The 56147-nt window shown below is 61.3% G+C and carries 53 protein-coding genes (1 of these 53 running past the window's edge); 27 read left to right on the forward strand and 26 right to left on the reverse strand.

From position 1 onward, the window contains the following. Together HK28_RS08495 and HK28_RS08500 are read left to right on the forward strand one after the other, a co-directional pair. The coding region (locus HK28_RS08495) for a UDP-glucose/GDP-mannose dehydrogenase family protein (protein ID WP_143217369.1) at nucleotides 1–1141 on the forward strand (1141 nt) is incomplete at its 5' end. Nucleotides 1142–1584: 443 nt separating this feature from the next. After that, nucleotides 1585–1764, forward strand: a complete 180-nt coding sequence (locus HK28_RS08500) for a hypothetical protein (protein WP_143217370.1) — start codon at nucleotides 1585–1587, stop codon at nucleotides 1762–1764. Between the two features lie 232 nt (nucleotides 1765–1996). Here HK28_RS08500 and HK28_RS08505 read toward each other — a convergent pair whose 3' ends face one another. The 7 genes from HK28_RS08505 to nth form a co-directional block, all read right to left on the reverse strand. After that, nucleotides 1997–2542 carry a GNAT family N-acetyltransferase gene (locus tag HK28_RS08505; protein WP_086644166.1) on the reverse strand — a complete coding sequence of 182 codons (546 nt, stop codon included), beginning with the start codon at nucleotides 2540–2542 and terminating at the stop codon, nucleotides 1997–1999. Between the two features lie 163 nt (nucleotides 2543–2705). Further along, nucleotides 2706–4115, reverse strand: coding sequence for an exo-beta-N-acetylmuramidase NamZ domain-containing protein (locus tag HK28_RS08510; protein ID WP_086644167.1), 1410 nt, complete (start codon nucleotides 4113–4115; stop codon nucleotides 2706–2708). A gap of 91 nt (nucleotides 4116–4206) precedes the next feature. Then, a complete protein-coding gene (locus tag HK28_RS08515) occupies nucleotides 4207–4569 on the reverse strand; it encodes a hypothetical protein (protein WP_233140441.1) in 363 nt (120 codons plus the stop codon). Nucleotides 4570–4606: 37 nt separating this feature from the next. Beyond that, a complete protein-coding gene (locus HK28_RS08520) occupies nucleotides 4607–4828 on the reverse strand; it encodes a Trm112 family protein (RefSeq protein WP_086644168.1) in 222 nt (73 codons plus the stop codon). Nucleotides 4829–4877: 49 nt separating this feature from the next. Continuing rightward, nucleotides 4878–5537 carry an LON peptidase substrate-binding domain-containing protein gene (locus HK28_RS08525; protein ID WP_084440401.1) on the reverse strand — a complete coding sequence of 220 codons (660 nt, stop codon included), beginning with the start codon at nucleotides 5535–5537 and terminating at the stop codon, nucleotides 4878–4880. A 68-nt stretch (nucleotides 5538–5605) separates the two neighbouring features. Next, a complete protein-coding gene (locus tag HK28_RS08530; RefSeq protein ID WP_369823632.1) occupies nucleotides 5606–6538 on the reverse strand; it encodes a tetratricopeptide repeat protein in 933 nt (310 codons plus the stop codon). Nucleotides 6539–6823: 285 nt separating this feature from the next. Next, nucleotides 6824–7480, reverse strand: a complete 657-nt coding sequence (gene nth, locus HK28_RS08535) for an endonuclease III (protein WP_035376251.1) — start codon at nucleotides 7478–7480, stop codon at nucleotides 6824–6826. On the opposite strand from nth, the gene HK28_RS14300 reads away from it, so the two are divergent. Both HK28_RS14300 and HK28_RS08540 read left to right on the forward strand, forming a co-directional pair. Next, nucleotides 7461–7628, forward strand: a complete 168-nt coding sequence (locus HK28_RS14300; protein ID WP_233140442.1) for a hypothetical protein — start codon at nucleotides 7461–7463, stop codon at nucleotides 7626–7628. The two genes, nth and HK28_RS14300, sit on opposite strands and share 20 nt — an antisense overlap. 221 nt (nucleotides 7629–7849) lie before the next feature. Continuing rightward, nucleotides 7850–8524: a VC0807 family protein gene (locus HK28_RS08540; protein WP_143217371.1), complete on the forward strand. Its 675-nt coding sequence runs from the start codon at nucleotides 7850–7852 to the stop codon at nucleotides 8522–8524. 21 nt (nucleotides 8525–8545) lie between these two features. Here HK28_RS08540 and HK28_RS13785 read toward each other — a convergent pair whose 3' ends face one another. Next, entirely contained in the window at nucleotides 8546–9325 is a 780-nt protein-coding gene (locus tag HK28_RS13785; RefSeq protein ID WP_143217372.1) for a hypothetical protein, read from the reverse strand. On the opposite strand from HK28_RS13785, the gene HK28_RS08550 reads away from it, so the two are divergent. From HK28_RS08550 to HK28_RS08575, 6 genes are all read left to right on the forward strand, one after another. After that, entirely contained in the window at nucleotides 9324–10832 is a 1509-nt protein-coding gene (locus HK28_RS08550; RefSeq protein WP_086644172.1) for an exopolysaccharide biosynthesis polyprenyl glycosylphosphotransferase, read from the forward strand. The genes HK28_RS13785 and HK28_RS08550 overlap by 2 nt on opposite strands. Continuing rightward, nucleotides 10822–11658: a WecB/TagA/CpsF family glycosyltransferase gene (locus HK28_RS08555; RefSeq protein ID WP_233140443.1), complete on the forward strand. Its 837-nt coding sequence runs from the start codon at nucleotides 10822–10824 to the stop codon at nucleotides 11656–11658. Before HK28_RS08550 ends, HK28_RS08555 begins: the two co-directional genes overlap by 11 nt. 51 nt (nucleotides 11659–11709) lie before the next feature. Beyond that, nucleotides 11710–13875, forward strand: coding sequence for a polysaccharide biosynthesis tyrosine autokinase (locus HK28_RS08560; RefSeq protein ID WP_086644173.1), 2166 nt, complete (start codon nucleotides 11710–11712; stop codon nucleotides 13873–13875). Nucleotides 13876–13890: 15 nt separating this feature from the next. Continuing rightward, complete coding sequence (locus HK28_RS08565) at nucleotides 13891–15048, forward strand: glycosyltransferase family 4 protein (protein WP_086644174.1); 1158 nt, start codon at nucleotides 13891–13893, stop codon at nucleotides 15046–15048. 26 nt (nucleotides 15049–15074) lie between these two features. Next, nucleotides 15075–16385 (forward strand): outer membrane beta-barrel protein, encoded by a 1311-nt coding sequence (locus HK28_RS08570; protein WP_158093428.1) that lies wholly within the window; start codon nucleotides 15075–15077, stop codon nucleotides 16383–16385. A 71-nt stretch (nucleotides 16386–16456) separates the two neighbouring features. Next, the gene (locus HK28_RS08575) at nucleotides 16457–17095 is read left to right on the forward strand and encodes a polysaccharide biosynthesis/export family protein (protein WP_086644210.1); all 639 of its coding nucleotides are present in this window, start codon (nucleotides 16457–16459) and stop codon (nucleotides 17093–17095) included. An 18-nt stretch (nucleotides 17096–17113) separates the two neighbouring features. On the opposite strand, the gene HK28_RS08580 is transcribed toward HK28_RS08575, so the two are convergent. Continuing rightward, a complete protein-coding gene (locus HK28_RS08580) occupies nucleotides 17114–17308 on the reverse strand; it encodes a hypothetical protein (protein WP_086644176.1) in 195 nt (64 codons plus the stop codon). 211 nt (nucleotides 17309–17519) lie between these two features. On the opposite strand from HK28_RS08580, the gene purB reads away from it, so the two are divergent. From purB to HK28_RS08625, 9 genes are all read left to right on the forward strand, one after another. Then, the gene (gene purB, locus HK28_RS08585; protein WP_086644177.1) at nucleotides 17520–18869 is read left to right on the forward strand and encodes an adenylosuccinate lyase; all 1350 of its coding nucleotides are present in this window, start codon (nucleotides 17520–17522) and stop codon (nucleotides 18867–18869) included. Between the two features lie 178 nt (nucleotides 18870–19047). Continuing rightward, nucleotides 19048–19812 (forward strand): phosphoribosylaminoimidazolesuccinocarboxamide synthase, encoded by a 765-nt coding sequence (gene purC / locus HK28_RS08590; protein ID WP_086644211.1) that lies wholly within the window; start codon nucleotides 19048–19050, stop codon nucleotides 19810–19812. Nucleotides 19813–19873: 61 nt separating this feature from the next. After that, a complete protein-coding gene (gene purS / locus HK28_RS08595; protein ID WP_026397355.1) occupies nucleotides 19874–20116 on the forward strand; it encodes a phosphoribosylformylglycinamidine synthase subunit PurS in 243 nt (80 codons plus the stop codon). Next, nucleotides 20113–20499: a Rap1a/Tai family immunity protein gene (locus HK28_RS08600; RefSeq protein WP_086644178.1), complete on the forward strand. Its 387-nt coding sequence runs from the start codon at nucleotides 20113–20115 to the stop codon at nucleotides 20497–20499. The genes purS and HK28_RS08600 overlap by 4 nt, the downstream gene beginning before the upstream one ends. Further along, nucleotides 20496–21197: a phosphoribosylformylglycinamidine synthase subunit PurQ gene (gene purQ / locus HK28_RS08605; protein ID WP_086644179.1), complete on the forward strand. Its 702-nt coding sequence runs from the start codon at nucleotides 20496–20498 to the stop codon at nucleotides 21195–21197. The genes HK28_RS08600 and purQ overlap by 4 nt, the downstream gene beginning before the upstream one ends. Continuing rightward, the gene (gene purL / locus HK28_RS08610; RefSeq protein WP_086644180.1) at nucleotides 21194–23404 is read left to right on the forward strand and encodes a phosphoribosylformylglycinamidine synthase subunit PurL; all 2211 of its coding nucleotides are present in this window, start codon (nucleotides 21194–21196) and stop codon (nucleotides 23402–23404) included. Before purQ ends, purL begins: the two co-directional genes overlap by 4 nt. Before the next feature lie 59 nt (nucleotides 23405–23463). Then, nucleotides 23464–23694 carry a BolA/IbaG family iron-sulfur metabolism protein gene (locus HK28_RS08615; protein ID WP_026397359.1) on the forward strand — a complete coding sequence of 77 codons (231 nt, stop codon included), beginning with the start codon at nucleotides 23464–23466 and terminating at the stop codon, nucleotides 23692–23694. Nucleotides 23695–23805: 111 nt separating this feature from the next. Then, nucleotides 23806–24141 carry a Grx4 family monothiol glutaredoxin gene (gene grxD, locus HK28_RS08620; protein WP_026397360.1) on the forward strand — a complete coding sequence of 112 codons (336 nt, stop codon included), beginning with the start codon at nucleotides 23806–23808 and terminating at the stop codon, nucleotides 24139–24141. A 166-nt stretch (nucleotides 24142–24307) separates the two neighbouring features. After that, nucleotides 24308–24622: a hypothetical protein gene (locus HK28_RS08625; protein ID WP_233140444.1), complete on the forward strand. Its 315-nt coding sequence runs from the start codon at nucleotides 24308–24310 to the stop codon at nucleotides 24620–24622. A gap of 51 nt (nucleotides 24623–24673) precedes the next feature. Here HK28_RS08625 and HK28_RS08630 read toward each other — a convergent pair whose 3' ends face one another. After that, nucleotides 24674–25075, reverse strand: a complete 402-nt coding sequence (locus tag HK28_RS08630) for a YraN family protein (protein WP_233140445.1) — start codon at nucleotides 25073–25075, stop codon at nucleotides 24674–24676. Nucleotides 25076–25276: 201 nt separating this feature from the next. Between HK28_RS08630 and cls the strand changes: the two genes are divergently transcribed. Both cls and HK28_RS08640 read left to right on the forward strand, forming a co-directional pair. Further along, nucleotides 25277–26665, forward strand: coding sequence for a cardiolipin synthase (cls, locus tag HK28_RS08635; protein WP_086644183.1), 1389 nt, complete (start codon nucleotides 25277–25279; stop codon nucleotides 26663–26665). 456 nt (nucleotides 26666–27121) lie between these two features. Further along, nucleotides 27122–28129 (forward strand): alpha/beta fold hydrolase, encoded by a 1008-nt coding sequence (locus HK28_RS08640; RefSeq protein ID WP_198945846.1) that lies wholly within the window; start codon nucleotides 27122–27124, stop codon nucleotides 28127–28129. 97 nt (nucleotides 28130–28226) lie between these two features. On the opposite strand, the gene HK28_RS08645 is transcribed toward HK28_RS08640, so the two are convergent. Together HK28_RS08645 and HK28_RS08650 are read right to left on the reverse strand one after the other, a co-directional pair. Further along, complete coding sequence (locus HK28_RS08645) at nucleotides 28227–29249, reverse strand: DUF2336 domain-containing protein (protein WP_086644185.1); 1023 nt, start codon at nucleotides 29247–29249, stop codon at nucleotides 28227–28229. Further along, entirely contained in the window at nucleotides 29246–30688 is a 1443-nt protein-coding gene (locus tag HK28_RS08650) for a diguanylate cyclase domain-containing protein (RefSeq protein WP_086644186.1), read from the reverse strand. Before HK28_RS08650 ends, HK28_RS08645 begins: the two co-directional genes overlap by 4 nt. Before the next feature lie 160 nt (nucleotides 30689–30848). Here HK28_RS08650 and dapD point away from each other — a divergent pair, with 160 nt between their 5' ends. Genes dapD through HK28_RS08665 form a run of 3 tightly spaced genes read left to right on the forward strand, consistent with a single transcriptional unit; the run spans nucleotide 30849 to nucleotide 33472 of the window. Then, nucleotides 30849–31697: a 2,3,4,5-tetrahydropyridine-2,6-dicarboxylate N-succinyltransferase gene (dapD, locus tag HK28_RS08655; protein ID WP_086644187.1), complete on the forward strand. Its 849-nt coding sequence runs from the start codon at nucleotides 30849–30851 to the stop codon at nucleotides 31695–31697. Between the two features lie 9 nt (nucleotides 31698–31706). Beyond that, nucleotides 31707–32849: a succinyl-diaminopimelate desuccinylase gene (gene dapE, locus HK28_RS08660; protein ID WP_086644188.1), complete on the forward strand. Its 1143-nt coding sequence runs from the start codon at nucleotides 31707–31709 to the stop codon at nucleotides 32847–32849. Beyond that, entirely contained in the window at nucleotides 32846–33472 is a 627-nt protein-coding gene (locus tag HK28_RS08665) for a hypothetical protein (RefSeq protein ID WP_233140446.1), read from the forward strand. The genes dapE and HK28_RS08665 overlap by 4 nt, the downstream gene beginning before the upstream one ends. A gap of 255 nt (nucleotides 33473–33727) precedes the next feature. Here the strand turns inward: HK28_RS08665 and HK28_RS08670 are convergent, their stop codons facing one another. From HK28_RS08670 to HK28_RS08690, 5 genes are all read right to left on the reverse strand, one after another. Beyond that, nucleotides 33728–34852, reverse strand: a complete 1125-nt coding sequence (locus tag HK28_RS08670; RefSeq protein WP_086644189.1) for a glycosyltransferase family 4 protein — start codon at nucleotides 34850–34852, stop codon at nucleotides 33728–33730. A 69-nt stretch (nucleotides 34853–34921) separates the two neighbouring features. Then, the gene (locus tag HK28_RS08675; RefSeq protein WP_086644190.1) at nucleotides 34922–36835 is read right to left on the reverse strand and encodes a heparinase II/III family protein; all 1914 of its coding nucleotides are present in this window, start codon (nucleotides 36833–36835) and stop codon (nucleotides 34922–34924) included. A 172-nt stretch (nucleotides 36836–37007) separates the two neighbouring features. Next, nucleotides 37008–37673: a ribulose-phosphate 3-epimerase gene (gene rpe, locus HK28_RS08680; RefSeq protein WP_086644191.1), complete on the reverse strand. Its 666-nt coding sequence runs from the start codon at nucleotides 37671–37673 to the stop codon at nucleotides 37008–37010. A gap of 245 nt (nucleotides 37674–37918) precedes the next feature. Then, entirely contained in the window at nucleotides 37919–39466 is a 1548-nt protein-coding gene (locus tag HK28_RS08685) for a hypothetical protein (protein WP_086644192.1), read from the reverse strand. Between the two features lie 48 nt (nucleotides 39467–39514). Beyond that, complete coding sequence (locus HK28_RS08690; protein ID WP_086644213.1) at nucleotides 39515–40870, reverse strand: RsmB/NOP family class I SAM-dependent RNA methyltransferase; 1356 nt, start codon at nucleotides 40868–40870, stop codon at nucleotides 39515–39517. 116 nt (nucleotides 40871–40986) lie between these two features. On the opposite strand from HK28_RS08690, the gene HK28_RS08695 reads away from it, so the two are divergent. Both HK28_RS08695 and HK28_RS08700 read left to right on the forward strand, forming a co-directional pair. Then, entirely contained in the window at nucleotides 40987–42030 is a 1044-nt protein-coding gene (locus HK28_RS08695; protein ID WP_086644193.1) for a hypothetical protein, read from the forward strand. Nucleotide 42031: 1 nt separating this feature from the next. After that, nucleotides 42032–43264, forward strand: a complete 1233-nt coding sequence (locus HK28_RS08700; RefSeq protein WP_086644194.1) for a hypothetical protein — start codon at nucleotides 42032–42034, stop codon at nucleotides 43262–43264. Here HK28_RS08700 and HK28_RS08705 read toward each other — a convergent pair. From HK28_RS08705 to HK28_RS08720, 4 genes are all read right to left on the reverse strand, one after another. Then, on the reverse strand, nucleotides 43220–44695 hold the full coding sequence (locus tag HK28_RS08705) for a sensor histidine kinase KdpD (RefSeq protein WP_233140447.1): 1476 nt from the start codon (nucleotides 44693–44695) through the stop codon (nucleotides 43220–43222). The genes HK28_RS08700 and HK28_RS08705 overlap by 45 nt on opposite strands. Beyond that, on the reverse strand, nucleotides 44682–45341 hold the full coding sequence (locus HK28_RS08710) for a response regulator transcription factor (protein WP_086644215.1): 660 nt from the start codon (nucleotides 45339–45341) through the stop codon (nucleotides 44682–44684). Before HK28_RS08710 ends, HK28_RS08705 begins: the two co-directional genes overlap by 14 nt. A 586-nt stretch (nucleotides 45342–45927) precedes the next feature. Continuing rightward, complete coding sequence (locus HK28_RS08715; RefSeq protein ID WP_086644195.1) at nucleotides 45928–46716, reverse strand: deaminated glutathione amidase; 789 nt, start codon at nucleotides 46714–46716, stop codon at nucleotides 45928–45930. A 357-nt stretch (nucleotides 46717–47073) separates the two neighbouring features. After that, on the reverse strand, nucleotides 47074–49074 hold the full coding sequence (locus tag HK28_RS08720) for a TonB-dependent siderophore receptor (protein WP_158093429.1): 2001 nt from the start codon (nucleotides 49072–49074) through the stop codon (nucleotides 47074–47076). Between the two features lie 211 nt (nucleotides 49075–49285). On the opposite strand from HK28_RS08720, the gene HK28_RS08725 reads away from it, so the two are divergent. After that, the gene (locus tag HK28_RS08725) at nucleotides 49286–49594 is read left to right on the forward strand and encodes a hypothetical protein (protein ID WP_086644197.1); all 309 of its coding nucleotides are present in this window, start codon (nucleotides 49286–49288) and stop codon (nucleotides 49592–49594) included. 40 nt (nucleotides 49595–49634) lie between these two features. Here HK28_RS08725 and HK28_RS08730 read toward each other — a convergent pair whose 3' ends face one another. The 5 genes from HK28_RS08730 to HK28_RS08750 form a co-directional block, all read right to left on the reverse strand. After that, nucleotides 49635–50381 carry a 2OG-Fe dioxygenase family protein gene (locus HK28_RS08730; RefSeq protein WP_086644198.1) on the reverse strand — a complete coding sequence of 249 codons (747 nt, stop codon included), beginning with the start codon at nucleotides 50379–50381 and terminating at the stop codon, nucleotides 49635–49637. A gap of 34 nt (nucleotides 50382–50415) precedes the next feature. Next, complete coding sequence (locus HK28_RS08735; protein WP_086644199.1) at nucleotides 50416–52929, reverse strand: mechanosensitive ion channel family protein; 2514 nt, start codon at nucleotides 52927–52929, stop codon at nucleotides 50416–50418. A gap of 80 nt (nucleotides 52930–53009) precedes the next feature. Continuing rightward, nucleotides 53010–53654 carry an RDD family protein gene (locus HK28_RS08740; protein WP_086644200.1) on the reverse strand — a complete coding sequence of 215 codons (645 nt, stop codon included), beginning with the start codon at nucleotides 53652–53654 and terminating at the stop codon, nucleotides 53010–53012. Between the two features lie 118 nt (nucleotides 53655–53772). Beyond that, complete coding sequence (gene argJ / locus HK28_RS08745; RefSeq protein ID WP_086644201.1) at nucleotides 53773–55008, reverse strand: bifunctional glutamate N-acetyltransferase/amino-acid acetyltransferase ArgJ; 1236 nt, start codon at nucleotides 55006–55008, stop codon at nucleotides 53773–53775. Nucleotides 55009–55219: 211 nt separating this feature from the next. After that, nucleotides 55220–56147, reverse strand: partial view of a peptidylprolyl isomerase gene (locus HK28_RS08750; RefSeq protein ID WP_086644202.1) — the 3' portion only. 23 nt of this gene lie beyond the right edge of the window; 928 of the gene's 951 nt are visible here — the last part of the coding sequence; the start codon falls outside the window, past its right edge; the stop codon is at nucleotides 55220–55222.

A 56147-nucleotide genomic window follows, 5' to 3' on the forward strand; every position in this document is an offset into this window, starting at 1 on the left:
ACGCCTGACGTTTGGCGACGACATCGCCGTCGCTGTGGCGGGGGCTGAAGCGGTGTTCATCGCCGTCGGCACGCCGCCGCGCAACGGCGACGGGGCGGCGGACATGCAGTATGTTCACGCTGCGGCGGAACAGATCGCCAATGCCCTGACGGGCTATGCGGTGGTGGTCACGAAATCCACCGTTCCTGCGGGAACGAGCCGTCGAATTGCCGAAATTATTCGCGCAGCCCGCCCCGATGCGGATTTCGACGTGGCCTCAAACCCGGAGTTCCTGCGCGAGGGCAACGCGATCGGCGATTTTATGCGGCCTGACCGTGTGATCATCGGTCTCGACCGCACACGTCCGGAACGTGTCGCCCGCGCGGAAGCGGTCATGCGCAAGGTTTATCGCCCGTTGTCGCTAATCGAGGCGCCGCTTCTCTTCACGTCGCTTGAGACGTCGGAACTGACCAAATACGCGTCGAACTCGTTCCTCGCGATGAAGATTTCGTTCATTAACGAGATGGCCAGTCTCTGCGAAAAACTTGGTGCGGACGTTCACGATCTGGCCAAGGGCATGGGGCTCGACGGGCGTATCGGTCGCAAGTTCCTGCATCCTGGTCCGGGTTACGGCGGCTCGTGTTTCCCCAAGGACACGCTCGCCCTGTCTCGTATTGGGCAAGAAGCCGGAAGCCCCTGCCGTCTGGTCGAGACGACCGTGCAGGTCAACGACGCTCGCAAGATCGGCATGGCGGGCCGCATCATCGCGGCGTGCGGCGGCTCCGTGGAAGGCAAGAGCATCGCGGTGCTGGGGCTGACCTTCAAGCCGGAGACGGATGATATGCGTGAGGCGCCGTCGCTGCCGATCCTGCATCGTCTGGCCGAGGCGGGCGCAAAGATCCGCGCTTACGATCCGGTCGGAATGGATGCGGCCAAGCCCGGCCTTCCTCCATCCGTCGCATATTGCTCGGATGCGATCGACGCGGCGACAAATGCGGACGCTCTGGTGGTCCTGACCGAATGGAACGTGTTCCGCGCGGTTGCGCCCAAGGCGATCAAGGAGGCCATGAAGGGCGACGTCGTGGTCGACCTGCGCAACATCTTCGATCCGGCCGCCATGCGTGCCGCCGGCCTGCAGTACCAGTCTGTGGGACGACCCTGAAGTCAGGGAGTCTGTTCGCAAAGTTGGCGGTCAGCGACTTTCGCAGAAAATTGCTCATGCAATAAAGAGTAACGGCCCTGTCTTCCCGGGCCGTTACTCTTTTCATCGCTTGGTTGCGGTGGAGCATTTGTACGCGCATCAACGCTACATCTGCGGATTGGGCGAAGGGCCTCAAATAGCGGTCGTGAAAGCCAGCGTTTGCGAACCGGCACGCCAGACCGGAGTTTCGAAAACAGTCTGGTCACTAAAGCTATCTGACTGCCGTCTATTCCGTCTTCGCAAAGAGGGGGCAGGGCGGCGGCGTAGCTGATCGCCATCGTCCCATCTTGCCGATTCGTAATGCAGTCCTATCTTTAAAGAACTATATTTCGTCGTCGTATGGACAGCCGCCCTCTGAGGCGTCGGAGGGGAAACGTATGGAGTGGCAAGGGTTTGTCGCGCTGATGACGTTTCTGTTCCTGTCAATTTTTGCGCCATTGCTGATTGCTTTGGTGATTCTCTGGCGTAACGCCTTGGACGAGGGATGGGCGGAACGTGACGCCCGGTTCCGTGAAGTGATTCTTCGTCGCGCAGGATCGCCGCCCCGTGCTCCGTCGAAAACTCAGCAACGCAAGGTGCGGTAATCGCCTGCCCGCGGGTGCTGGCCGATCGTTATCTGGGTGTTAATCATTAAAAATTTCCGGACATCGCTTTAACGAAGACAGTCTCATCAGCTACGTGGGTTCGGTGAGGCAGAGCGCGCCCGATCAGACGAATGCGAGAAGCAGGCTGGGGGTTCGGGCCACAGTTGGCGGCCCCGTCGATCGATTGTCGACAATGGAGCCGCCGAGCCGTGGGACAATCAGTTCGCGTCCGTCAGTTTGATAAATGGGATGGTTCACGCCCGAGCTGAGGTCGCTGACGCTCGAACATGGTGACGGTGGCGCCGCGATATTCGGAGGCGCCAAAGGGACTGAACCCCAGTCGGGTGGCGAGCTGAATCGAACTGGCGTTGTCGGGATCTATGATACAGACGGTCCGTAACTCGGAGCGCGTTTCATCGAACCAGCGAAGTACGGCCGACATTGCTTCAGACGCAAACCCTTTGCCGTGGAACGCCCCCCGGAGCAGCCATCCTGCCTCCGGTGAGCCGTCGAATGACGCGCCGAGCCCGCGGTGAAAATTCGCCAGCCCCAGTTCTCCCATAACAGTTCCGGTCGCGCGCTCGACGACAGCGAACATTCCGTAACCAAACAGACTCCAGTGCCCCGTGTGTTGAAGAAGTCTGCGCCACGCCTCTTCACGGGTCGTTGGCATGCCCCGGATGAATTGATTAACGGCGGCGTCAGTCGTTACCGCCAGTATGGCCTCGAGATCTTCAGGGGTGTGCGGCCGAAGAAGCAGGCGGTCGGAGGTGATCATCGTCGGTTCGGCTCCAGTGTGCTTGGCGTGAAATGTGTTAGAGGCGACAGGCTGACAGGGCTGGGGCGAGAATGGGCAGTCGGGTCTGAATTCGTGATGCAGCAAGAGATGGCGTGGCGCGATTGGCCGCTCGCCCCAGTCACATGCGTAATGATCGGTTGCGTCAATACAGCAGATAAGGACGGCGGACGCGGGCGAACGTCGCCGTTTCAGCGTTCCATTGACGCAGGGTCGCGGCAGGCGGCGTTCCGGCGTTCACTGATTGCCGCAGGGTGTCCGTTCCCGCCAGCCTGTCTATCGCGCGTCCTTCCTCGCGCCACGCAAAACCGGGCCAGACGGCCTTCGCCGCGAGCAGCAACGCGACGCCGAGGGCTACCGGATTGAAACGCTGGGGATCAGTCACCAGCATCTGCGCCCCTAGCACCTCTCGGCCCATGAAAACGGAAGAGGAGGGCGTAAAACTTGTCTCCCGAAATCCGACGCCGGGAAGCGAGAAATCGTTAAGCTGTCGGACGAATGCCGATGAATCGAGATCCGGCGCGCCTGCGAGTTCGAATGGCGTTGTGGTGCCGCGTCCAAGGGACAGAGGCGTCCCTTCCAGCAGGCATACGCCGGGATAGAGAGTCGCTGTCATTGGGGCCGGCATGTTCGGGCTCGGGGGCACCCACGCCAGCCCGGTTTCGCCAAACGTCATCCAGCGCCGCCAGCCTTGCATGCTGACGACGTCCAGACGCACCGACCGTCCTGGGTAATTTGTGTGCGGCAGGATCTCTGCGTTGAAGAAACGCGCCAGTTCGCAAACTGTCATGCCGTGCTGCAGCGCGACAGGCGCCCGGCCGAGGAAGGACGCATACTGTGGCGAAAGGACCGGACCGCGTACGGCCTCTCCACCCAGCGGGTTCGGTCGATCAAGCACGATTACCCGCAGGTCAAGCCGCGCGCACGCCGCCATCGCGTCGAACAGCGTCCAGATATAGGTGTAAAATCTTGCGCCCACGTCCTGTATGTCGAAGATCACCGCCTCGATGTTCGCTTGGACGAAAACCTGCTCCAACGCGGGGCCTGACAGTCCGTAAAGCGGCATGACAGGCAAGCCGGTCCGCTTGTCCTGACCTCCTTTTTCTGTCGCGCCGGGAGGGGCTGAGCCATGCAGCCCGTGCTCGGGGCTGAACAACGCACGCAGATCGACGTCGGATCGTTCGTGGAGAATCTCTGAGATGTGCCGAAAGTCGGGGCCGATACTCGTCTGATTGGCGATCATGCCCAGTCGCATGCCGCGTAGCGACGCGAATCCCTGCGCCATCGCGACTTCAAAGCCGGTGCGCACCCGCTCGCGCCCGCTTTCGCATCGGGATGCGGCATGTCCGGATCGGGGGACAAAAGCCGCCGCTCCGACGCCGAGAAGGGCGCGACGCCGCAGGTTCATTCCGCAAGGTTCATAAGCCGGGGTGGAAAACCCGGTCGCGAACGACCACATAGGGTTCGACCGGGGCTTGGCGCTTTCGCGTCGTAGCTTCTGCTGTTTGTCGGCAGAGCGTCGTCCATCAGAATCCGAGGCCGTAATTGCGCTCATTGATCCGAAAGCCCCTTCTTTTGCTCCCGCTTCTCATCCTGAGTGCATGTTATGGCGGCCGTTATCACCACCACCATCACCGGCGCGGGGGTTACTCGTCTCCTCCGCCAGCAGCACCACCGCCGCGAGGGTGGTGAGTCCCCGTGTCAGGACGTCCGTACGTGACCTCAGTATCCGGCGTCACGTTGGACGTGCCGGGTTTGGGTAGAGACGTTCCTGCGTAAGGCGCGGGTTCGTAGCGACCGCCACGGGTGCGGGGCGCCGACGCATCGCTGTAATCTGCTTCGCGCTCTCGCCGTTCTTCGGCTTCAGCCGCCTCAGGAAAGTTTCGGCCGGGACGCTCCGGCGGCACGTCGATGTCCTCGCCCGCGCCGGGATCCTGAGCGGTGGGGCGGCAGCCGGTCGCAAGCAGACCCGCCATAGCGAGCAGAAGGGGGCGCCGTCCCGTCAGCACGGGCCGCTCTCTTGGGTCGACGCCATAATGCGAACTGTCAGTCGGCCAGCGCACGCGCCTCTTCAGGCAGCATGATGGGGATACCGTCCCGCACAGGATAGGCGAGACGCGCCTGCGCGCTGATCAGTTCGCCGGCGGCGCGGTCGTATGTGAGCGGTCCCTTCGTAACCGGACACACCAGGATCGACAGAAGTCTCGGGTCCAGCGGCGCTGCGTCGTGCGGGGTTGCGTCCGGGGATGAGGGCGTCGGGGCAGACATTGGGTGACTCCGTGTGGCGATGCTGGACGGCGGCGTCTCTGACGGCCGTCTAAGATGGGGAGATATTACGCGGCGCTCCGTCGCCCGGATACGGTCCGGAAAGATCGAGCAGGGATTGCAGCACCTGAGCGCGCTCGGTCAGCGTCTCCGCTTCAAGCAGCGCCTGTTTCTCGGCGGAAGGGAATGGGCAGATCATGGGCAGCGTGACCAGGAGGGCGTCGTCGCCCATCTGGTCGATCGCCTCCCAACTCACGCTCAGGCCGCGCGCCTGAAAATACGTCCGCAGCGAAGAGAGAAGATGCTCCCTGTCGAACGGGGCCGACGGCATGTCGCTCAGGTCGCCGGAGTAGGCCGACGTATCGATACGCGCCCGCCGGTACCCCCGACGCACTCCGCTTTCGCGAAGGAACCGGAAGCGCGACACACCGGTCAGTGTGACGGCGTAGGTCCCGTCGGCGCGTTCTGAGAAGGATGTGATTCGACCGAGGCAGCCAACGTCGAAAAGCAGCGGCGCGCGTCCGTCCTCATCGGCGTCGAAATCATTAAACGGCTGGATGATCCCGATCAGACGACGATCCGCCAGCGCGTCCTCGACCAGCGCCACGTAACGAGGCTCGAAGACGTTAAGCGGCAGCTTGCCACGTGGCAGCAGCAGAGCCCCGAACAGCGGAAACAGGCCGATCTCCGCAGGGAGATCGGCAAGGGTCATGTCCGGGATGCGAGGTATGAGGCGCGGTATCTCTTCGCTGAACACCGAGTCGTCCAAACCCGGTCCCTTCAGGAAAACAGCAGGGAGGAGAGACGCCGCCGCGCGAGCAGCGTCGCCGGGTCGTCGTGTCCCCAGGACTCGAAAAATTTGAACAGAAGCTGCTTTGCGGCCCCGTCGTTCCACTCCCTGTCGGCGCGCAGTATCGCCAGCAGCTCGTCGGCGGCTTCCTGCTTCTGACCCGCGGCGTTCAGCGCATTGGCGAGCCCGACCCGTGCCTCGAAATCCTTGGGGTCCGCTTCAATGCGGGCGCGGAGCGCCTGCGCCTCTCCAGCTACGCGCCGACCCTCTTTCTTCAGTTCCAGAGCGGCACGCGCGCCTTCGATATCGGCGTGGGAGGCGATCGCAGCGGGGACGTCGTTCAATGCAGCCTCAGCGGCTTCTTCGTCGCCCAACGCAAGCATGGAACGGATCAGCCCGCCCCATGCGGTCGGATTTTCAGGCTCCATCTCAAGGACTGCGGAATAGAGCTGGGCCGCCTGTTCGGGCTGTTCGTCGTCAAGGGCCGTGCGCGCCTCAACCAGCAAATCGGCCGCAGGCAAGGTCGCGCCGCCAGCGGCTTTCAGCACGCCCTCGATGAACTTCTTCACCTGGCTTTCCGGCAGGGCCCCCTGAAAGAGGTCGAGAATCTGCCCCTTCCAGAACGCAGCCACCATCGGGATCGATTGCAGGGGCAGGCCGAGCTGACTCAGCTGCGCGACAAGCGAACGGTTGGCTTCGATGTCAATCTTGACCAGCCGCACGCGTCCGCCAGCCGCGTTAACGACTTTTTCGATAACCGGCGTAAGCTGTTTGCAGGGGCCGCACCAGTCGGCCCAGAAATCGACCAGCACAGGAACCGAGCGACTGGCGTCGATCACCAGTTCCATGAAGTTGGCTTCAGTGCCGTCCATGACCGCCGGCGCGGCTGATCCGGAAACGGGAAGCCCGTCCTCCTGAAGCATTCCGGAGCCCTGCGTCGTCCCGGTCGCGTTCGGGCGGTTCTGGCCGATTATGTAGTCCATCGTCTCGAATCCTGCCTCAGCTATGCTACGCCGCGTTCGGGCCTTCTGCCCGGACATCCTTGATCGAACTTCCGTCTAGCGCAGCGACAGCGAAATACAAACCCGCGCTGATGCAGATCAAGAGAGGCCCAGTGACAGCCGCATGGCGTTCGACTTCGTTGCTCTATAACATTGGCGGCGGCGCTGGTTCGCGCAATATCCGTACGCAGAATAACGGCGAACGGTTCATGCTTTTGCGCGCTTCGGCGCAATCAGTTCCTTGTCGGGATAGAGGCAGTGCGCCGTGGCGACGCATCGCCAGCATTCCGGGCGCCGCGCCTTGCAGACATAACGCCCCTGCAGGATCAGCCAGTGGTGGGAATCACGCAGCATGGGGAGTGGAACGCGCCGTTCCAGCGCCCGCTCGACGTCCAGAACGTTCTTGCCACGCGCCAGTCCCGTGCGGTTTGCGAGGCGAAACGCATGCGTGTCCACTGGCACCGCCGGTTCTCCAAACGCGACGTTAAGCACAACCGCCGCAGTCTTGCGTCCAACGCCGGGCAGGGTCTCCAGAGCGTCGCGGTCGGTCGGGACTTCGCCGTCGTAACGCTCTACCAGCATCTGCGAGAGGGCGACGACATTGCGGGCCTTGTTCCGCCACAGGCCGATCGTGCGGATAAACTCGCCAACCTCGTCCGGGGTTAACAACGCCATCTCCGCAGGTCCGGGGGCTTTCGCGAACAACGCGGGCGTGACCCGGTTGACTGAGGCGTCGGTAGCCTGCGCAGCAAGCGCTGTGGCGACAAGAAGCTGAAAAGGCGATGAGAATTTGAGTTCGGTTTCAGCGTCCGGCCATGCGCGGGACAGGTCGGTGAGAAAAGCCGTGACTTCCTTCTTTGTCATGTCCCTCGGCGCGAACGCGGCGCCTTTTGGCTCCGGATCGGCGGGCTTCGACGTGGAGGATCTGGTTGCGGGCTTCGTTCTGGCGGTCGGCATGGGACGAATGTTTCACCGTTCCGGCTCCGTCGTCAAAAGACGTCTTATCTGGTGAGCTGTACGATCGGACGCCTCTGTCGGTCCTTGCGGTGGAGAGGTGCGTCGGCGTGTGAACGACGTGAGGGTTTCCGCCCGGCAGTTTGATTCGACGTCGAAAGGTATCGTGTGCGTTGCCCTCATCATGTAACAATGGGGCCGGGATTCAGCGATGCGGCGAAAAGGGGCGGGTGAGGCATGGGCGCGGAAGTGCGGGATAAACGTTCGGACAGCCGACTCGTGGCGCGATTTCGGGGCCGTGGCTTTCATGTGGTCGCCGATCTGGCTGTAAACTTTGCGCTGCCCCTCCTGATTTATAACCGGGTAGCCCCGGTTTACGGCGATGTGACGGCGCTGCTCGCGTCCGCCGCTCCGCCCATCCTCTGGTCACTGGGTGAATTCGCAATCCGGCGCACTGTAGACGCGATTTCGATGCTCGTTCTTGCGGGCATAGCGTTGTCTTTGCTCGCAATGATGGGCGGCGGGGGGCCGCGTTTCCTTCAATTGCGGGAAAATCTGGTTTCGGCGCTGATTGGGTTGCTCTTTCTGGGGTCGGTCGCTGTAGGAAGGCCTCTGATCTATTATCTGGCTCGCGCCACGATGGTGCGGCAGGCGGACGATTCTCTGGAGAGGTTCGAGGCGCTGCGTCACAATGCAGGCTTCCGTCGCGTGATGACCATCATGACGCTGGTGTGGGGATGTGGGCTGCTGCTCTCCGCGAGCGTGGCCTGTGTCCTTACGTTTGTATTGAGTATTCAGGCGTACCTCATTGTGCACCATTTTCTGGGTTACGGCACGATGGGGGCGCTGGGAGCGTGGACGTTCTGGTATCGGCGCCGCGTTGAACGTAGCGCCCGGCTGAGGGACGAAGGCGTCGTTTCTGCAGCCATGCGTGACGCCGCAACTGGATTGTAGGTAATTAGAAACGAAATTTTACTAAATTTCTTCTGTGTTGCTTTGAAAAAAAATCGGCGGCGCCAACTTTCCGTATGAATATTTTGTGTCATAGGCTACCAAGTTAGCCGTTGCCTGAAAAAGCGATAGAGCAGCGGTAGGGCTGAGCGTCGTGGATAAGTGGCGTTGGCGCTGAGTCGCTCGGGTAGGCGAAGTGTGAGCAACTGGCCGCCGAGAAGCTTCTTCGCGATTATTCACGGGCTCATAAGCAAGACACAAAAAGGGCAGGGATACGACGTCGCTCATGCTCAGTGGAGCGTTCGTATAACGACGATGTTCCACGCCTTTTTCATCGCTCATGGCTGTGGCGACGTGGTGTGTTTGAAGATGAGATGGTGATGCCGCGTCTGTGGAGGGGAGGCTTTCGCTGTGATTTTTGTTTTTTTGGCGGCAAAATTTTGATTGTTGGCGATTTATCGATCGTCGCGGTGTTCGCCAGCCAAAATGATTTTCCAATAAATTGGAAAAATATAAAAATAACTTTCTAGCAACATAAATATACACCGTAAATATTTTTATATTTATTTCTATTAAAATATCGTTAAAATTTGCGCACTTTTCGCTTTGTCTTCGTTGTAAAATGTGATCTCTTTCACGCTCTGTTTGAAAACGGGAAGACGTTGAGCCCGGTTGGAGCGCAAGTTGCTCCGGTCGAAAGATGGCGCATGTGAAGGCACTTTTTGTGTCATCGGCGAAATGTCCTGTCGGAAGGCGCAATTTTGACGCGATTTCTGTTGGCGTCATGTAAGGGAGCGTCGCCATGAAAGAGCAGCTTGTTTTTGCGGACGTCGAGATCGATTTTCCAGTGGGCGATACGCGTAGGACGCTTTCGATCGTATCGCCGGGGCGACAGCTTCTGCGGGAGCCTTATCCGTATTTGCATACAGTTCTGGCTTCGATCGTATTTTCTGTCGACGCGGCCGCGGTTTTTCTGGCCTCGTTCTTCGCCTCTCATTTTGTTCTTGATCTCCCGCTTGCGGGCGGTTTGATGCCCGCTACGGCGGCGGATTTCGTGGCGGCGTTGGCGTTCGTGCTGCTCCCAAAAAAACGCTCGTTGCTCGCTTACCCGAAAATAAAAAAACTCAATACGCAATTTCGATATCTGGCCCCCGGGTTTCTGATGGCCTGTGTCGTAAACGCAGGGATGCTGGTTGCGTTGCAGCGCCCGATTCTGGAGGCGCTTCGCGTTGCCGTATTGTGGGGCGCTGCCGCTGCGATAGCACTGCTGATTGGCCGTGCGGCGATCGCGCTGGCGCTGGCGACGTCACTCGTCAAGGTTAAGCTTCAGAGGAAAATCGCCATTGTCGGCGGCGGTTCGATGGCGTTTGCGCTGGCCGGTCGTATTTCGGCTGATGGCGCTGGCGCAAATGGCGCCTATGGGCTCATGGGAATTTTCAATAATGTGCCGGGATCGGCCGGGTTGGATGGAGATCTGGACGATCTTGTCGAAAAATGCCGTGTGGAGGGGGCGCATGCGATTATTCTCGCTATGCCCGACAACGGTTCCGCGAAGGGTGGCGTGCGTGACGTAAGTTACAAACTTCGTAAAGTTCTTTCTGATATATATATCGTGCCGAACCTCGTCAGTGGCGTGGACTCGGCCTTGCCTGTTGAATATCTGGGACCGCATCCGCTGTTCATCCTGCAACGGCGTCCTTTGTCCGACATGCAGAATTTTCAGAAAACAGCTTTCGATTTCGTATTCGCTCTTGTGGCGACGATACTGCTGTCCCCGCTGCTGCTCGCCATCGCCGCTATCGTAAAGCTGGACTCTCCTGGGCCGGTATTCTTCCGTCAGCCTCGGCGCGGGTGCAACGAAAAACGTTTCATGGTGTTCAAGTTTCGCTCGATGCGGACGGAAATGTCTGACTTTGGAGCCGCGCGGCAGACCAGCCGGAACGACCCCCGGGTCACACGCGTCGGCAAGTGGTTGCGTAAACTCAGTCTGGACGAACTGCCGCAACTGTTCAACGTGCTGGCGGGCGACATGTCTCTTGTCGGCCCCCGTCCGCATGCTCCGCAGACGCGGGCGGGCGGCCATCTTCTGGATGATGCGCTTGCGGACTATGTGCTTCGCTATCACGTGAAGCCGGGAATAACCGGGTGGGCGCAGGTAAACGGCGCGCGCGGAGAGCTTGTGACGGTCGGTGACCTTGAGCGGCGCGTAAAATACGACCTCGACTATATCCGGCGCTGGTCCTTGTTTTTCGACGTGAAGATTATCTTCCTTACAATCGTTCGGGAGATTTTCAGCCGCCATGCGTTCTAATCTGGCCACTACCACGGACCCGGCGTTCATGCCCCCTCCGTCCGACCTCACGCCGCCGCCGGTTATTGAAGTCATGGGGTTGGGGCTTCATATGGTCACGCGTGAGGAGATCGTCGATCGCGTAGTGGAGGCCGTGCGCGCCGGTCGCGCCATGCGAGTGATTAACGCCAACGCCCATTGTGTCACCCTTGCACAGCGTCGTCCGTGGCTGCGGCGAATGTTCCACGACGCAGAAATCAGATTTTGCGACGGCGCGGGCGTTCAGCTTGCCTCGCTGTTTCTGTCAGGTCGCAAGCCGCCGCGCACTACGCCGCCTGAGTGGGTGGGGCCGGCCCTCGAACGTCTGGGCGGCGATGCGTCAGTGTATTGGCTCGGTGGAACGGAGGAGGCGGCAGAGATTGCCGCGCAGATATACAGCGCCCGGTATGGCTGCAAGACGGCGGGCGCGCATGGAGGTTTCTTTGACCCGACGCCAGGCTCTCCGGACTCGGAAAAAGTGCTGCAGGAGATTCAGCAGGCTCGGCCTTCCGTCCTGTTGTTGAATATGGGCATGCCGCGTCAGGAACGTTGGCTTTGTGATAACTGGAGCCGATTGCCGCCCACGGTCGCTATTACAGCCGGGGCTCTGGTCGATCACGCGGCTGGCCGGGTCTCCCGTCCCCCACGCTGGGTTGCTGATATGGGGCTGGAGTGGCTGGTGCGCCTCGTGCGCGAACCGAGACGCTTGTGGCGTCGCTATCTGCTCGGGTTGCCGGTGTTCGGCCTGTATGTGTTGCGCTGGAAACTGTTCGGGCGCCGATCGGCCCGGGCTGCGGAGGCCTTGTGATCTCTGACGACGAAACTCGAACCGACCTCACGCAGGAAAGGAACCGTCGCCATGGGCTTTGAACGAGAACTGGACCACCCCTTCGACAATGGCGCGGCGTATCATCGTCAACCGGTGGACGGATATGCGGTCATGTGGCGCTATGTCGGAGTCATGTCGCGTCATCGCGCACTGTTCGCCAGCGTCTTCGCCGTTGCGTTTCTCGGCGGCACAGGCGTCGTGTTTTCCTTGAAGCGATCATTCGTGTCCACCGCCACGGTGGTCGTGACCGCGCCTGTCGACGACCCGTTCAGCCAGACCGCCCAGGGTGGCAAAACGCTTGAGGATGACGAACTTGCGACGCAGGCGGAGCTGATCCAGTCGCGCGACGTCGCGGAACTCGTCCTCAAGCAGATTCCGGCGTCAGAAGGCGGGCATAAGGGCGGCCTGCGCGCCGCGCTATGTTCACACGGCCTGAAGTTCGCCTGCCCCGCGCCTGCCCCTTCGGAACAGCAGGGGCAACTTGAACACGACGCACGTATCGACGGGCTTCTGGCGACGATCACGGTGGAGCCGCAGCCGCATTCCCGCGTCATCGCCCTGAGCGCCAAAGCCGATACGGCGGATGCTGCGGCGTCGATCGCCAACGCGTTTATCAGCAGCTATCAACAGGTGTCGCTGACGCAACAGCGCGGGGATCTGGCGCGCGACGCGGAGTGGCTGGACGAGCGGACTTCGGCGCTGCGGCGGCGCTGGGTGGAGGCGGAGAAGGCGGCGAGCGACTTCAACGCTCAGCATGGTCTGACCAATCTCGACGGCGACTCTCCTCTCGTCGGGCATGAAATCGCGACCATGGCGGCCAGCCTCAATCAGGCGCAGGCTCGATACGCCGCCGCTCAGGCGCGCATGGAAGTGCTGAACGAGGTGAAAGCGAACGGCGACCCGCGTTCCATCATCGCCCTTGGCGATCAACCGCTGCTCGTGGCTTCGGCTAACGCCCTGATGCAGGCGGAAGCCGCAAGAGCGCAGAAGATCGGATCGTTCGGGCCTAACCACCCGGACGTAGTCGGATTGACGGGGCAGGTCGCCGCTGCGAAGGCCAGTCTCGCCGCGGAAACACGGCAGGCTCTGGGATCGGTCAACGCGGAACTGGTGGCGTCCCGTGCGGAGGTCGCGCAGCTTACCCGCTCGCTCGACGCGCTGCGTGGCAGCTACACCGGGCAGGGGGCGGCGCAGGCGGAATATCGCACGCTGCGTCAGGACGCTGACAGCGCAAAGAGCGTTTACGAAGCCTTCCTCGATCGCGCCAAGGAATTCGCCGACCGCGCGGCTTTGCTGCGGCCGCCGGTCGCGTTTGTTTCGCACGCGGCGGTCCCGGCCGCGCCGACATTCCCCAATCGTAAAAAGCTCGAACTTGGCGTCATCGTTCTGGGCCTTATTTCGGCGAGCACCGCAGTTGCGCTACGCGCCATGCTGTCGTCCGGCTTCACGGATATCGAAGAATTACGTCGCTTCGGGGGGCTGCGCCTTCTGGCTGTGTTGCCGAAGACGCGTGGCCTTGCGAGGGCCAGCGGCAAGCTTTCGGTCGGCCAGAGTTATTCGCCGATCGGCGATGCGGCGCGCGGCCTGTTGACCCAACTGTCCCTCATGCGCGCAAGCGGCGACGCCGACGACAGGATCGTCGCTGTGACGTCGCCAACGTCAGGAGACGGCAAAAGTACGCTGGTGTCCTGGCTCGCGGCGACGGTGCAGGCTGGTGGACAGGATGTGCTGGTGATCGGAGACGCGGCTGGCCGGAGTACCGTTGGTCATGGGCTATGGGACGTCGCTTCCGGGCGCGCGACGGCTGACGAAGCGATAGAGCGCGACGCCACAACCGGCGTCGACGTGCTGTGGGGCGGGGATCTCAGCGCGTTCGACCCGTCGGGCGTCGACAAGCTTCGCGCCGTGCTGCGGGGGCTGTCGTCACGCTACCGCATGATCGTGATCGACGCGCCGTCGCTCATGGTGAACCCGGACGGCCTCGTGCTGGCGTCCATCGCTGATCAGGCGTTGTTCGTCTGCCGCTGGAACGACACATCCCGCCGCGACGCCGCCCTGTGCATCGAGCGACTGCGTCATTACGGTGTGCGCGTAAGCGGGCTGGTTTTGAACGCCGCTGAAGGGCGCGCCGCCGGAGTGTCTCCTGACGGGCAGGCGCCGCGCGCCTCTGTCGGCCTGCTTCAGCATTTCAGATAGAATCTAGGGTAATTCGTGAAAATTGTTCATGTCGTCAGACAGTTCAGTCCGTCGGTCGGCGGTCTTGAGGATTCCGTTCGTCAGCTTGCGGCCCTACAACGTCGCGAACTGGGACTCGATACGCGGGTCGTGACGCTCAACCGTGTTTTTAACAGGCCGGGCGTTCTCGCAGACGAGGATGAAGTGGACGGCGTGCCCGTGCGCCGCGTTCCGTGGCGCGGTTCTACGCGCTATCCGCTTGCGCCGTCGGCTTTGCAGGCGCTTGGCGACGCCGATCTGATTCATGTGCACGCAATTGATTTCTTTTTCGATTATTTCGCAGCGACGAGCTGGTTGCATCGCAAGCCAATGGTCGTTTCGACGCATGGCGGCTTCTTTCATACCGGCGCTTTTTCCCGGTTGAAAAAACTCTGGTTTTACACGCTCACGCGCATGAGCGTGCGTGCTTACGATGCGGTGATCGCGTGCAGCGAAAACGACGCCGACATTTTCCGCCGTATCGCGGGGACGCGATTGATGACGATCGAGAACGGCGTCAATCAACAGAAGTTTTTCGACGCCTCATCCCCGTCTCCGCGTCGAACCATCGTCTCTTTCGGTCGCTTCGCCAGCCATAAACGACCTGATCTTCTATTTCCTCTTCTTGTCGCGTTGAAGAGAAAGAATCCGGATTGGTCTCTGGTCGTCGCCGGACGCCCGGCGGATGTCTCCACGGAAGATTTACGTCGCATGGCGCAGGATGCGCAGGTCGCCTCGTCCGTGCGATTTGTGATTGATCCCGACGACGTGACGCTGCGGGAGACGATCGGGGAAGCCAGTTATTTTGCCAGTCTTTCCGAACATGAAGGCTTTGGTCTGGCCGCAGTGGAGGCGATGTCTGCGGGCCTGACGCCGCTTCTCAGCCCGATTCCGCCGTTTCGCCGTCTCGTCGCCCAGACCGGTGTGGGCGTATTGGTCGATCCGGCCGATCTGGACGAGGCGGCCATACGGATCGAGGCGGCGCATGTGGAAGACGAGGGTGCTGCTTCGGTTGTGCGACGTTTGGCGATGCAGGGGGCTGAACCATACGACTGGCGAAGCGTCGCACAGCGTTACGCCAACGTATATCAGGACATTCTGAGACCGTCAGGGCATGCGTCCCTTCGCGGCGCGAGTGCGCAAGGGCGGTCCTAAAGTTGGGAATGGGAGCGTGGACCAGTATGCGCGTTCTTGCGGCGTTCGGCGGGATCGTCGTGACTGTCGGGGCGTCGTCCGAAGCGAAAGCGCAGTTAATCGACCGCTACTTTCCGTCCGATCTGCCCGGATACGGCCCAGACACAACAGGATCGGTGGTGATGCGACAGATGATCGAGAACTCCCAGCCAGGTATCCCCGTTCACGATTTCATCGTTCGGCCGAAGGTCAGTCAGTCCGTCGGCTACAACGCGAATGTGCTCGCGACGCCGGGCACAGGCAGTGCGCAACTCGATACTTCCGCGAGTCTTCGGGTGAATTCCGACTGGCGGCGCAACGCGGCGGGCGTATCGGTCGGCGTCGCCAACAAGGCGTATCCGTCTCTGTCGCAGGCGGGCTACACCAACTGGAACGTCGGCGCTGGCGGGGCGCTGGATATCGGCCGCGACCGGGTGTCTCTAGGATACTCTCACAGCGCGCAACATCTTTCAGCGACCGATCTGGGCAACTTCGGCGTCGCCTATCCGGTGCCCTACGCCGTGGACGATCTTCGTATCGGATATTCCAAAACATGGGGGCGATTTTCTCTGATTCCCGGAGCTGCATGGGATGATTATTCGTTTGGGAGCGCCATCGGCCCGGTCGCTTATGATTCGCGAGATTTCCACTCCATCAGTCACCAGACGGAATCGCAAATGCTTCAGTCGCGGTTCGCCATATCCCAGGGTGACGCGGTGGTGGCGATCCTGCGGGCGTCGGAAGCGCAGTTCGTTAAAGGGAGCGGAACGTCGTCGAATTACATAGATGGCGGCGGGTTCGTCGGCGTCGATCTGCGTTCCGACGCAGTTCTGCAATATCGCGCGCTCGTCGGGGGAGAGACGCGTCACTTCACCAACGCTTCGACAAGAGCGATCGTGACGCCGACCGCCGAGGTTGACGTCATCTGGACGCCTGGGCGCCGCAACACCATCACCCTGACGGGGTGGCGGGGCATTTTCGATCCGACGTCCCCGTTCTCGCGCAACCAGACGGCATCCAGCATCAGGTTGCAGTTCGACCGCGAACTTCACCATGATCTTTACCTGCGCGGGTTTGCAAGCGCCGCGAAAACCGTGTCGCGTTCCAGCGACGCCGACGGGCCGGATCGACGCCAGACCCAATTCACCTTCGGCGTCGGCGTCAACTGGAAGATCAATCGCGACTTCACGGCGTCGCTGAACTACAGCCACATGAACAGCTATTCCCATTACGGAGTGGCGCAGACGACCAGCTATGGCGTCAGCCGCTCCACATACGCCGCGAACGCGGTCATTCTGTCCCTGAGTTTCGCGCGATGACGGTGCGGAGCGGAGAGCGGACGGCGCGGCGCGTCACTCGTCACCTGGTTGAGAAGGGCATCGTTCGTCGCATGACCATCACTTTCGCTTTCCCGACGTCGAAGCGTGTAACGCCGGTCGGCTCCAGCCGCCGCAGATGCGATGGTCGCCTTGCCGCAAGGGCGCTGATTTTGCTCAGCGCGCTGGGCGCCGCCGCCTGCTCGGCGCCGGGCAATCTCCAGCCACTGCCGCCGCCGCCCGCGTCGTACCTTCTGGGGGCGGGAGATACGCTACGCATCCTGACATATAACGATCCGCAATTAAGCAATTCGTTCACGGTCAGCGACGCCGGGACGATCGGGTTTCCGTTGGTCGGACCGGTGAAAGCGGCAGGAAAGACGCCAGACCAGCTTGCCGCCGATCTGTCCGGCGTGCTGGGGCAGCGCGGCGTCCTCAATCATCCCAGCGTGTCCGTGGAAATTGCGCAGTACCGACCGATCTTCGTTCTCGGAGAGGTGGCGAAACCGGGGCAGTATCCCTACAGCCCTGGCATGACCATGCAGTCGGCTGTCGCACTCGCAGGAGGGTACACTTACCGGGCGGTCACCGATATGGCGGGCGCAGTGCGAACGGAAGGCATGCAGGGCGGCCGACCGGTCACTGGCAGCGTCAAACCTGCGAGCCTTCTGGCGCCCGGAGATGTGGTGACCGTGTATGAGAGGTACTTCTGAGCGACTGGCGAACGCGCGTCAGAGAACCAGCCACGCCAGCAAGGCCCAGAACGGGGCACAGATAAGCAGGCCTATCGCCAATCCTCGGAAAAGTGTTCGTTCCTGCCCACGCTTCCGTCTTGCGTGTTCGACCAGTTGGGTCGGTTGTCGGGCGAGCGCCTCTTCCGCCGCCTTGAAGGCGGACCAACTTGCTTGGTTCTGCTGATACGGCATTTTGAAGTCCAGAGGGCGTCGCTTTAATTCAATGGTAGAGCAGATTGATGGATGAAAATCATTAATTTTCCGTCCATGTGGTCTCGGGACGCTATGGAAACAGCGCGCCTGAACCGCTCTTCAATTCCGTCATGCGAAAAAATGCTTTAGGAGCACGCTGCGGCCCCGGCCCGGGCCGCGATCAGTCTGAGGTTTAAGGGAGACCCGTTTCATGGTGCCGCGTTATTCGAGACCCGCGATGTCGGCCATATGGGCCCCCGAGAACCGCTATCGGATCTGGTTCGAGATCGAGGCGCTGGCTTGCGAGGCGATGGCGGAGCTGGGCGAGATTCCGAAGGAATCCGCCCGCACGATCCGCGAGCGTGGAGACGCGGCGATGGCTGCCTTCTCCAGTGCCGACCTGGACCGGATCGACGCGATCGAGGCGGAGACCCGCCACGACGTCATCGCGTTTTTGACGTGGCTCGCCGAGAAGATCGGGCCGGACAGCCGCTTCGTGCACCTGGGCATGACATCTTCCGACGTGCTGGACACCTGTCTCGCGGTGCAGTTGACGCAGGCGACGGACATCCTGCTAGAAGGTCTGGACTCGGTTCTCGTTGCGCTGAAGAAACAGGCGTTCGCGCATAAATACACGCTGACCATCGGCCGCAGCCACGCCATTCACGCCGAGCCCACCTCGTTCGGTCTGAAGATGGCGGGGCATTATGCGGAGTTCGTCCGGAATCGGGAGCGCCTGCTGACGGCGCGCGCGGAAATCGCGACCTGCGCCATTTCCGGCGCGGTGGGCACGTTCGCCCATCTCGACCCGAAGATCGAAGAGTTCGTCGCCGCCAAGCTTGGTCTGAAGATCGAGCCGGTTTCCACGCAGGTCATCCCGCGCGACCGCCATGCCGCCTATTTCTGCGCGCTCGCCGTCATCGCCAGCGGCATAGAGCGTCTGGCGACCGAAGTGCGCCACCTCCAGCGTTCGGAAGTGCGGGAGGCCGAGGAGTTCTTCCATCCGGGTCAGAAGGGCTCGTCGGCGATGCCGCACAAGCGCAACCCGGTGCTGTCGGAAAACCTGACGGGTTTGGCGCGCCTCATCCGCTCGCATGTCGTTCCTGCACTGGAGAACGTCGCCCTGTGGCATGAGCGCGACATCAGCCACTCCGCCGTCGAGCGCAATATCTGCCCGGACGGCACGATCGGACTCGATTTCGCGCTCGCGCGTCTCGCGGGGATGATGGACAAGCTGGTCGTCTACCCGGAGCAGATGGCGGCGAATTTGGAGAGCCTCGGGGGCGTCGTGCACTCGGGCGAAGTGCTTCTTGCGCTCGCCCGCGCTGGCGTGCTTCGCGAGGACGCATACAAGATCGTCCAACGCTGCGCGATGGCGACCTGGACAAAGCTCGGTAAGCCGGAAGGCCGCAGTTTCCGTGAAAATCTGGGCGACGACCCAGACATCGTGGGCAAGGTGGCGCCGGAAGTGCTCGACGCGGCGATGGACAGCCGCGCGCACCTGAAGGCGGTGGATGCGCGTTTCCGTCTCGTGTTCGGGGAACCCGGCCCGGCGGCCTGAACGGCGGTTATGGGGGAGGGCGCGTGGTAAGCTTTCTCCCGCTGCGCCGTGCATGGGCTGTATCATCCGACGCGGAAGGCTGCTAAGAGGCAGCGCCAACGGGGCCCCCAAGCAGGGGCGACAACAGCACGGATTCTGCGCCTTGAAGCAGGCCCGTGCGCAGCCAGCAAGGATGACGATGGCCCGCCGCCGCCAGCTTTACGAGGGAAAAGCCAAGATCCTGTTCGAGGGACCGGAGCCCGGCACACTCGTGCAGTATTTCAAGGATGACGCGACGGCAGGCAACGGCGCCAAAAAAGGGATCATCACCGGCAAGGGCGTGCTGAACAACCGCATCAGCGAGCATGTGATGCTGCGCCTGCAGGAGATCGGCATCCCGACGCACTTCATCCGCCGCATCAACATGCGCGAGCAGTTGATTCGCGAGGTTGAGATCATTCCGCTTGAGGTCGTGATCCGTAATGTGGCGGCCGGAAGCATCGCCAAGCGCCTCGGAATCCCTGAAGGCACTCGGCTCCCGCGCTCGATCGTCGAGTATTATTACAAGAACGACTCCCTCAACGACCCGATCGTGGCCGAAGAGCACATCACGGCGTTTGGCTGGGCGTCGACGCACGATATGGACGACATAGTCGCCATCGCGCTGCGCGTGAACGATTTCCTGTGCGGTCTTTTCGCCGGAGTGGGCATCACGCTGGTGGATTTCAAGCTGGAGTTCGGCCGCTTGTGGGAAGGCGAGGAGATGCGCATCGTTCTGGCCGATGAGATCTCGCCCGATAACTGCCGCCTGTGGGACGCCAAGACGAGTGAGAAGCTCGACAAGGATCGTTTCCGGCGCGACATGGGGCGCGTCGAGGAGGCGTATCAGGAGGTCGCACGTCGTCTGGGCATTCTGCCCGAGGCTGGCAATGGCGACCTTAAAGGCCCGGAGGCCATGCAATAAGGCCGGGCCAAAAGGTTGGGGCTTGGTCTGACGTCGGGAAAAGTTCGGAAAAGAGGGTGATATGAAAGTACGGGTGACGGTTTCGCTGAAGGAAGGCGTGCTGGATCCGCAGGGCAAGGCCATTGGACACGCACTGCATGTTCTCGACTTTCCCGAAGTTCGTGAGGTTCGCGTGGGCAAGGTGATCGAGCTGGATCTCGACGAGGCCGACGCCGCGCGTGCGCAGGAGCGCGCCATTGAGATGGCGAAGGGGCTTCTGGCCAATCAGGTCATCGAAGATTTCAGAACGGAGATCGTGCAATGAACCGTGTCCGGACTCTTGCAACGGCTTTCTGCGCCGTAGCAGCGACTTCCCTGCTGGCGTCGGCCGCCGACGCGCAACGTGTCTCCCCCATGACGGCTGGCAATTTCGGACGCATCTGTTCGAAGCCCGCTGGTGGGCAGATCTGCGACGCGTACATCACCGGCATGGCTGACGCGGGCGCGCTCGCCAAGGTCAATGACCGCAACGAAGGCGACGCCAACGCGCCGGCGGGCTTCTGCATTCCTCAGGCCGAGACTGGCGTCGCCATGCGCGGCAAGGTCGTCGCCTGGCTGAAGGGGCACCAGGACTCGCTTTCCAAGCCGGTGGGCGAGGGCGTGTTCATGGCGCTGCATGATTCCTATCCCTGTGGCGGCGCGAAATGAAAACAGGGATCGTCGTCTTCCCGGGCACTAACCGGGAGCGCGACATGGCGATCGCGCTCCACGGCGTGACCGGGCGCAAGCCGGAAATGTTGTGGCATCGTGACACGGCGTTGCCTGACCTCGATCTGATCGTGTTGCCAGGCGGCTTCAGCTATGGCGATTATCTGCGTTGCGGCGCGATGGCCGCGCATTCCCCGATCATGCGGGAAGTGAAGGCGTTCGCCGAGCGTGGCGGTCATATCCTTGGCGTCTGCAACGGCTTTCAGATTTTGACGGAAGCCGGTCTTCTGCCTGGCGCTCTGCTGCGTAACGGCGGCATGCGTTTTCTGTCGCAGGATTGCTATCTGCGCGTGGAAACCAGTGAAACGCCGTTCACTCGTCACTGGAAAAAGGGTGACGTGTTCCGTGCGCCGCTGGCGCATGGCGACGGCAACTACGCGTGCGACACTGAAACGCTTGCGGAACTGGAAGGCGAGGGGCGCGTGGCGTTCCGTTACGCCTCGGCGGGTGGCGTCGTTGACGCCAGCGATCGCGCGTCCAATCTGAATGGCAGCGTTAACGCCATCGCGGGCGTGATCAGCGCCAATAACCGCATTTGCGGCATGATGCCGCACCCCGAAGATCTGGTCGATCCGCTGATGGGCGGTGTCGACGGCAAACCGTTATTCGATGGCTTGGTGGAGGCTCTGGTCCGGTGACTGCCGCACAGAAGACAGTGGACGCGGCTCTTGCGCGCGAATTCGGGCTGTCCGACGAAGAATACGGTCGCGTCCTGACGATCATGGGCCGCACGCCGTCCCTGACGGAACTCGGCGTGTTCTCGGTGATGTGGTCGGAGCACTGCTCCTACAAATCGTCCCGCAAGTGGCTGCGCACGCTGCCGACGACGGCGCCGTGGGTGATCCACGGGCCGGGCGAAAACGCGGGCGTGGTCGATATCGGCGAGGGACTGGCCGCCATCTTCAAGATGGAGAGCCACAATCACCCGTCCTTCATTGAGCCTTATCAGGGCGCTGCGACGGGCGTTGGCGGCATCCTGCGCGACGTGTTCACCATGGGCGCGCGCCCTGTCGCCAACCTGAACGCCCTGCGCTTCGGTTCGCCCGAGAACCCGCGCACGCGGCAGATCGTCGATGGCGTCGTACGTGGCATTGGCGGTTACGGCAACTGCGTCGGCGTGCCGACTGTTGGCGGGGAGGTGAATTTCCATCCCGCTTATGACGGCAATCCGCTGGTCAATGCGATGACCGTCGGCGTTGCTCGTCAGGACCGAATCTTCCTGTCCGCTGCAGCCGGCGTTGGCAATCCGGTCGTTTATGTCGGGTCGAAGACGGGCCGCGACGGTATCCACGGCGCGACCATGTCCTCCGCCGAATTCGACGAGAACGCGCTTGCGAAGCGCCCGACCGTGCAGGTCGGCGATCCGTTCGTCGAGAAGCTGCTGATCGAAGCCTGTCTTGAGTTGATGGCCACCGATGCAATCGTGGCGATTCAGGACATGGGCGCCGCAGGCCTGACGTCGTCCTCGGTCGAGATGGCCGGGAAGGGCGGGGTCGGCATCGATCTCGATCTGGACGCTGTTCCCCAGCGCGAGCCGGGCATGACGGCGTACGAAATGATGCTCTCCGAGAGCCAGGAGCGCATGCTCATGGTGCTCAAGCCGGAGCGGACCGAACTGGCCCGCGCCGTGTTCGAGAAGTGGGAGCTGGATTTCGCCATTGTCGGTCATCTGACCGATACGGGGCGCATCGTCGTCCGGCATCGCGGCGCGGTGGAGGCGGATATTCCGCTGGATCCGCTGGCTGATCAGGCGCCGATCTACGATCGTCCGGTTGCGCCGCTGGCTGCGCCGGAAGAGCTCGGTCCGATTCATGATCCGATTGGTCTGGAGCAGTCGCTGCTACGTCTAATCGGCTGTCCCGATCTGTCGTCGCGTGCGTGGATCTGGAACCAGTATGACAGCGCGGTCGGCGGGCAGACCGTTCGCCGTCCCGGCGGAGCGGACGCCGCAGTCATCAAGATCGAGGACAGCGAGATCGGCCTCGCTCTGACTACCGACTGCACGCCGCGCTACTGCCGCGCCAATCCTCGCTCGGGTGGGGCTCAGGCGGTCGCCGAGGCATGGCGCAACATCACCGCGACGGGCGCGAAGCCTCTGGCGGTGACGGACAATCTCAACTTCGGCAACCCGGAAAAACCTGAAATCATGGCGCAGTTCGTCGCCGCGATCGAAGGCATGGGCGAAGCCTGCCGGGTTCTCGATTTCCCGGTCGTTAGCGGCAACGTGTCTCTCTACAATGAGACCCGCAATCCCGACGGCTCGACGCAGGCGATCCTGCCGACACCCGCCATCGGCGCGCTTGGCGTTCTCTCGGATGTGCGAAAGACGGTCGGGCTGGCGCTGCCAAAGTCTGGCGTTCTCGTGTTGGTTGGGGAAACAGGCGGTCATCTCGGGCAGTCGCTCTGGCTGCGCGAGGTGCTTGGTCGTGAAACAGGCGATGCGCCAGTTGTCGATCTTGAGCGTGAGAAGCGTAACGGCGACTTCGTGCGTGAGCGTATCGCTGCGGGCGAGGTTACCGCGTGCCACGATCTTTCGGACGGCGGACTTCTGGTTGCGGTCGCCGAAATGGTGATGGCGGGTGGGGTCGGATGCGTCCTGCAATCGGCGGAATCGGGCATACGTCCGGAGGCGTTCTGGTTCGGCGAAGATCAGGCCCGCTATCTGGTCGCCATTGAAGGCGACGCCGACGCACTGATCGCGCAGGCGAAAGCGCAGAGCGTTTCCGCGCGTGTGATCGCGACAATCGGCGGAGACGGTTTGACTTTGCCCAATGGCGCTACAATATCCATTGCGCGCCTGCGTTCCGCGAACGAGGCATTTTTCCCCGGTCTGATGGAAGCGTGACGGCTCGGGCCGTCGTCCCCTTCCTGGCGGCCCGCAGAACGTACACGGAGACTACCCCGATGGCCATGCAGGCGTCCGAGATTGAAGCCTATATCCGCAAGGCGATCCCCGACGCCGTCGTGAGGATCGAAGACCTGGCGGGTGATGGCGACCACTACGCCTGCACCGTTATCAGCGAAGCATTTCGCGGGCTTTCGCGCGTAAAGCAGCATAAGCTCGTTTACAATTCGCTCGAAGGCCACATGGGCGGCACGCTGCACGCGCTCGCGTTGCAGACCGCCGCTCCCTGAGGTTCTGCCTTGCTTTTCTGCCCTGCACGCCCGTCGGCGGGGTGTCTTGAATCGGACGCCGACTTTTGCGTCCGCAGCCATTGGCCACTGCCAGAAAAAGGAATCTGAACGATGTCCACCCCCGTAGCCGAGCGTATTCAGGCGCAGATCGACGCCAATCCGGTTATGCTGTTCATGAAGGGAACGGCGGACTTCCCGCAGTGCGGTTTCTCTGCGCGTGTCGTGCAGATTCTCAATCACCTGGGGGTTCCGTTCAAGGACGAAAATGTCCTCGCCGATCCGGAGCTGCGCGACGGGATCAAGACCTTCTCTGACTGGCCGACGATCCCGCAGCTTTATGTAAAGGGTGAATTCGTTGGCGGGTGTGACATCGTCACCGAAATGGCGAAGTCTGGTGAGTTGCAGACCCTGTTCGTCGAAAACGGAATCGTTTCCGCTCCGGTCTGATTGCAGAGAGTAGGGTCGGCTTGTTCTTCAACGAAGTCGACCCGATAAAAACTGGCTATTTCATGGCGGAGTTGGGCCAGATTTCCAGATAAATCTGGTTGTTCCGGCTTGCTCGCCAATTCAGGTTCATTGTATCGTCTCTTTGAAATGTAATATGAGAGTTGCAATGACTGGGATGCTCCGCAAGCTGTCGATATTCGCTCTTGGCACAGTTGCTGTGGGTGCGTTTTACGGAGCGAAGCCCGCTCACGCCGAACGGATCATCTCTGATTACGAGGCGAGCCGCCTCACGCTGGCGTCCTTGACCGCTGCTCCGCCGGTTTATCACGTCGTGCATCATGTGGCTGCGCGCTCTCGTGCGGCGTCTGCGCACCAGTATGCGTCCTCGCGCAGCTATTCTCATGGTCTCGTGCATCTTGCGGCTTATCACAGCCCCCGGAAAGCCGCTTCTCATGCTCGTGCGGTACGTCACCGCACCTGATTTGAGAGCTAACGCTCTTCCTGAATAGCCCACGAAGTAGGTTGTATTCCTCTACTGCAACCGAAAAGCGTCGTGGATGTGGGCTGCGCGCCCGTGTCCATCGATCACGATAACGTCGAACGAAATCTCTTCGTAACACCACTGTGGATGGCTTGCGAGAAGCGCCTCGGCGGCTCCCATAATACGAGCCTGCTGGCGTGACGTGACTGACATGGCGGCCACCGTTAACGAGGCGCGGGCTTTCACCTCGACGAACGCCAGCATTCCCTCACGGGAAATAACGAGGTCGATTTCTCCTCGCGCGGTTCTGGCTCGCCGCAATAATATTTTCCAGCCTTCCGACGTCAAAAGCGTTTCAGCCTGAGCCTCGGCAGTCAAGCCGACGCGATAAGATCTTTCGCCACGCCGCGCGAGGCTCTGCTTCAACTGGGTTTTTGTTGGCTTTTGCATCATTGCCGCCCAGCATACGCTATGCAAATGAAGTAGTGATGAATGAGAGACGCTTCATCTAGAGCCATACCCGGTTGTGTCGTATTTACCTCGTTGTTTTGGCGAGTATTTCCTCCGACGAACTGACTCAATCCGATCGAATGATGTTCTGGATCAAGCGCGGAGGGGACAGTTCTGGAGTTTTCAGCACTCAACGTTCTGAATATGACGCTCTCCGCGCTTCGTGTGCTTCTCGCGATGGCAGTGACCATTCACGTATTGCTTACAAAGCGCGATACAGCAGCGGCGATCGGTTGGATCGGGATGGCCGCGTTGATGCCGGTTCTTGGTTCAATTCTTTACCTGATGTTTGGCATCAACCGTGTGAAGCGTCTGGCTCGCAAGCTTGTCAGACAACGTGGCGCCCCGGGTTCGGCGCCAGCCACGCGATGGCAGAAGAGCGTTGAGGGACGGTTCGCGCCTTTGGCGAGCATGGTCGGGAAACTGACCAGCCGCTCGCTCGTAGGCGGGAACAATATCGAAATGCTGCATGATGGGGACGAGGCTTACCCGGCAATGCTGGATGCAATCCAGCGCGCGAACACCAGTGTCCTGTTGTGTTCTTATATCTTCCGGGCGGATCGGGTAGGCGGACTGTTTATTGACGCGTTGATTGACGCCCACAACCGGGGCGTCGCCGTGCGGGTTCTGGTCGATGGCGTCGGCGCCGGCTATTTCTCTTGCCCCACCGCTCGGCGTCTCCGTCGGGCGGGCGTTCCCTGCGGGCGTTTTATGCATTCACTGCTCCCGTGGAGCATGCCGTTTATAAATCTGCGTAATCACAGAAAAAGCCTGATTATTGACGGTGTTCTGGGGTTCATCGGCGGCTTGAACATAGGGGATGAGAATATGGTCGCTGACCGTCCCCGCGATCCTGTGTCGGACACGCACTTTCGGGTGCGAGGGCCGATCGTTCGGCAACTGGCGGCTGCCTTCGCATGGGACTGGACCTTCACCGAGGGGGAGGATCTGGCCGGACCGACATATTTTCCCGATATCGACGCCAGTGGGACGGATCTGATGCGGATCGTGACCGCCGGCCCCGACACTGATCTCGAAAAAATAGAGTTCGTCATGTTACAGGCCATGACGCTCGCCAGAAGCAGCATCCGCTTGATGACGCCGTATTTTCTACCCGGCACGCGGCTTTCGACTGAGCTTTGTCTGGCCGCACTGAGAGGGGTCACTGTCGATATCGTCATCCCGCAGCGGAGTAACCATGTGGTCATGGACTGGGCCTGTCGAGCGGATATCCACCCGGTGCTGGACGCCGGCTGCAGGGTTTGGTCGGCGTCACCCCCGTTCAATCACTCCAAGCTGCTGGTCGTGGATCGGGAGTGGTCGTTCGTGGGAAGCTCAAATCTTGACATGCGCAGCCTGCGCCTGAATTTTGAAATCAACCTTGAAACCTATAATGCGGAATTTTCGCAAAGGGTCGATGACTTCATCGTCGGGCATTGTGACCGGCGGGTTACGCATCATGATCTTGATAAACGAAATTATCTAATGAAACTGCGAGACTCCGGGGCAAGACTTCTTTCGCCATATCTCTGAAGAAAACGCTCGGGTGTTGTTTGCGCAAGTTTGGCTGCTGGTTGGCAATTGTTAAAGTTGTAAAGACGTGATGCGACCTTGAGATGTTGCTGTGTTGAGCCCGGCACAGTCATGGAAAGGGACGAAACCGTTAATATTTCGTTTTGTGAGACTGCTCTGTCGCAAAATACTCCGTTTTTGGTAAAATTTTCTATAATATCTCATTTATGTACACGTGTATTATGTGCTTGTATTCCGAGACTGAGGCCATCCTGAATCGCGACGTGGGTAGCCTGCGGAGGCGCAGCCAGCGGCGTTGCGCCGTCCGAAATGTGTGCCGCCGACGTTGAGGACGCTATGGGCCCGTTCAGGAGAAATCTCCGCGCAGTCGCGGTGGTGATGTATGCGGGTTTAGCCAAATCGTTTTCGCGCTCGCGGTATCTGATCCGTATGCCGCGTTTCGCGGTGTCCTGTATCATGTTCTTCTTTACCGTTTGCAGCGCCTTCGGACAGGAGCCGGTCTACGGTAGCAACCTCGAGGGGTTTTCTTACCCTTTTCCGGTGTCTTACTTTTCCTTTGAATCCCAACGTTTGTCCCTGCACATGGCGTATATGGACGTTCGGCCAGCAACCCCGAACGGGCGGACGGTTGTGTTATTTCACGGGAAAAATTTCTGTGCAGCGACTTGGGAAAAGACGATCAAGGCTTTGGTCGCAGGCGGGTATCGGGTCATCGCGCCGGATCAGATCGGCTTTTGCAAGTCGGACAAGCCTGAAGGGTATCACTACAGCTTCCAGCAACTTGCCGAAAACACTCTTGGACTTTTGAAATACGTAGGCGTGTCTCAAGCAATATTTGTCGCGCATTCCACTGGCGGCATGGTCGCTGTAAGGGCGGCGTTGGCTTCTCCCGCCGATGTCCAGAAACTGGTGCTCGTAGATCCGATCGGGTTGGAGGACTGGAAGGCCAAAGGCGTTCCGTGGCTAAGCGTCGATGGTTGGTACAGGAAAGAGATCACGAATACTGCAGACAAGATAAGAACATACGAGAAAAATACCTACTACGCTGGGCAGTGGAAGCCCGAATATGAAATCTGGGTTCAGATGTTGGCCGGTATGTATCGCGGACCAGGACGGGAACGCGTCGCGTGGGCCTCGGCGCTGCTTTATGATATGATCTACACCCAGCCGGTCATGTATGAATTCGGGTCTTTGACTATGCCGACAGTGGTTATGATCGGAGACAAGGATACGACGGCCATAGGCAAGGACCTTGCTCCTCCAGAATTACGCGCGGCATTGGGAAATTACCCGGTTATTGCACGACGGGCAGTGCAAGCTATGCCGGATGCGCAACTCGTCGAATTTCCTGAACTGGGGCATTCGCCCCAGATTCAGGATGCTGCGCAATTCAATGCAGCTTTACTTCAGGCTTTAGCCCCCCGTTCAGACATCCAGCCGACTATAAAGATGCACCAAGGGTAGTAGCTTCATTCGTTAGATTTTGCGGGTATTTTTTTAACACGATGTAAAACGCTTTTTTACTTAATTGGCTCGTAGGAGGCCTAGGATCAGCCCACTTTCAGTTCGGCGATGAAACCGGCCGTGGGTCGTTGACCAATATTCCCATCTGCCACTCCAGTTCTTGAGCGGTAAGAGCGTAGGCGCCATTGGCGGCGGGCCGGATGGCGCGGTGCGGCGGAATCATCGCGATATGAATCTGAATGGCGGCGGCAATGCTGGCGGGCAATCCGGATTTCCATGCCAGGGCGCAGATCGCTCGTGCGTTGCTTTCGGAAATTGCCCTCTGGACAGTCGCCAGTCTAATCCGGTCCGCAGCGGCGAGGGAATGCGCGACTTTTTGGATGTCGCCCGCTTCAAGCGCTTCATTTACTGCGTCGGCGCAACCACTCGCTGTGGATACTCGCGGGGACGGCGGAAGGTCTGCGGCGGTAATTTCTGAGGTTGCAGCGAATTCGAACGAGAGTTCTTTTTCGATTGCCAACCTTACTGGTGCAATCAGTGATGCACACCGCTCGCGTACCAGCGATCGGACGGTGACGACGCAAGCGTGATCAAGGGAAGTGCGTCGACTATGATGCTTTTCCATCGCATCCAAGGTTGTCTCGATTACACGGCCTGTCTGGTCGGTGCGTATGACCTCGGGCGCGGCCGAAACGGTGTTGTGAAAAATGACAGATGAGTCTTCATATCCTGTCAACTCGTCGTCGATCGTATTTTCGTCGAGCCCCGCCATGAGGCGATTGAGGGCGGCGGGAGATTCAGAGAGGGGGCCGATGATTGAAATAGCCAGGGTATCGCCTGCGGCGTGGGCGATAATGCGTTGAGCCAGCTTCCAGTTTGAGGTGAGGGCCGCTGTGAGGGTCTCTTCAAGTCTGGAGACCAGCATCGCGATGCGTTCAGGATCATAGTTTGGGCGTAACGCCTTCACTCTGCGCTGCAACTCTTCGCATGCTGTCGGTGTGTTCTCTACGATCGTCAGCGGAACGCGACCGCCTCTTCTGGACTTGTTCGATGCAGCTTCTGGCGACAAGGCTCGCGTCGGGAGAATCTGAAAGAATTTCGGATCGAGAGATGCGGTCATGGGGGTGATTCCTCCAAAGAGGCGTGCCAACGGGCGCCGCCAGCCAGTTTCACGCTACGCATCGCCAAACTGGCGCGATCAATAAGGGATTCGATTGTTTCTCCCGTTTCCCAACTGCGGGTGGCGAGTCCGACGGAGAAAGTCAGGGTCGTGGGCGTCGCGAGAAATACGACGACGCCGTTCTGGCAGAATGTTTCAGCACGTTCTGCTGCAACGAAATGGTCCGCCCCGTCGAGCCAGAGGCCGAAAATATCGCCTCCGAGACGGCCGGCGAGATCGGTGGGGCGTATGGCGTTTCGGAGGTAGGTGGCGACTTGCTGAAGAGTGCGGTCGCCTGCCTCAAATCCCTGCGCCGCGTTGATTTCGCCAAAGTGATCGAGGCCGATGATCAACAGCGCGCCACTAAGACGCTCACGATCCAGTCGAGGGAGACGGCGGGATATTTCGGCGATGAGGCCGGTCCGGTTGAGCATTCCGGTGAGAGGGTCAAAGCGTGCGTTTTGAGCCAGTGCTTTGTTGAGTGCCTCCATCTCTACGGCGGAAGCGAAAGTCGCCAGAGCGGCGTCTGCCAGATTGGCGTCGTCTTGCGTCCAGACGCCCAGCCCCTCTCTCCATAACGCCATTGCTGCGGACGTCGTGTAGCGAATGCGGCTGTAACAGAAAATGACGTCCCGATCTTCGATCTGCGTGACTTTTGGTGCGGTTAATGCGCCTTCTTCATAATCGCGTAAAAGAGATTCGATCTGGGTGTCGAGCGCTGATCCTTGCGCTGGAAAGCGATGTACGACGTCGTCGCCGACGTAACTCCCTGCTTCGAGAATTTCCTGTTCGGCGCATTCTGCGTCGCAGCCTGCCTGCCGCGCGAGCAGGATTCCGCCGGTGGCGCCGAGCATGGCTCCAAGTTCTTCAAGGGCTGGTGGGACGCCAAGCCGGAACATCGGGCGAGAACGCATGGTCAGCGTGATGCGCCGGATACTCTCGCTATGGAGCCGTGCGATGGACAGGTCAGCATTGTTGTTCGCGTCGTCAGACACGTCGATGCCAAGCCCCCTTACCCCCGCGTGTCGTCCGGAGGGGGATTGCAGAGGCGTGGCGTAGATCAGCAGGCAGGCGAACGTACCGTCCGCCCGCCGGACCCAGCATCGTCTGCCACGTATGGCGGCGCGCGTCTGGAACGGGTTGGGGCCGGGGGCGCTGTCGACGAAAGGGAGAAGCCGCGAGCATGCTTCTCCAATAAGGTCATGGTCCGCCCAGCCAAGCGTCGTCCCTGCGTCGAAGAATGTGAAACGTCCGTCTTCGTCGGTTTCGAAAATGACGTCGGCGACAAGCTGGGTGAGGCTCTTCCACCTGCGGCGGCTGGCCAGCAGAACGTCCATCATCTCGCCGTTGTTCGCGGGCGAATTTGATTCTGGAAAGAGAGGCCGAAGGGGGGTGTTCATACCTGAGCACTTCAACGCGAAAAGGTTGAGGGCGCGTTAACGTCTATGCGTTGACAGGAGGGAGCGCGATCCGCATGGTCCGGCGACGACCGCGCCTGACGCGAACTCCCGGCCCTGCAGGGAGAGTTGATGCGCAGCCTATCTGCTGGACCCGAGGACGATGACCGAACACGAACTGCAATCCCGTATCGACACGTTGTGGGAGGCGCGCGCAACGGTCTCTTCAGCCACCTCGGGAGAGGACCGCGCCGCGATCGAAACAGCTCTGGAGAAACTAGACTCCGGCGAACTGCGCGTCGCAAGCCCAGGCGCATCTGGCTGGACCGTTCATGAGTGGTTAAAGAAAGCCGTTCTTCTGTCGTTCCGACTCTACGACAACGTGGTGATGGACGGCGGCTGCGCTGGCGCTCCTGCCTACGATAAAGTGCCGCTCAAGTTCACAGGCTGGGATGCGACAAAATTCGCCGCCGCAGGTTTCCGCGCTGTGCCAGGCGCAGTCGTGCGTCGATCCGCCTTTATTTCCCCGGGCGCGGTGCTGATGCCCAGTTTCGTCAACGTCGGCGCGCATGTCGGCGCGGGCTCGATGATCGACACATGGGCGACAGTTGGAAGCTGCGCGCAGATCGGCGCGAACTGCCACATCAGCGGTGGCGCCGGAATCGGCGGCGTGCTGGAGCCGTTGCAGGCGGCGCCCGTGATTATCGAGGACAACTGCTTCATCGGCGCCCGGTCCGAGGTGGCGGAGGGCGTCATCGTGGAGCGCGGTTCAGTCCTCTCAATGGGCGTTTTCCTCGGCGCGTCCACCAAGATTGTCGATCGCGCTACGGGCGAGATCTTTATTGGCCGCGTGCCGGCGTATTCCGTCGTTGTCCCGGGGACGCTCCCCGCTCGGAAGACTGCAGGCGACGACAACCAGCCCAATCCGGGCCTCGCCTGCGCGGTCATCGTCAAGCGGGTTGACGAGCGTACGCGTTCCAAGACGTCGATTAACGAACTGCTGCGGGACTGATCGGCCCTCATGGTCACGCCGCTCGACGTCGCCGGGTTGGCGGCCGCCCTGATTAGGATACCATCCGTCACGCCTGATCCGGGTCACTCGCAGGAGATGCTGGCGGGAGTTCTGGCGGAGATGGGCTTCGATGTTGTCCATCTTCCGTTCGGCGAAGGCGCAGAGCGAACGCCGAACCTGTTCGCGCGGCTGGGTTCCGGTTCGCCTCATCTCTGTTTCGCCGGCCACACGGACGTCGTTCCTCCTGGCGCTGCGACGTGGCGGCGTGATCCATGCTCAGGAACGATCGAAGACGGCGTCCTGTTTGGGCGTGGCGCCTGCGACATGAAGGGCGGCGTCGCCGCTTTCGTGGCGGCGGCCTCATCGTTTCTCGCCAGCAATCCCGTGTGGAGCGGATCGATCAGCTTCCTGCTGACCGGCGATGAGGAAGGGCCAGCCCGTTTTGGCACCTGCAAGGTGCTGGAGTGGATGCAGGAGAACGGCCACACGCCGGATTTCTGTGTCGTTGGCGAACCGACCAACCCATCGGTCATGGGCGAGGTCATCAAGATCGGTCGGCGTGGCAGCATGAATGCGCGGATCGTTGTCGAGGGGCGGCAGGGGCATGTCGCCTATCCGCATCGGGCCGATAATCCTGTGCACAGGCTCGTCCGAATTCTCGACGCGCTGACGGCTGCGCCTCTGGATGCGGGCAGCCAGTGGTTCGAGCCTTCGAGCCTGCAGATTACAAGCGTCGACGTGGGCAATGTGGCGACCAACGTCATTCCTGCAGCCGCGACGGCTGCTTTGAACATACGATTCAACGACCTGCACACCAGCGTCTCGCTTGGGGGGTGGATTGAAACGATCTGTCGCCAGCATGCAGAACGCGTCGCCGTGACGACCGAATGCAGCGGGGAATCGTTCCTCACGGCTCCCGGCGGCGAAGTAGACGTGCTGCGGGACGCCGTCATGGACGTGACCGGACGCGAACCGCGTCTGGATACGGGCGGCGGCACGTCAGACGCCAGATTCATCGCCAGATATTGCCCTGTCGCAGAGTTTGGGCTGGTCGGCGCGAGCATGCATCAGGCGGACGAGTGCGTGGCGGTGGAGGACCTCCAGACACTGACCCGCGTCTACGTGCGGTTGCTGGAAAGGATGATGACGTGAACGCCGAACGCAGGAGCGACCCGCCGGACCCGAAATCCGTGGTCCAGGGCATGGCGTTGCTCGCGTCCGGCCGCGCGGAGGGGCTGAATCGGTTCCGGGGCTCCGCTGATTCGTTTCTCGCCGCTATCGCGCCGGGAGTCGCCATCAATCTGGTCAGCCTGCTTCTGGTGGCGATGCAGGACCATGTCGCGATCGGACTGACCAAGGTCGAGCTGTCGTTCTGCGCCCTGCTGGCCCCGCCGGTGATCTCGAACTTCTTCGCGCGTCGCTGGGGGCGTGAAGATTTGTGGCTGCGCTACGCCACGGCGGCCGCCTGGTGCGAGTGGGTGTCGGTGTTCGTGTCTGTTGTGGCGCTCGCCGTCGCCAGTCTTTTCGCGCCTGCTATGGTTCATACGCCTTCGTTCGTTCAGGCTGTTGTAGCGGCTGCGGAATTGTACGGGGTGTGGCTAGGGTGGTTCGTTGCGAAAGTCGGACTACGCCTTAGCTGGGGGAAAGCGCTTGTGGTGTACGGCGCTTCCGTAGTCTTCGCGTTGATCTGCTACGGGCTGGCTTCCGTTTTCCCGCCGCATTATTCATTCATCGCCGATCTTCTGAAACCCATGGTGGTCAGTCAGGCGAACTGACCTAAAGAACCGCTGCTGAATGAAGGCGATGAGGGTCATACATCGGAGCGTGTTCTTCGAAGGGATTTACCTGTTCAGAAAAAGAATTTTTGCGTCTGGGAATGCTTGGGCGTCCCGAAAAACAGCATCGGCTGGTAAAAAGTTTTTGGCTTTCGTCACAAAGCAGAAATCGGCCGACTAACTGTACGAAGCCGCGCGCAGACACTGCACCGGCGCCTTATCAGGCGAAGCCTGTCTCCTCAGCTCAACGACGCCTCAAGAGCGCGCTGCCCCCTGCTCCAGCAGGGTCGCTGTGCGTGACACGACGTCGCGTTCGTCAAACAGGCGCAGTGCGCGGGCGCGGCCAGCCGAACCCATCGCAACGCGCAATGCGGGCTCGTTGACCAGTCGCGCCAGCGCTTCGGCCAGAGGTGTGACGGTCGCGGGCGGTACGAGGAAGCCGGTTTCATTCGGCGCGACCTGCTCTCGCGAACCACGGATGTCGGTCGCGACCACCGGAAGACCAGTCATCATCGCTTCAATGATCGACATTGGCAGCCCCTCGAAATGGCTGGGCAGCGTGAAGGTGTCGGCGGCGGCGAGCACTGCGGCGACGTCTCTGCGGTAGCCAAGCATGCGTAGCCGTCCGCCTAAAACATGAGCCGCACGTTCGAATTCCTGCTCTAGCGACTCTCCGTGATCGGACGACAGGCGTTCGCCCACCACCCAGAGTTCGGCTCCGGGAACGGACTCCATGGCGCGAAGCAATTCGGGGTAGCCCTTGTGGCGCACGAGGCGGGAGACAGCGACGATTACGACGCGATCGTCCGGCGTCCCGAGTTCGGAACGGATGCGCGCGCGCGTGGCGGCATCCGGATGAAACACATTCGGATCCCGTCCGTTGCCGACCGCCTGCGCCCGGCGATGGATGTGGAGGCGTTTGGCGTCCTGAGCCTCTTCCTGAGAGACGGTCATATAGACGTCGGTGACGCGTCCGGCCGCCCATTCAAGTATCAGAGCTGCAATTCGTCGCAGCCGCGACCCGGGCTGGTTGAACAAAAAGCCATGGCATGTGTAGGCGATGCAGGGCACGCCGCAGAGACGGGCGGCGAAGCGGGCGAGCAGTCCGCTGATCGGCATATGGGCATGAACGACGTCCGGTCGCTCATGACGGATCAGCTTCACCAGCGCGGTGAACGCGCGCAGCTGTGCAATGGGGGAGAAGGAGCGGGCCATCGGCAGGGTTTCCACGCGAAAACCTTCCTTCCTGACGTCGACCAGCAGGGGGCCGTCCGCGCAGACGCCGACGACATCATGTCCGCGCGCACGTAGCTCCCGCATGAGCGGGAGGATGAAGTGGCGCAGAGAGAAGTCGACGTTGGTGACTTCGAGAATTTTCATCGTCTTCTCTCGGAGGCTTCTTCGGGGGGCTTTTCCCGGGATCGCTCTGGCCAGGCCTGGAGCGCGCGCTCAACCGTCGAGGCGGGAGAACGCCCACCGGACGCCACGCGCCTGCTCGGCAGGGCGCGTCTCGGGGGGAGGCGGCTCCTCTGGAGTTGTGGTCAGCTTGTCGACGCCGTCCGGCGACTGGTCCTCCGCCCATTCGCCGGACGCTACGTTCGGGTCATGCAATTCCGCGGGCGGTGTTTCCAGAGCTTCCACAGTTTCCTGCGGCCAGCCTTCGGCGTCGTAATTATCGGCAACACTGGCCTCCGTGTACTCGCCGTAAGGTTCGTGATCTGTGGTATCAGGGTTGTCCGTCGTTTCGGCGTGCTCTACCGGCGGCGCGCCCTCTTCATGCGGCTCCGCGGCGACAGGCGTCTCGATATTCGGCGCCGCCTCGATCATGGCGGGGCGTACGACAATTTGCAGGGTCTTCGCGGGCGTGCGACCGCCCAGATAGACGCTTTCCTCGATCGACGAATACCCATCGCTGCGAAAACGCCAGGTCTCCGTTTCTGTCAGAAGGAGGATATCGGTTTCCTCAAGCTCCACGCGCACGCCGGGATGCAGGTGAAAGCGAAGTACGAACTCCGACGCAGGGCCTTCGCCGTCCAGGCGATCCTCGCCTCGTAAATCTCCGCCGTCCTGCGTCAGATACAGGCGGCGGCGATAGACGCCCGCTCCGGCATGAACATAGGCGTCGGACGAAAGCTCCAGAAGATGATCCGCATCGAGCACAGCATGGTCACAGGCGACTTTTGGGCGCGATTCGAGGCGCCCGTCGCGGCCCCATCGCAACGCCGGGGTGGAGGGAAGTGACAGCACCGAATGCGCGGCAGCCTCGCGCAGCGCTTCGCTCCACCCCGGCAACGTGCTCGCGCCGCAGTTGACGATCAGTTGGGACCGGCCAGAGGACAGCTCGAAAGACAGCGCGCCAGCATGGGCGAGGGCGTCGAAGCCATGCGGTGCGGGAGAACCGCCATCAACGAACAGCAGCGTGTCACCCGCTGACAGGCGGACCAGTCGGCCTTCCGGAAGGCCGCGTGCGACGACATGGCCGCGCGGCAGTGCTCGCGCGATGATCGAATCGATGCGGGACGCGGGATGCGGCCGCGTTCCGTTGAACAGGGCGAGCCGTCCGTCGCCATGCCGGAAGGCGCGCAGCACAGGCGTCATGCGATCCAGCGTGGCGGCCATCGTCGTCGGAATCGGGATGCGGGCGCTTTGCAGCATCACCCGCATCTCGGCGAGTTCCTGAAGCACGAGAAGCTGCGTTTCGGGACTGCGCGAGGCGTGGCAGCCATCGGACAGAGCCTGTTGCTCCAGTTCCGTATCGATCAGCTTCATGTAGCGGGCGAGAAACCCCGAGTGCTCCGGCAGCGCGATGGCGGCGGCCAACAGGCCCTTGAGCGCCTGAAACGCCGACCAGTCACGCCGGTCACCGGGAGCCAGCGCCACGACGGTCCGCGCTTCAAGCACGACTCTGGTCATCAGGTTCTTGCGGAAATCCTCGTCCGCCGAGGCAGCGTAGAAATCGTAATGGCTGAGCCACGCTGCGACGCGCGCGCCGGTGACGGCGGGGTTTTGCAGCGGCGTTTCGCCGATCGGCTGCCCGAGCCATGTGGCGACCATTGCGCGCGCCTTGCTGCGCGCGGAATCGGTCCCAAGTTCTCGCAGATCGCGCAGCCAGGTAAAGCTTTGCAGCCAGTCACGGAATTCGTCGGGCCAGTCCGGCGCGGTCCAGCGACCGTGGCTCAGCGGACGCGTGACGCCGCGGTGCGAGGCGTGGCCACGCACCATCAACTCGCCTCCGGCTTCATCGCCCGTCCAAAGGTCGCGTACGGTGAGCGCGGGAGCGGAGGGAACCGAGCGCAGGCCGCCGAGCGGACCGAGCAGCGCGAGGGAAAGGCGCGCATCACGCGCCCAGCGGCCTAGGCCCATGACGGACGCTCCCTTTCGGAACGGCGGACTATGCCCGGATTCCTGTCGATCCGGCTGGCCTTGCTACCGAAGGGCGTGGGCCGTCTCCCGAAGGGGGCGGAGGCGATGATGTGCGGCGCAGCGTCGATGTGACGTGTGACGCAGGCGTTCAAGGTAATCAGCAGTCGGTTCCCTAGCTGGCCGATCGCAACGCACTTATGGCCGCTGCGTAGTCGTCTTGGCCGTACACCGCGCTGCCCGCGACCAGAAAATCTGCTCCGGCTTCGATAGCCATCGGCGCGGTGTCTTGATCGACGCCGCCGTCGACGCCGATCCTGATCGCTCGTCCGGATTTCTCGATCATCGAGCGGATTTCGCGAATTTTTCCAAGCTGGCTCTGCAGGAACTTCTGGCCGCCAAAGCCGGGGTTGACCGTCATGACAAGCACGATGTCGATGAGGTCGAGAATCTCGGACAGCGCTGAGGCCGGGGTCGCGGGGCAGATCGCGACCCCGGCTTTCTTGCCGAGCGCCTTGATCGTTTGCAGCGAGCGATGAACGTGTGGCCCACCTTCGATGTGGATGACGATGTGGTCGGCGCCAGCCTCGGCGAAAGCCTGCAGATACGGATCGCACGGTTCGATCATCAGATGCACGTCGAACGGCAGATGCGAATGCGGCCGCAACGCTTTTATGACGGCAGGGCCGAAGGAAATGTTCGGGACGAAGTGTCCGTCCATGACGTCGAGATGAATCCAGTCCGCTCCGGCGGCGTCAATCGCCGCCACTTCTTCGCCAAGGCGAGCGAAATCGGCGGAGAGAATGCTGGGAGCGACGAGAAGCGGCGCGTTCTTTGTCATCTTTGCTTTATCGGTAATCCCGAGGCGGCGCGCAACAGGTCTTCTGCGCGGTGGAGAAGGTCATGTTGGGGCTTTTTCGCCTTACTTCCGCCACATCCTGTTTTATCTGCGAGACTTTCGTTGGTTCGCACGGGCGTTGGGTAGGATAACGGCAGAACAGTTAACGTTCTTTAAGCGCATGCACATTCACGTCACCGTTCGTTGAGATATTTGTCGTGGAGTTTTCTGACTGGTTCGAGGGAACGTTACTGACGCACGGGAGGCCGCGCATGGACGCGGGCGAGTTCTTCCAGCGTGAAATCGATGGCCGCCGTCACGTCCGCGAACTGATAGTTCTCGCTGTGGAGCGAACGTACGTTGTCGTCGACGCTGTCCTGCAGCGCTGGCGCCGTATCGACGATGTCCATGATCAGATCTTCAGGAAAATAAACCGGGGCCGTGTCGTGCCCGGCCTGATCCATGACCCAGTGCGCCGGGCGGCGTTGGATCACGCGCCGGTTGGAATGCGTCACCCCCGGCGTCGACGTTGTCCAGCCAATCTTATGCTGCACCGACCCGTGATGGCAGATGTAGAAATCGGCGCGAGCCGCGAGGGCGATGGAGTTCAGGATCGACAAGTTACTCACGTCGATGACGCGCCCTGCGTAGGCGGGCGTCTCGGTTTCGACCGCGCGGAGAATCGCGGCGACCTCCTCCGCGTCCCGCGCGGCGGTTTGGAGTGACTTGGCGCTCTCCTGCGCGATCAGATCTTCGCAATCATTTTCCGCCGGGAGAGCAGAGAGAGTGGCGCTGCGCTTGCGAACGTCTTCTGCGATGGAATGTCCGTCGAGAAGAGTGACCGCATTCGGCCAGATCGCGAGGAGTCGGCCAATGAGGCCCGTAAGAAATTCGCGCTGGTTGACCGGGGTTCTGTCGCGAGTCCTGACGCTGACCCAAACGATTGGGTGCCGTCCTTCAAGACGAGCCGCCAGCGCGCTGGCGCCGTCCGTAGCGATCGCGTCCCTCGCCGATCGCAGCAGGGCGGCGCGCGTCTGCGGGTCTATCTGCGTCGAGCCAAAGCAGAACAGGGCCCGCCCGGGTGCGTTCGGCATCGCATAGTGGGCTGGGCGTTCCACCGGCCAGTGCGCGATGTCCGGGACCAGCAGTCCGATATCGCCAAGGGGTTCGAAAAACGTGACGGTGGTCGGTGGTGGCGTCCGGCGCGACAATCCTGCGGCTTCACGTAGGGCCGGAAGCTGGTTCCACAGCATATGTGCGAAATTGGGATCGCCGCAAACGGCGGCGACGTTGGTCGCAGGGCGAACAGGCTGCCACTCCTCCGTCGCGAATATCGCGATCGCATCTTCAGCTTCTTCAGGGGAGATCGTCCACGTGCGCGTTCCGAAATTCAGGCCGCATCGCAGGGACGGCATGAGGATCGTGTTCAGGGGAAAGCCTTCGCCCAGATTGCTTGCGCAAAGCAGCAGATCCGGCGCGTCGGGGAAGCGGAAGACCGTCTTTTGTCCGCAGACCGATTTTCTTGCAGTCACTGTGATGGCGTCGCCGGACCTGATCATGCAGGCGGTAACGGGAGACGGGATGCGAAAGAAGCGGCTTTCGAACAACTCTCGCTGATACCAGCGCAAGACGCGTTCGGATGGCGCCGCCTGCCGGGCATCGATGTAATTGATCAGGGTTCCGACATGCGGCGCATGCGTGATCATGGCCCGCCACGTGCGCCGCCCTTCCACCGTATCGATGTGGTGAATGGTGAACGGGGCGAGCGGCTTCGTTGAGAGATCGTCTTCCGTCATGTCGGCTCTCGATTCGTCAGCGTAGTGTACGGCGGCGCCCCGGTCACGTTACGCCGGGCGGATGAAGCGCGCGGCGAAGAAGCCGTCCATGCCTCCCAGTTCGGGCCACAGACCGGGATGCGTCCGCAGCCACCCTTCGGGCGTCAGGGCTTCGGGAATGTCGGCCAGTTCGGACGGCTGGAAAGGATCGGCGGTGAAGCCGATGCGCAGGGCGGCGGCGGCGCGGTCCGGCCCTTCTTCCTTTTGGAGAGAACACACGGCGTAGACCAGACGGCCTCCCGGCTTCAGCATCTGGAATGCCGCAGCAAGCAGAGCGTCCTGCCCTTCGGTCAGGGCCTCCAGATCGCGAGGCCGCTTGATCCACAACGCGTCCGGGTGACGACGACCAGTGCCGGTGGCAGAGCACGGGGCGTCGAGCAGGATGGCGTCGAGCGGGGCATCGGGCGTCCACGCAGTGGCGTCCGCGCAGATCGTGGTCACGTCCAGCTTGAGGCGGACGATATTTTCCTTGAAACGCTCCAGACGCGCCGGATCACGTTCGACAGCTGTGACCACTGCGCCAGCGTTGGCAAGCTGCGCGGTCTTGCCCCCGGGCGCGGCGCACAGATCGGCGACCCGCTCCCCCGGCTGAACCGCGAGCAGACGCGCGGGCAGCGCGGCGGCGGCGTCCTGCACCCAGAACGTACCTTCGTCAAAACCCGGAAGCGTCGTGACGCGCGTTCCGGCGGGCAGGCGCCAGGAGCCCGTAGGCAGTCGCTCGGCTTCGGGGGGCGCTTCCGCATCCGGGCGGACGGAAATGTCCAGCGGCGCTTCATGCGCCAGTCCGCGCGCGATCGCCCTGGCCACGCCCGGTCCAAGATGCTTCCACGACGTCCACAGCCATGGCGGGATGTCCAGACGTTCCTGATCGAGTCCTTCGAGAACCGCCGGCCCCTGTGTCGCAACGCGCCGCAGCACGGCGTTGGCGAGCCCGGCGAAGGGTGCAAGACCGCGTCGCCGCAGGAGGTCGACCGTGGTGCCTACGGCGGCGTGCGGCGGTGTCTCAAGATACAGCAACTGCGCAGCGCCGAGCAGCAACGCTGCGCGCACCGGTTCTGGCGGCTCCTTGCGCAGGAAAGGCTCCAGCGCCGTCGTCAGAGTCCCAAGATGACGCAGCGCGGCCGCCGCCAGACGGTGGGCTGCGGCCCGGTCGCGCGTGTCAGCGGCGCGCGCCTCGGGCGAGCGCGACAGGGTTGTCTCCAACATGCGCCGGTTCTCGATCACGCCGCGCAGGATATCGAACGCGATGTCGCGTGTCGGGTCCGACGACGCCACAGGACGTTCGGCGGCCGAGGAGGCGCCGCGTTTTGTGCGGCCACGTGACGCCGATCGGGCGGCCGGTTTGGGGTTTGACGGAATGTTCATCGTTTCCGGTTTGAATGCTCGCTGGCCGACGACATGACACGTCATCCGTCCCGGCGCCAGCCGTTTACGCCGCAACACCGGCATCCGTAGCCGCAAGCAGGATCACAGCCCGGACCATGGAGACCCGCTTCGAGCAGCACCTAGTCCCTTATCCCGGTGCTTTCGTGGCGTTCGCGGGGCTGGCCGTCACGGCGGCCTCATCTGCAGGAACGTATTTCCTTCCGACGACCAGCCCGCTGATCGGCGGCGTCGCCGTGCGGGCGCAGTCGGGAGGAGCGCTGGACGCTCTCGCCCTGAATGTTTTCGGGACCGGCGTGCTGGTTGTGCCCGCTGATTGTATCGATGATTTCGGCTTTCGAGTGAGCGTGTTTGACCGTGCGCTATTGCAGGGAGTGTCGGGATTGCGGCGGGTGACGTCCGGTCTCGTGATGCGTGAAACGTTGCGTGCCGCAGCAGCAGGGTTCGCCGGTCGGGAAGCCCAGACGCTCGCCCGCGCTGTGGCGCCGGAAATGACCCGGCGCAGGGTCGAACTGCGCCGGCGCCTCGTCTCCCATGCGGCGGGTTGGATGATCGACCCGAGGGTGTTTCGATGGCTCGCAGGGGTGCTGGTGGAAGCGGGAATGGCGAGCCTGATTGGCGCTGGGGCCGACTTCCTTGCGCCTGAATCCGCGTCGCCGCCCCGTTTGACCCTGTTGCGGGATACCGTCGCGACGCTCCCGGAGGCGCTGCCTGACGACAGGGGCGAGGCGATTCGTCGCCGTTTGTGCAATGTCGCAAAGGCGGCGCTTGGACGTATCGAGGCGATGTATGACACGCTGCGCGACCTTGTTGCGTCGCAAGGCATGATCGCGGCCTATCGCGATGCTGCGCCGCAACTCTTTGCTGATTTGTCGACGCTGCGCGGCTGGACAAGATTTTGCCTGTTGGCAAGGGAGATCTCGCACTCTCCATCGCGGTCCCATGCGTTGGGCGATCTCGTCGCTCTGGCGCAGCTTCTCACACACAAAAAAGATCTGACGGGCGACGAGGCGTTTCTCGCCAACGCGTTGCGCCCGGGATTGTCAGACTGGCCCCCGGAAACTGACCACACTGTCTATGCGATGTCGCGCAACGAAAGAATCCTGAGGGCGGAAATTATGCTGGAGGTCGGAAATATCTAGGATGAAACTCGCCTCCGGGCGCGACAGCAAAAGCCACGTCCCCGACATGCCAGACCATGCCGGGGCGAGCGCGTCCGGTTTGTTGTTCAGACCGCTCTGGCCGCTTCTTACTTCGCTGGAGCGGTGGCGCGCGGAAGCTCCTTGCGCTGTGCCGGATACGCTATTGAATCCTTTGAAAATCTGGATTTTTGATTGCTATCCGGATGCGGATATTGTCGAGCGTCTTATCAGCCATGGCGCTGGGGAGCGGCTTCCGCCACGCGATCCTCTGACCGAGCCGGAGCGGGCTGATCCACTTGAATGCGCGACGGCAATGTTGTGGGCGCGCGCGGCGGAGGTCCTCTCTCGCCCGATCCCGCCGATCGTGTTGACCGAAATCGCAGCAGCGTCGCATCTCGACGAAGCGCAGGTAACGGAGTTGGTCGCGCCACTCGCAGCCATCTACCGGCACGCGTCGTTGTTGTGCGTGCAGTGCGCCGATCCAGTGCCTGCCCGTCCATCGTCCGTCGCGTTGCGAGAGGCGCTGACCGAAATCGTTGCAGAGGGTGAACTGGCGTGGCGGTTCGGCCTTCTGTTGCTGCTGACCGGGCGGATTGACATCGACGTAGCGCTTCCCACCGCGCGCACTGTTGCTTTGGCTACGACGGATCAGGGGCTGCATCTCGACATCTGCGATCAGGCGCTGGCGGCTGTCTTCGACATCATGGAGACGCGTTGCGAATGTCTTCGGCGGGAGATCGAGAATCTTCGACCGGCACGCCGGACCGATCGTAGACCGTTGATCTGGATGGACGTTCCAGAGTTCGCGGCAGTTTCGGTGTTGATCCGGTTTTCCAGTCGATGCGGTCTTCACATGGGGGCCGCGGCGCAGTTGAAGCACGCCGCCGCGCGTCTGGCTTACACACAGTTCGTTTTTTTGGTCGAGGAAGATTTGCTTATTTCGTGGCCTGATGGCGCGTGGCCAGATAGCCTCATGACCGTGTTTGAGCGGGGCGTGCGGCGGTTGCGCAATCTTGCCTCTCTTGGTGCGTGTTTCACACATCTGACTGATTTCCGGCCTCTCGTGGAGCGCCTCGCGTCTCACTACCTTGGAGATATGTCGATAGGGCTGAACACGGTTGAGCGCGTGCGCGTGGCGGAAACTCTGCTCGATGTGACGGCGCGCCTGCCGACCCGGTCCGGTGTGGCGTCAGTGACGTCGGGCGCTCGCGCTCATGGTTCGCGCGGGCGTTGACGGCGCCTGAAGATCGGGGAACGTGATGCGGGCGAGAAATCCTCGGGTCGTTCCGGGAATTGGCGAGATGAGATCGAGGCGTGCGTTCATTTGGGCTGCTATGGTGGTCGCGATGGCGAGCCCGAGGCCGCTGCCGGGACTTTCATGGCGACCGCGAACGAACGGCGTTTCGATGCCAGCAAGCAGATCCGGGGTCAACGCTGCGCAATCGTTGATGATTTCGACGACATTGCTTGCCGCGAGTATGATAGTGACGGTCGGCCCTCCGTCGGCTGGGGGTTGACCATAACTGAGAGCGTTTTCGATCAGGTTGCGAAAAAGCAGACCTGCCGCGTCCAGATCGCCCTCTACCATCATCCGGCGGGATACGCCGGGTTGAAACCGGATGCGGGCGGGTGTGCGATTGTCGCCGCGCCCGTCGCGCCGCTCCAGTTCCTCCGATACAAACGCCACCAGATCGACCACGTCGAAACGATCCCGTCGCAAGGCGACACCCGACCATGCGCGAGAAAGCTGCAGCAGTTTATCGGTGATGCCGCCCAGACGCCGAACCTGTGCAATCAAGGTTTCAATTCCAGGTGTCGCGTCGGTCGGAGCCCGTGGTGCGCCCTCCAACTCCATCCGATTGGCATGAAGCGTTTGCAGCAACTGGGCCTGTGCGAGGATGGCTCCGATCGGGTTGCGTAATTCGTGCGCAGCGTTGGCGGCGAAAGCGCGTTCCGCCGACAGCGCCTTGTCCAGCCGGTGGAGCAGCAGGTTCACAGCGTTCTGGATGGCGGTCAGTTCGACAGGAAGATCCGGGGCGGAGACGGGATCGAGATAACCACCGCCGCGCCGCCGCAATTCGGCGCCAAGCGTGTCGACAGGCCGCAGGCCGCGCCGGACGATCCAGCGTACGAGAAGCCATACGACCGGCGCGAGAAAGAGGATCGGCAGGGTGGCGATGACGATGGCGCGATGGACGGCCTCAAGGCGGTGGAAGGATGGTTCGGCGACCAGAACGCCGTGCTGCTTGTCGGGGGAAAGGCTGACGAAAACGCGGAAATGCGGGCGGTCGTAAAAACCTGGGACAGGCGGCGTGACGAGGGGCTCTTCCGGCGCATTCTGGGAGCGCAGGATAACGCGACCAGCAGCATCTGTGACCTGATAGGCGAGGGCGCGTGGACCGATCCCCGGCAAAATCGCGATCTGAGGGCCGTCCGGTCGTGTTGGCGTGAAGGCGACGATAAAGACAAGCCGCTCCGCCACCTCACGGAGGGAATCGTCCAGACGCTCGGTCACCTCGAAACGGGTGAACGCCGCCAGCGCCAGAGCGAGCACGAGCAGCGACCCCAGCACCGCCGCTGTGACCCCTCCCACTATGTGGGCGGACAGACTCCACGAGCCGTGGGCATCCGGACTTTCTGGCGTATGGATTTCAGGGATCGGCAAGGCGATATCCGCGGCCGCGGGCTGTCAGGATAATGTCGCGTCCGAGTTTTTTGCGAACGCGGCTGATGAAGACCTCGATGGCGTTGCTCTCGATATCTTCCTGATGGTCATACAGTGCATCTTCGATCCGTGATCGCGAGCAGATTGCGCCAGGTCGTCGAGCCAGCAACTCGATCACCGCCCATTCGCGCGCTGTCAGATCTATTTCCCCGCCAGCGCGCGAGAGTCTGCGGCGTGTGAGGTCAATCTCAACGTCGCCCAATGTCACAACGGGGCCGCCATAGGCAGGATTTCGGCGCGAAATCGCTTCGATCCGCGCCATGAGCTCATCGAGGTCGTAAGGTTTGACGATATAATCGTCCGCTCCCTCGGACAGGCCTGCGATCCGGTCGCTGATCTGATCTCGCGCGGTCGCAACGAGGATACCGAGCTTGGCGCCTTCGGATCGTAGGGTGCGGACAAGGTCGAGGCCGTTTCCATCGGGAAGACCGAGGTCGAGCACAAGAAGGTCGTAGTCTGTCGCAGCGAGGGCGGAGCGCGCATCCTCCAGCGCGCAGTACCAGTCTGCCGCGTGTCCGTGGGAGCGGAGTTTCGTCAGCACGGCCGATCCGAGGGCGGGCTCGTCCTCGATAACCAGCAGGCGCATGAAAAACCTCCAATCGGCGAACAAGCAGCGCGTGGCGTTGCGGCATAAGCGTCGGCGCATGTTATCGCCGTTTCGTAGAGGAGCGCCAGTAACGCAGTGTCCACGGCTATGACGCGTTCAGGCGCTTAGGCAAACTGACTGCGGGGCGAATGGGGCTCAACGGAATGAAACGAACTGCACGCATTTTGCTGACAGTGACGCGCCTTAACCTTGGTCGGGCGGAGATGTTGAACGGGCAGGTAGCGTAATTCAGTTCTCCCACCGGATTAGGAACTGTGTCAGCCGACGTTCGCGGACTGGCGTTCGAAAGCGGAACTTGAACGGGTTCGCGGCAGTAACTCCCGGAAAATCAACGCGTATAGAGATATCACGTGGCGCAGAAGCGCCCGCGCGTAATGTCGAGGAGGCGCCGACATGCGCCGTCAACGTGCTGACGGTTTCAGCTGTGTGCCACGCGTGTTCAGGTGCGGAGTGCGTTAATTGATCACTATTTGTTTGCACGTTGCCCGGACGAACGGGCTGACAAGGTACGTGGTGAGCCGTGAGTGCCGTCGCCTCGCGTTTACGTCGGGGAAGGTGTCGGCGACTATCGTAGCGCGGGGTCTGCAAAACGGCGGTTCTGCAAGACCGGTAGCGCGACCCTCGTTTTAGCGATTCGTTCTTTGGAAATTTCGCAAAACAGAAGATCAGGGGCTTGTCCTGTTCGCACAACCGCAACGCCGAGCGGATCGACGACCATGCTGCAGCCGATATTCCGCGGGCCGCATTCGCCAATGCCTGCCACATAACACGTGTTTTCCAGCGCACGGGCGGTCAGCATGACCTCCCAGTGCCATTCTTTGCCGGGGCCGCGCACCCAGGCTGCCGGAACGGCTATCAATTCTGCGCCGTTCAGCGCGAGCGCTCGCGCGAGTTCGGGGAAACGCACATCGTAGCAAGTCATCAAGCCGACCTTGAACCCGCCGATCTCTATCAGCGGCGCGATTTCGGCGCCCGGCGTCTGCCTGTCGGATTCCTTCATGGCGAAGGCGTCGTAGAGATGCAATTTTCGGTAAGCGCCGATCAGACCGTGCGCCGAGACGACGATATGGACGTTGTAGACGCGACCGTTTCCGTCAGGAACGAAAATGCATCCCGAAACCATAAGGTCGAGGCCTTGCAGCCCAGCGATCAGCCCAGCGACATACGGTCCGTCGAGTTGTTGGGCTGCGCGTAGCGTGAGGTCCGGGTCTTTCATGTCGGCTGCCAGGATGTCTTCCGGTAGCAGCAGCAGGCGTGCCCCTTCGGCCGATGCACGCCGCGCCAGATCAATGGCGATGGCGAGATTTTCTTCCCAACGGGGGGTGGCGGCGAACTGACCGAGAGCGATTTTCATGGGCGTCCTGCAGGGATGAAACGTGTGCTGCTTCATAGCACGGTCAGGCAGCTTCGCCGACTTTCCAGCTTGACTGCGTACGGAGGGATACTCGCAGAGCCGCATATTGTTGACGTGGTGTGAGCGGGGCAGGATGGATTTTGATGACCGTGGATACATGCGGCGGTTGCGTCAAAAATGAATTTCAGGTTTGACGGCTCCGGCGCGCTGTTCATTGAGTATTGTTTTTAGGTTGGTTTCGAAGTAATTTATTATGAAATTCTTGTTTTATATTATAATATTTACGGTGTATTTTTTTTGTTTTCAATAAAAATTTCTCACATGTAGGTATTGATATATTTTTATTTTGTACGAAATTTAAAAATCAGCCTTGAGCATGCCGATAAGTTGCCTTTGAGTCCTGATGCCTCCGGTTGTGCGAAGGGACGGAGCGTTGAGTTGATTTCCATTTAATGAAATCACAAAGTGTTTACTAAAGTTCCATGCGATTCGTGCATTTATCGTGACAAAATTTTTGACCATGGCATTTTCAAGACTGAGGGTTTTGAAATTGGCTTGTACATCTTGATAGTGAGACTGCCATCTGGCGTGTGTGCTGATTTCGAACTTTTTGCGCGTATAATCGACGCCGCCAATAACGCTGTTTACGGGTGTCTGTCGCTGAAAGTTGATTGGTGACGATTGATCCAGATCGCGGACCGACGCCATTGCGTAGGAAATGCTCCAGTGCAGGCCGAAGTCGGTCTTTCCGTCCAGTTTAGCCTCTCCACCGATATCATCCACACGCCCGTAGTTGTGGGGGCTGACTAGAATTTGCGCGGGAGGAACAAAAGTGAAATTTGTTGCGAAAGGCGTGCCGAGCATATTGTTCGTTCTTTGGGCGAACAGCGCCAGCGTGAAGTTGGCGTTGAGCTTTGGGATTCTGTGTGAGTAATCGGCGCCGACATTGATCGTGGTTGCAGGAACAAGGGATGAATTGCTTTTAAAATTGACCGGCCCAAACATCGTGCTTGGAGAAAAATCAAACAGCGGGGGTAATTGCACTCCTCGCGCGACAGTAATGCCGAAAATGCCTGCATCGACAGCGTCATATCGAAGTTTCGTATTGAAAGTTGGTTCTATATATTGAAATGAATCTGAATTTATTCGTGGGTATATGGTTCGTGACGATCGGGTGGGGATTGTCAGGGCGTCGAGCCGGAAGGCCGTCGTCATGGTAAGGCGCGGCGCGATGCGCCATGTCCAGGTAGCTGATGCTGCGGCAAGATTTTCGATCTGAGACCCCAGCAATTGGCCTGATGATTTCGCTGCAAGGGAGGTATTGCGGTATTCCACTCCCAAACGAATATCGTTAGCGTTGTTCACAGCAATGATATCGGAAGCCTGTACGACGGTGGTCGTGGTGGTGTAATCAAAATTTATCGGAAAATTCTCGCCAAGGGCTGAAACAGCAAGGTCGTTTTCTGTGGAGTATCGGTTGCTGTAGGCTTTTATTTCGAAAAGTCCCCAACTTGTGTCGGCGTCTATCCGAGCTATAAGGCTTCTCATCGTCGGCTCCGTGTGAACGTAGGAGCCAAAATCCAGCCACAACGCCTGTCGCTCCTTGCTGGCTGAAGCGGAGAAAAGCCAGTCGATGTTGGGTGTTATTTTTCCTCGCAAATCCAGCGCCGTTTTAAACGTCATGACAGTGGGCGTCACATTTATGGCGTTCCCAGGCGTAAACTCTTTCGAACGCATTCCATCGACAGTGAGTTTTGCGGCAAAAAAATCAGAGAATTTATGAGAGAGAACCAGAGAGCCGCCAAAATAATTTTGACTGCCGCCTTTGACGCTTACAAAGCTCCTGTTTTCGTATAACGGGTCGCGCGTGACGATATTGATGACGCCGCCGGACGCATTGAATCCGTAAAGTGCCGAGTTTGGACCACGCACGATTTCGATTTGCCGAATATCGCCAATGGCGGCGGGCAACACGCCCCAATCCATGAAATTGTAACCATCCTGGTAGACCTGACGTCCGTTGAGAAGCACGAGCGTATGCGATCCGCCCGCGGCGTCATTGCCGCGCACTGAGACATTCTCGTCGATCATGCCGTAACGCCGCACGTCTAATCCAGCGACCATGCGCAGGACGCCGGGGATGGTGTTCGCGCCCATTCGGGAGATCTGGTCGCTTGTGATGATCTGCGTATCTGCCGAAAGTTCGCTTTCGCGCTGCGGCTTGCCGGTCGCGGAAGATGTCACGGGTTCTCCGAACATCGTTTCGAACGTGTCGTAATCGATTGTCTGGGCCTGAGCGCCGGAGGCCTCTGCGTCGATCACTATAGTGGATGCAATGGCGGACGCCAGCAGCAACATTTTTTTCAGCGTGATCCGGCCGCTACGGCGGGTGTCTTTCTGGGCGGTCACGGAGCTTCGCATTTTAACGGCGGCCTAGCGGGAATATGAGTTCACCCGACATGCCTAAATGCATTAGCTTACCGCGACGTTAAGTGACGTCGCGGCTCCGCTTTGCGTATGATGTCCGCGACGCGATGTAGCAGACAGACACGGATAGTGAGGAGGGTGGATGGATCAAGCAGCGGTGACCGGGGATCGGCATCTCGACGAAAGCGTTATAGCAGAGCCGAGCGTTGAAACATCTCAGACAGTGAGCGCACCGCCGCATCCGCACGCCGTCAGTGACGTAAGCCACCTTCCCATGCGGCCCGCAGATTCGTCAGAAGAGGTGTCCTCTGCGCGGGTGGTTGCGGACGCCCGTATGGATATGGCCGCGGCCCGCGAGCTTCTTCAGATGGTCGGGGCAATGGCGTTTGTGACGGCGATGCTGCTGGTTGGCTGGCACGCGGCGCATTATTCGGGCGCCTGGCCTTACTGACTACGCGGGGCTGTAGCGTATCGACCTTTCTTGTCTCGCGTTACTGATGGCGCAACGTCACGACCAGAACATCTCGAAATGCGAGGCGGGACGGATCGACCGGCGTGATCGGGGTAACGCCGTGATACACATGGTTATCGTCGACGAACGCTGAGTCCATGGTCGCGGAGAGCGTGAAGCTTCCCAGTTTATGGCGTTGAAGGTCGTGAATGGTGGTGTCGCCGCTCGCCACGTTTTCGCGTCGAACCATCAAAACGAGCACCCAGTCCACGCCGTCGCGATGCAGTCCTTCCGGGGTCGGCCGCCCCGTCTGGTTTTCCTGGGTCTCAATGCGAAATTGATGAACCTCGGCATGCCAGATGGGCGGGCGGGCCGCTTCCGGGGTCAGGTCGTCAGCCAGCTGGCGCGTCAGGCGAAGCGTCGCGTGCATGGCGGGGTGTTCGCCAATCCTGGGCTCGACTGGCGCGAACCAGCGCTCTACGCCGCCGTTCAGGGCGTTGTAATCGCGGCTCTGGTAATGCGGCTGATGCGCCTTGCGCACGACGGAGTCTCCGCTAAGCGCGAAATTCGCGTGTCGGCGTCGCCGATATCGTCCTCCATCGGCCATGTAGCGATCTACCCCGAGCCGGTCCCAGCTTGCGGCGAAGCCTTCCCAGTCCGTCAGTCCATACGCGTGAAGCAGAGACGACATGTCCTTGGCCGGGACGATGGCGAAATGCTCGCCGCGCGTCGCGGTTTCGATTTTCTCTAGCGCATCTTGCGCACCTTGCTCTTCAAGCCTCGCCATTGTCGTGTTCCGTTCTGTCTGGCGTGTCGTTCGCTTACGTGTTTTTTGTCGGCTGCGGGGTCGTCGCTGCGCCACCGTCCACCGCGACGCGCAGCGCGCCGCCTGGCGGTGTGGCCGTGTAGGCCATCGGCACGCAGAATTTTATGCCAGCCTCGACCAGACGGTTGCCCAGACGCCGATAGAACTCGCGCTGCACCTTCCATTTCATCATGGGGGCGGTGCGGATCGATCCCACCGTGACCGTGCCGTCGCCATCGCTGAGGTCGACGCCGAGGTCATTGTAGCCGGAATAGATCATGCTCTTGAAGTCGTCCTCCTCGCGCATCTCGTCTACGACTTTCGCCATGACGGCGACGACGCGCGCCACGTCTTCGGACAGGTCGATCTTCTGGTGGATGATGACCTGATTGTAGTCGCGGCCCGTGTTGGCGATGGTCGACACCGAAGAGAACGGGATGATGTGCAGGTCCCCGTTAGTGGCGCGGACTCGCACGGCGCGGATTGAAAGGTGCTCCACCACGCCGGAAACGCCGCCGGTGGTGACCCAGTCCCCGACCTGGATCGCGTCTTCGACCAGCATGAAGAAGCCTGTGATGAAGTCCTTCACCAGACTTTGCGAGCCGAAGGCGATCGCCGCGCCCATGATGCCTGCGCCAGTGAGCAGCGGCGTCACGTTGATTCCGATTTGCGACAGCGACGTCACGACGACGATGATGATGATGATCGTCAGCAGCACTGTGCGGATGATCGGCAGCACCGTCCGAAGGCGCGTTGCGCGCGCCGCCTGAGCGTTCTCTTTGTAGCGTTCGAGCTGACGGTTCAGCAGGTCGTTCACCGTCTCCCAGATGATGGCTGCGACGACGAGGGCTATAAACAACGTGATGACGGCGCCGAGCAGGTGGCGGCCCAGATCCGTCGACAGGAAGAAGTGGGCGGTGGAGAGGCCCCAGGATTCCGTCAACGCTACGATGCTCACGAACATGACCGCCGCAGTAAGCGCAGCTCGGACGAACGGGTAGTAACGGTCCGCTCGCTTCTGTAGCTCCGGGCGTTTGGCCTGCATCTCCGGCGAAAGGCGGAACAGGCGGTCCTGCGCGCCGTAGGCGAGAATGGCGATCAGGCGAGACGCGACCACGATCGCCACGGTCAGGCCGAGCGTCTGTAGAATCCAGAGATACCCCCCCCGTAGATGGGCCGCCCAGACCAGCCACAGAGCGGCGTCTAGGAATAGCGCGGGGATCCACCATGCTTTCGCAAGGGTCAGGGCGAACGTCCAGAACGGGCTTTGGGTCTGGGGCGCCTGACGGTTGAGCGCGCGCGTAATGAGCGGGCGCATGCGCCATATAAAGATTGCGATGATGACGTGTTCGACGAGAACGACAGTGCGGATAACAGCCTCTGTACCCTGATCGCTCAGATCGAATTGTTCTCCGAGGTTCGAAAGGCAAAGCACGGCGGCCGGAGCCGCGACCAGGACATTCCACCACCGTGTCAGGATGCGCGCGACGCTGTCGCTTGCCGGGGCCAGGCGAATGGCGGGGGAGCGCGGAGCGAGAACGGATTCGACGACGACGAACAAGAGGCGCGCGACGGCATAGGCTCCGGCGAGTATGATCGTAGTCGCCTCGGCCTGCGGCGTGCTTGTCGCCAGCTCGGCACCGCCGTAGCTGACGCCCATGAAAACGGCCACAGGCGTCAGCTTGAGGCAAAAATGTGCGAGCGTGTATGGCGCGCGTCTCAGGAACCGCAGTGTTTCTCGTTGTCTGCGCTGGTCCTTGGCGCGTGTCTGCAGAGTCTCGATGGTCCCCGCGCTGGCGCCTGAGGCGAGCGCGTCAGTAAGCGCGGCGTTGTCCGCAGCGGACTCCTCTCTATCAGGAGGTGTTGCCGCATCGTCGTCGGCGCCCGAGCCGTTGAGTCGCTTCTCGCGCGTCGCGGCGTGCGCGGCTATGGCAGCCAGCCTCGGGGCGATCACAAGCACCAGAGCGCGTTCGATTGCGAGCGCCACGACGACGATTAACCCGGCGCGGGTGAATGCGTCGATCAACACCTGCCGTGTCGTCGGGTTGGCGATCTGGTGGTCGAACCAGACGCCGACGCTGCGCAGGTCTTTGAACAGACCAAGGAAGTTGCGGCCATAAGCCCGAGCGCGTTGGCCAAGGGAGGAAAGGCCGCTGTGCAACGCAACCGCTTCGGGGGTCACGATGGAGGAACTTGTCGCGCCGGCTTTCGCAGGCGCAGTTGTGGCGCCAGTCTGCTGCGCTCCGCGCGCCATCAGCGACAAGGTGTGCGTGAAGGCGTCCCGCTGTTTTGGATCGTTGAGGACGCCGAGCAGCTCCTGCGCCTCTTTCGGCGAAAGGGCGCCTGACGGCGCGCTCGGAGTCGAAGAGGCAGCCGTCGCGCCGGACGCGTCGGCGCGCGCCGGCGACAGGGCGCCGAATGTCAGAAGCAGGAAGCTCGCTATCCCGAAAAGCCGTCCCATACGTCGCGTGACAGGCGCTGTAGCGTTCGCGTGACGTAACTTCGGCCTGCGGGGCGCTGTGACGATCATTCCTGCTCCTTCGGACTGTCCTTTACCGTGGCTACGAGCGTTGCCGCGCCCGATCAACCCCGAGAGCGGTCAGAGACCGCTCAGGCGGGGCCGGTAAACCGTGTCGGACGCTCTTCACGCAGAACAATGGTGTTGGCCACCAGATCATGTAGCCCCTGCTTGTGCCGCGTGAACGCGACCATGATGACGCCGATGAAGAGGAACGGGTAAGATATGAACGTCTTGACCAGCGTCCGTACGACCGAGCGGGGAAGCCCGATGCGGTCTCCGTTCGGGTCGCAGACTCTCAGACCCAGCGCGCGCTTGCCGAGTGTTCCGCATAGCGGAGAGGCTTCCAGACCCGCGAAATAGATCAACGGAATCAGCGTGGTTAGCGCCCAGGCTAGGGGCTCTCCGTGGATGTGCGGGGTCAGCAGGAACGAGGACGCCGCGTCCTGAGCGTCTGGCCGCCAGGCGACGTCGATGGAGTGAGTGTCTCCGTGTCCCATCCATTCGACCGACAGGGCGGGAGCCGAGAAAAACCTGAGAACGGCGCTGAACAGCCCGAGAATGAAATGATCGATCAGGGCTGCGCCTACCCGGACCCAGAAGCCGGCGTAAACCCAGATCTGGCTGGGATATGGACGACCCGCTGCAGCGGCCCATGGATCGGGCGCTGCGCCGCCATAGGCGTTTCCCTGCGAGCCCCCTGTGTGACCCCATCCGGGAGGCAGGCTGTTGGACATGCGCGTGTTCCTTGGCTGGCGGAGATCGGGACGAAAATCCTGCGTCGGATCGGTTCCTGTGATCGTCTGGTTGGGACCGTGGAACCGCCCGGATTTTCGTCGGAAAGCTTTGAAAGCGTCAGCTTCTGTAGGAGCCGTTGATATCGATGTAGCCATGCGTCAGATCGCACGTCCAGACTGTCGCTACGCCGTCGCCTAGCCCCAGATCGACGTCGATTTCGATGTCCTGCCCTTTCATGTGCGCCACGACGGGGGTTTCGTCGTATCCGGCGACGACAGCGCCTTCGCGTGCGATGGTCACGCCGCCCATTGCAACGGAGAGGCGGTTTCGATCGGCGGGTTCGCCGCATTTGCCGACAGCCATGACCACGCGGCCCCAGTTGGCGTCCTCGCCTGCGATCGCTGTCTTGACCAGCGGTGAATTGGCGATCGCCATGGCGACGACGCGCGCCGAAGCGTCGGAGACCGCGCCCTTCACGGCGACGCGGATCTGCTTGGTGGCGCCTTCACCGTCGCGGACGACCATCAGGGCGAGATCGAGGAGCACGGCGTCGAGCGCTTCGCGGAAGGCGGAAAGCGCCGGATCGGAGGCGCTCGTCACCGGCGCATTACCCGCCTTACCGGTTCCGAACAGCAGCACCATGTCCGAGGTGGACGTGTCGGAGTCGACCGTGATGGCGTTGAAGCTGCGCCCGACGCCTTCCGAAAGCAGTGTCTGAAGGACGGCAGAGGGCAGCGCCGCGTCTGTCGCGATGAAGGACAGCATCGTCGCCATGTCCGGAGCGATCATGCCGCTGCCTTTGGCGATGCCCTGTATCGTCACTGCGGCGCCGCCGATCTCAACCCGTCGAACGGACGCTTTGGGGAAGGTGTCGGTTGTCATGATCCCGCGTGCGGCGGCCTCCCACCCGTCTTCCGACAGGGCGGCGCGCAGGTCGGGAAGCGCGTTGGTGATTCGGTCGGCAGGGAGAACTTCGCCAATGACGCCGGTCGAGGCGAGGAAGACTTCATGAGCGCTGCAGTTGGCCAGACCGGCTTCCGCCTCCGCCGTCAGGCGGCAGGTCTCGATCCCGGCTCGGCCGGTGAAAACGTTGGCGTTGCCCGCGTTCACCACCAGCGCGCGCGCCACGCCGTTACGCAGCGACTCGCGCGACCAGTCGACCGGCGCGCCGGGGCATTTTGATTTGGTGAAGACGCCCGCGACGGAGGCGCCCTCGTCGAATTCCGCCAGAACGAGGTCGGTTCGGCCCTTGTAGCGAATTCCCGCCGCGATGGCGCCAAGCCGGACACCGCGAACAACGCCGAGAGGCGGCAGGGGCGAGGCGAGGGGAGAAATCGGCAAAGGTTTGGCCATCGAAAGGGACCTCAAGGCAGAATGGAAACAGCGTGCATCCGTGGGGAGATGCATCGCAGGGTGAAACGGTGTGGGCAAATCGGACCGGAACGCAAGAAGGGCGCCGTAAACGGCGCCCTTTGCAACATATGAAGCGCCGTATTCTCGCGGTGCCCATACTCGATCAGAAACTTTCGGCGGCGTGAAGACGTCGCCGAAAGTCGATCGGAGCTTACTTTTTGGGTGTCGCCGGAGCCGCGGCGGGCGCTGTCGCCGGCGCGTCGGGGACGACCTTTCCGTCCGGTCCGTAATGGACGATTTTCACCTGCGCGGCGGCCTTGCTGACGGCAGCGCGGACGTCTTCCTGGATCAGCTGCTGACGGATCTTGTCCTTGACCTCGTCAAGCTTCGGCGTGGGGACGGTGCGGGTCTCAAGCACCTGAATCACATGGTAGCCGTACTGGCTTTTCACCGGGGTCTGGCTGTAGGTGCCAGGCTTCATGGAGAACGCGGCGTCGGAGAACGCCGGGATCATGTCGCCCTTCTTGAACCAGCCGAGATCGCCGCCATTGTTCTTGGCGCTGCCAGTGTCGGTGGACAGCTTGGTCGCCAGCGTGCCGAAATCGGCGCCGCCCTTGAGCTGCTTGATGACGTCAAGCGCTTCGGGTTCCGTTTTCAGCAGGATGTGACGGGCGTGAACTTCCTGCTCAGGCGCCTTTTTCGCGTAGTCCTGATCGTATTTCGCCTGGATGGCCGCGTCGGTCAGAAGCGGCGTCACCTGCTTGGACAGCCATGCGTTCTGGAGTGCGTTCGTCGCCGCCGTCTCCATCGCCGTCTTCACTTCAGGATCGTTCTGCAGGTTTTCCTTATGGGCGATAATCTGGATCGCCTTCTGGTCGACCAGCTGGTTCACCAGCATTGGCAGCACCATATTCTGCGGAAGCTGGCGGAGCTGCGCCGGCATGGTGGCGGCGGCCTGACGCAGGTCGCCCAGCGTGATTTTCTCGCCGTTCACGGTGGCGACGACCATGTTGGGATCGGATGGAGCAGCGGCTGGAGCGGCGGCGGTCGCCGCAGCGGGAGGGGCAGTCGCCGGGGCGGGAGCTGCGATGGCGTGACCCAGAAGGGAAGGAGCAAGCAGGGCCGCCGTCGCGAGGAGG

Source organism: Acetobacter sp. DsW_063, from assembly GCF_002153745.1.
Lineage (GTDB): Bacteria > Pseudomonadota > Alphaproteobacteria > Acetobacterales > Acetobacteraceae > Acetobacter.

Excerpts from the sequence above, each read along its gene's own strand:
- HK28_RS08500 (WP_143217370.1), top strand. The coding sequence starts at position 1,585 with ATGACGTTTCTGTTCCTGTCAATTTTTGCGCCATTGCTGATTGCTTTG.
- HK28_RS08505 (WP_086644166.1), bottom strand. The coding sequence starts at position 2,542 with ATGATCACCTCCGACCGCCTGCTTCTTCGGCCGCACACCCCTGAAGAT.
- HK28_RS08510 (WP_086644167.1), bottom strand. The coding sequence starts at position 4,115 with ATGAGCGCAATTACGGCCTCGGATTCTGATGGACGACGCTCTGCCGAC.
- HK28_RS08520 (WP_086644168.1), bottom strand. The coding sequence starts at position 4,828 with ATGTCTGCCCCGACGCCCTCATCCCCGGACGCAACCCCGCACGACGCA.
- HK28_RS08525 (WP_084440401.1), bottom strand. The coding sequence starts at position 5,537 with ATGACCCTTGCCGATCTCCCTGCGGAGATCGGCCTGTTTCCGCTGTTC.
- HK28_RS08530 (WP_369823632.1), bottom strand. The coding sequence starts at position 6,538 with ATGCTTCAGGAGGACGGGCTTCCCGTTTCCGGATCAGCCGCGCCGGCG.
- nth (WP_035376251.1), bottom strand. The coding sequence starts at position 7,480 with ATGACAAAGAAGGAAGTCACGGCTTTTCTCACCGACCTGTCCCGCGCA.
- HK28_RS08550 (WP_086644172.1), top strand. The coding sequence starts at position 9,324 with ATGAAAGAGCAGCTTGTTTTTGCGGACGTCGAGATCGATTTTCCAGTG.
- HK28_RS13785 (WP_143217372.1), bottom strand. The coding sequence starts at position 9,325 with ATGGCGACGCTCCCTTACATGACGCCAACAGAAATCGCGTCAAAATTG.
- HK28_RS08555 (WP_233140443.1), top strand. The coding sequence starts at position 10,822 with ATGCGTTCTAATCTGGCCACTACCACGGACCCGGCGTTCATGCCCCCT.
- HK28_RS08560 (WP_086644173.1), top strand. The coding sequence starts at position 11,710 with ATGGGCTTTGAACGAGAACTGGACCACCCCTTCGACAATGGCGCGGCG.
- HK28_RS08570 (WP_158093428.1), top strand. The coding sequence starts at position 15,075 with ATGCGCGTTCTTGCGGCGTTCGGCGGGATCGTCGTGACTGTCGGGGCG.
- HK28_RS08575 (WP_086644210.1), top strand. The coding sequence starts at position 16,457 with ATGACCATCACTTTCGCTTTCCCGACGTCGAAGCGTGTAACGCCGGTC.
- HK28_RS08580 (WP_086644176.1), bottom strand. The coding sequence starts at position 17,308 with ATGCCGTATCAGCAGAACCAAGCAAGTTGGTCCGCCTTCAAGGCGGCG.
- purB (WP_086644177.1), top strand. The coding sequence starts at position 17,520 with ATGGTGCCGCGTTATTCGAGACCCGCGATGTCGGCCATATGGGCCCCC.
- purC (WP_086644211.1), top strand. The coding sequence starts at position 19,048 with ATGGCCCGCCGCCGCCAGCTTTACGAGGGAAAAGCCAAGATCCTGTTC.
- purS (WP_026397355.1), top strand. The coding sequence starts at position 19,874 with ATGAAAGTACGGGTGACGGTTTCGCTGAAGGAAGGCGTGCTGGATCCG.
- HK28_RS08600 (WP_086644178.1), top strand. The coding sequence starts at position 20,113 with ATGAACCGTGTCCGGACTCTTGCAACGGCTTTCTGCGCCGTAGCAGCG.
- purQ (WP_086644179.1), top strand. The coding sequence starts at position 20,496 with ATGAAAACAGGGATCGTCGTCTTCCCGGGCACTAACCGGGAGCGCGAC.
- HK28_RS08615 (WP_026397359.1), top strand. The coding sequence starts at position 23,464 with ATGGCCATGCAGGCGTCCGAGATTGAAGCCTATATCCGCAAGGCGATC.
- grxD (WP_026397360.1), top strand. The coding sequence starts at position 23,806 with ATGTCCACCCCCGTAGCCGAGCGTATTCAGGCGCAGATCGACGCCAAT.
- HK28_RS08625 (WP_233140444.1), top strand. The coding sequence starts at position 24,308 with ATGACTGGGATGCTCCGCAAGCTGTCGATATTCGCTCTTGGCACAGTT.
- HK28_RS08630 (WP_233140445.1), bottom strand. The coding sequence starts at position 25,075 with ATGATGCAAAAGCCAACAAAAACCCAGTTGAAGCAGAGCCTCGCGCGG.
- cls (WP_086644183.1), top strand. The coding sequence starts at position 25,277 with ATGACGCTCTCCGCGCTTCGTGTGCTTCTCGCGATGGCAGTGACCATT.
- HK28_RS08640 (WP_198945846.1), top strand. The coding sequence starts at position 27,122 with ATGTTCTTCTTTACCGTTTGCAGCGCCTTCGGACAGGAGCCGGTCTAC.
- HK28_RS08645 (WP_086644185.1), bottom strand. The coding sequence starts at position 29,249 with ATGACCGCATCTCTCGATCCGAAATTCTTTCAGATTCTCCCGACGCGA.
- HK28_RS08650 (WP_086644186.1), bottom strand. The coding sequence starts at position 30,688 with ATGAACACCCCCCTTCGGCCTCTCTTTCCAGAATCAAATTCGCCCGCG.
- dapD (WP_086644187.1), top strand. The coding sequence starts at position 30,849 with ATGACCGAACACGAACTGCAATCCCGTATCGACACGTTGTGGGAGGCG.
- dapE (WP_086644188.1), top strand. The coding sequence starts at position 31,707 with ATGGTCACGCCGCTCGACGTCGCCGGGTTGGCGGCCGCCCTGATTAGG.
- HK28_RS08670 (WP_086644189.1), bottom strand. The coding sequence starts at position 34,852 with ATGAAAATTCTCGAAGTCACCAACGTCGACTTCTCTCTGCGCCACTTC.
- HK28_RS08675 (WP_086644190.1), bottom strand. The coding sequence starts at position 36,835 with ATGGGCCTAGGCCGCTGGGCGCGTGATGCGCGCCTTTCCCTCGCGCTG.
- rpe (WP_086644191.1), bottom strand. The coding sequence starts at position 37,673 with ATGACAAAGAACGCGCCGCTTCTCGTCGCTCCCAGCATTCTCTCCGCC.
- HK28_RS08685 (WP_086644192.1), bottom strand. The coding sequence starts at position 39,466 with ATGACGGAAGACGATCTCTCAACGAAGCCGCTCGCCCCGTTCACCATT.
- HK28_RS08690 (WP_086644213.1), bottom strand. The coding sequence starts at position 40,870 with ATGAACATTCCGTCAAACCCCAAACCGGCCGCCCGATCGGCGTCACGT.
- HK28_RS08695 (WP_086644193.1), top strand. The coding sequence starts at position 40,987 with ATGGAGACCCGCTTCGAGCAGCACCTAGTCCCTTATCCCGGTGCTTTC.
- HK28_RS08700 (WP_086644194.1), top strand. The coding sequence starts at position 42,032 with ATGAAACTCGCCTCCGGGCGCGACAGCAAAAGCCACGTCCCCGACATG.
- HK28_RS08710 (WP_086644215.1), bottom strand. The coding sequence starts at position 45,341 with ATGCGCCTGCTGGTTATCGAGGACGAGCCCGCCCTCGGATCGGCCGTG.
- HK28_RS08715 (WP_086644195.1), bottom strand. The coding sequence starts at position 46,716 with ATGAAAATCGCTCTCGGTCAGTTCGCCGCCACCCCCCGTTGGGAAGAA.
- HK28_RS08720 (WP_158093429.1), bottom strand. The coding sequence starts at position 49,074 with ATGTTGCTGCTGGCGTCCGCCATTGCATCCACTATAGTGATCGACGCA.
- HK28_RS08725 (WP_086644197.1), top strand. The coding sequence starts at position 49,286 with ATGGATCAAGCAGCGGTGACCGGGGATCGGCATCTCGACGAAAGCGTT.
- HK28_RS08730 (WP_086644198.1), bottom strand. The coding sequence starts at position 50,381 with ATGGCGAGGCTTGAAGAGCAAGGTGCGCAAGATGCGCTAGAGAAAATC.
- HK28_RS08735 (WP_086644199.1), bottom strand. The coding sequence starts at position 52,929 with ATGATCGTCACAGCGCCCCGCAGGCCGAAGTTACGTCACGCGAACGCT.
- HK28_RS08740 (WP_086644200.1), bottom strand. The coding sequence starts at position 53,654 with ATGTCCAACAGCCTGCCTCCCGGATGGGGTCACACAGGGGGCTCGCAG.
- argJ (WP_086644201.1), bottom strand. The coding sequence starts at position 55,008 with ATGGCCAAACCTTTGCCGATTTCTCCCCTCGCCTCGCCCCTGCCGCCT.